The following is a 55,651-nucleotide window of genomic DNA, read 5'->3' on the forward strand; positions in this document are numbered from 1 at the left end:
GGCAAGTCGCTGGCGCTGGCGTCGTCTTGGCGAAACGCGTACAGCTTGAGCAAGGCTTCGACGCAGCGTTGTTCACGCTGGCGAATATCTTTGCGCAGGGCCTCGATGGCCGCCGCTTCGGTAGCCGGTTCGGCGACCACGCTGCGGCGGCAGGCGGCGCAATCGAGCAACAGTTCCGCGATCAGGCGCTTGCCGCTGAGCTGGCGGGCCAGGCGCTGGGCCTGCTGGTCATCGATCAGCCGTTGCAAGGCTGGGCGCGCGTTTTCCAGCATCAGCGCCAGGCTTTCATAGAGGCGGCGTTCGCCATCTTCCGGCGGAGCGACGCTGTCGAAGCGCACCAGAGCATGCAGGCCCAAACGGGCCAACGCTTCGCGCCAGTCCGGTTCGCGGTGGTCGCTGCTGGCGACAAAGTTGAGCACCGGCAGCAATGGCTTGCCACAGCTGGCCAGCACTTCCAGTTCATCGCGGTACTTGGCCAGCACCGGCTCACGGGCATCGATCACATACAGGCCGGCATCGCTGGCCAGCAATTGGCGCAGCACTTTGGCTTCCTGTTCGAAACGCTGGCGCGCTTCGCTGCCCTGAAGAAACCGCGCCAGCCGTGCCGGGCCGTCGAGACGTTCGCCCGGTCGCTCCAGGCGTTCGAGGTAGTCGAGCAGGGCGATGGCATCTTCCAGGCCGGGCGTGTCGTACAGCTCCAGCAGCGGTTCACCCTCGACCGACAGCCGTGCACCTTCAACATGGCGAGTGGTGCTGGGGCGGTGCGAGACTTCGCCAAAGCCGACGTCGCGGGTCAGGGTGCGCAGCAGCGAGGTCTTGCCGACATTGGTGTGGCCGACCACGGCCAGTTTCAACGGCTTAGTCATGGCCTTGCTCCAGCCAGTTCAGCGGGGCGCTGTCGGCATGCTCCAGGCCCAGTTGGTCGAGTGCCTGATGCCAGTCGCCGAGGCGCTCGGCATCCACGGCCTGGCCCGGTAGCGGCTGCAGCAACCAGATGCGCGTGGCACCGGCATTGCGCGCCAGTTCGGCGAGCAAGGCCAGGCTGCCGCGGTCTGGTGAGCGACGTGGGTCGCAGGCGATTGCCAGGCGTGCAGGCGGGAAGCGGCTGAGTTGTTCGAGCAACTTGTTGCGCGATTCGCGGCTGTCGAGCACTCCGGCGTTATTGACCGTAGCCGGCAGCGCAGGTGGCCAGGGGCGTTGATCGTCGAGTTCCAGGCCCACCAGCAACGCGCCGTTGCTGTGCGTCTCGCCGACACCGCGGACGATCTGCGGCAAAGCATCCGGCGCGGCATCGTTGACCCCCAGGCGTTCGCTGCTGGGCATCAACGCTTCACGCAGGTGGCTGTAGCCGGGGAGGTTGAGGTCCAGGCGCAGGCGCAGCCGGCCATGTCGCCAGCGCCACAGGCACAACGCCGCGAGCAGCAGGCGCGGGAGGATGCCGAACACCAGCAGCACACCCAGCAACCAGCTGGCCCAGGCCTGTCGGGCCAGTTCCAGCGCTGGCTGGCTGTCGCCGCTGGCGCGGATCATGTCGATGTCTGGCACGCCGAAGCCGAGCAAGGCCGGTAAGGCGCCAAGTGCCTGGGTCAGGCCTACGAAGGTGTCGGCGCTGAGAATAGTGGTTTCCCAGACAAACCCGTAACGGCGGGTGGCAAGCAACACCAGGAGCATCACCAGTGCGGTGCTCAGGGCCAGCAACCACAGGCAGTGAACCAGCAGGCCGATCAACCAGCGGTTGAGCTTGTGGCGTTGCAGCATCACCAGCAAGGCTGGAGCCAGGTGCACCGCCTGGGCATCGCGGGCAAATTTCTCGCTGAGCCACAGCCAGACCTTACCCAGGGTGGCGCCCTGTTCGCCGGCGAAGAAAAAGCCCAGCGCCCATCCCGCCAGCAATACAAGGTTCAAACCCAGCAGGCTGCCCAAGGCCCAGAACACATTCACCGGGCGCTGGCTGTCGCCTAAAGCGGCCAGCGCAAGCCCGGCACCACTGACGATCGCCAGTACCACAAGCAGTGCCAACGCCAGGCGCGCACCTTGCTTCCAGTGCTGCAGGGCGCTGCGCATGCCGTCGCGTTCGGCCAGCCACAAGGCGCGGTGCTCGATGCGCGTGGGCAGATCGCCGCCCAGTTGGCGGGCGCGGCGATTGGCTTCCTGGTCTTCCAGGGCGCCAGCGTGTTCCTCGCGCAGGCGTACCGCTTCAGTCAGCCAGTGTTTGTCCAGGTCAGTCAGTGCAGTCACGCGGTCTTCCATTGATCAGGTCAGCCCAAAGCATAACCCAGGCATCGAACAACGGGCTTTGCTATCCTCGCCGACATGAAAACATCACTTCCTCTGAGCCTGATCGCGGCCCTCGCCGAGAACCGCGTTATTGGCATCGACAACAGCATGCCCTGGCACCTGCCGGGGGATTTCAAGTACTTCAAGGCCACCACCCTGGGCAAGCCGATCATCATGGGGCGCAAAACCTGGGACTCGCTGGGGCGGCCGTTGCCTGGGCGTTTGAACCTGGTGGTCAGTCGTCAGCCAGGCCTGCAGCTCGAGGGTGCCGAGGTGTTTGCCTCGCTCGACGAGGCCATGCTGCGCGCTGAGCAGTGGGCGCTGGCGCAGGGCGTGGATGAGCTGATGCTGATCGGCGGCGCGCAACTGTATACCCAGGCGATTGAGCGGGGGCTGGCAGACCGACTGTACCTGACGCGGGTGGAACTGAACCCGCAAGGGGATGCCTGGTTTCCCGAATTTGATGCGGGGCAGTGGCGGTTGGCGTCGAGCCAGGAGAATCCGGCTGAAGGGGACAAGCCGGCGTTTCATTTTGAGGTGTGGGAGAAGGTTTGAAAGCATCGCGGGGCAAGCCCGCTCCTACCGTAGGAGCGGGCTTGCCCCGCGATTATTGCCTCAGGAATGCGACAGCTGCGCATGCTCCTGAGCATCAAGCAGCGACTTGTCGGTCTGCTTGAGCATTTGGCTGGTGATCGCCCCGGCGGTCATCGAGCCATTCACGTTCAACGCGGTACGGCCCATGTCGATCAGCGGCTCAACCGAGATTAACAACGCCACCAGTTCCACCGGCAAGCCCATGGCGGGCAGCACGATCAGCGCGGCAAAGGTTGCTCCGCCACCCACGCCAGCCACACCGGCCGAGCTCAGGGTGACGATTGCCACCAGCGTAGCGATCCACAGCGGGTCCAGCGGATCGATGCCAACGGCGGGCGCGACCATGACCGCGAGCATCGCCGGGTACAGGCCGGCACAGCCGTTCTGACCGATGGTTGCACCAAACGAGGCGGCAAAGCTGGCGATCGACTGCGGAATGCCCAGGCGAAGAGTCTGTGCCTCGATGCTCAACGGAATGCTGGCTGCGCTGGAGCGGCTGGTGAAGGCAAACGTCAGTACCGGCCAGACCTTGCGGAAGAAGCGCAGCGGGTTGACGCCGCTGATCGCCAGCAACACGCCATGCACCACGAACATCAGCCCCAGGCCGAGGTAAGACACCAGCACAAAGCTGCCGAGCTTGAGGATGTCGTCCAGGTTCGAGCTGGCTACCACCTTGGTCATCAGCGCCAGAACGCCATACGGGGTGAGCTTCATCACCAGGCGCACCAGGCGCATGACCCAGGCTTGCAGGGTGTCGATGGCGTTCAGTACGCGATTGCCTTTTTCGGCATCATCTTTGAGCAGTTGCAGCGCGGCCATGCCGAGGAACACGGCAAAGATCACCACACTGATGATCGAAGTCGGTTTGGCCCGTGCCAGGTCGCCCACAGGGTTGCTTGGAATGAACGACAGCAGCAGTTGCGGGATGTTCAGGTCGGCAACCTTGCCCACGTAATCGCTCTGGATCGCCTGCATCCGCGCGGTTTCGGCCGTTCCGGCGACCAGGCCTTCGGCGTTCAGGCCGAACAGGTTGGTCAGGACGATACCGATCAGCGCGGCGATGGCCGTGGTGAACAGCAGGGTGGCAATGGTCAGGAAGCTGATCTTGCCCAGCGACGAGGCGTTGTGCAGACGGGCGACCGCGCTGAGGATCGAGGCGAAGATCAGCGGCATGACGATCATTTGCAGCAACTGCACGTAACCGTTACCGACCAGGTCAAGCCAGCTGATGGTGGCCTTGAGGATCGGGTGACCGGCGCCATAAATGGCATGCAAGGCGGCCCCGAACAGCACACCGAGAATCAGACCGACCAAGACTTTCTTGGCCAGGCTCCAGTTGCCATGACGGGTTTGTGCCAGGCCTAGCAGCAATGCCAGGAACGCCAGCAGATTGAGTGACAGCGGCAGGTTCATTAAAGCTCCAGAGAAAAAGCGGGGGCATCGCCTCTGTGTGCGATTGCGAACGGAAATGCTAACAGCATGAAAACGAACGAATTTATATCAATCGGTTATTTACTTAGCTGTTTTTGGAATATATGACACCCCTGTAGGAGCGGGCTTGCCCCGCGATGCGATGTGACTGACGAATCGCAATCGCGGGGCAAGCCCGCTCCCACAGGTGGTGCAAGACAAGGGTCAGCGTTTGTTGAGGTTTTTCGCCAGGCGGTCGCCGCCCAGCTGGATCAGCGCAACCAGGGCCACCAGCATGACAATCACGGTCAACATGATCTGGCTGTCGAAGCGCTGATAACCATAGCGGTAGGCAATATCACCCAGGCCGCCAGCACCGATGGCGCCAGCCATGGCCGAGGAGTTGATCATGGTCACCAGGGTGATGGTGAAGCCGCCGACAATGCCCGGCAGCGCTTCGGGCAGCAGTACGTGCCAGACGATGTGCCAGCGTCGGCAACCCATCGCCTGGGCCGCTTCGATCAGACCATGATCAACCTCGCGCAGGCTGACTTCGGCAATTCGCGCAAAAAACGGTGTAGCCGCAATGGTCAACGGCACCACTGCCGCCCAGACCCCATAGGTGGTGCCGACGATCAGCCGGGTGAACGGGATCAGCGCGACCATCAGGATCAGAAACGGGATCGAGCGAAACAGGTTAACGAAAGCCCCGAGCACCCGGTTCAGGCTGGGTGCTTCGAAGATTCCACCTTTGCCGCTGGTGACCAGAATCACCGCCAGGGGGATTCCGGCGAGCAAGGCGATCAGCGATGACACACCAACCATCAACAAGGTATCGAGTACGCCCTGGAGCAAGCGATCAGTCCACATAACCCAGTACCTCTACCTGCGTGGCCCACTGCCGGGCGCGTTCGATGATCTGTTCATGGCGGTGCGGCGAGTGCGTGACGCTGATCAGCAGTTGCCCCAGCGGTCGCCCCTGGATCGGCTCGATGCCACCCTGCAACAGGCTGATGCGCCCACCGAGGCTGGCGAACAAGGTGGATAACTCGGGCGCTTGCTGGTCACTGCCGGTGACCTTCAGGTTCAGCACCAAGGCTGAGTCGACGCTGGCTGGCTGGCTTTGCAAGCGTGCCTGCAATGCCGTAGGCAGAGGCGCCTGCAAGGGCGCGAGCAGGGTTTTGCTGACGTCATGCTGTGGGTCACCGAACACCTTCCACACCGCACCTTGTTCAACGATTCGCCCACGTTCGAGCACCACCACCCGATGGCAGATATCGCGGATCACCGCCATCTCGTGGGTGATCAGCACGATGGTCAGGCCCAGGCGCTGATTGATGCTGCGCAGCAGCTCAAGGATCGACGCGGTGGTCTCCGGGTCGAGTGCAGACGTGGCTTCGTCGCAGAGCAGGATGTCCGGGTCATGCACCAGCGCCCGGGCGATGCCGACCCGCTGCTTTTGCCCACCGGACAATTGCGCAGGGTAAGCCTGATGCTTGTGTTCAAGCCCGACCAGCTCCAGCAGCTCGGCGACTTTGCGCTGGCGCTGGGCCTTGGGGACGCCCGCGACCTTCAGCGGCAACTCGACGTTCTGCCAAACGGTTTTTGCCGACATCAGGTTGAAGTGCTGGAAGATCATGCCGATGCGCCGACGCAGGGCGACCAGGCGGTCTTCATCGAAGCTGCCGATGTCCACCTGGTCGATCAGCACCCGCCCGCTACTGGGTTGTTCCAGGCGGTTGATGGTGCGGATCAGCGACGACTTGCCCGCGCCACTGCGGCCGATGATGCCGAAGATCTCCCCGCGCTGGATGTTCAGGTCAATGCCTTCAAGCGCCGCAGCGGATTGCCCCGGATAGGTTTTGCCCAGGCCGATAAAGCGCACATGGGCAGTGCTCAGCTCAGGGTGCAGGGCCTGGCGCGGCGCCTGTGGCAACGGCGCGCGGGTGTCGTGCTCTGGTTTCAGGCGGGCAGCGGCACTCATCTCAGCTCTCCCAGCCCGGTTGGTACAGTTTGCCGTGGGCCTTGTCGAGCGCCGCGCGGACTGCTGGCGAGTGCTGGTAGATGTCGATGAACTTGGCCAGGCGTGGGTCATCCTTGTTTTGCGGGCGAATGACGAACTGGATCACGTATTCCTTGTGATCGAGGCCATCGAACAGCAGCGCCGAGGTGGCATCGAAGGTGTTGGCCAGGCGGATGTAGGCCGGATAGCCCTGTACCAGATCGGCATCGTCATAGGCACGTACCAGCTGCACCGCTTCGACCTGAAGGATCTTGAGCTGCTTGGGGTTGCTGACGATGTCGTCTTCGCTGGCTTTGTAGCCGACGCCCGGCTTGAGGGTAATCAGGCCGGCCTTGGCCAGTAGCTGCAGGCCGCGTCCGCTGTTGATCGGGTCGTTGGCGATGGCCACGCTGGCGCCGTTGGGCAGCTCGTCGAAGCTTTTGTACTTTTTCGAGTACAGGCCAACGTTATTGATGATGCCCGGGGCGAGCGGTACCAGGTCAAAACCGGCGGCCGCCTTGGCGTTTTCCAGGAAGGGAATGTGCTGGAAGTAGTTCACGTCGATGTCACCGCTGGCGAGGCTGACATTCGGTGCGATCCAGTCGCTGAACTCGATCAGTTCAACCTCCAGTCCCTGTTTCTTCGCTTCGCTGACGGCCGCTTCCAGCGGGATGGCGAAGGCGGCGGTGGTGCCGACCTTCAAGGCATCAGCGGCCTGGGCCGCGCTCAGCAGACCAAGGCTCAAGGCCAGTGCCGCGACGGGGCGGGCAAGAAAAGTTTTAAGCATGCTGTGGCGCTCCAGTCGGGGTGGTGTGGCGGTAGCTGGCGCCGGGGTGATCGGCGGGCAGCAGAGGGTTGTCGGTGGCGAAGAGTTTTTCGCGCAGGCTGCCTGGTTCGTAGGCGGTTTTGTACGAACCACGGCGCTGCAGTTCGGGGATCACCAGGTCGATGAAATCGACATAGCTCTCCGGGGTTACCGTGCGGGTCAGGTTGAAGCCATCCAGGCCGGTTTCGGCAATCCAGCTTTCCAATTCGTCGGCCACCTGGGTCGGTGAGCCCACCAGGGTGATGTAGCGGCCGCCAAGGGCGTGCTGGTCAAGGAGCTTGCGCCGGGTCCAGTCGTTGTTCTGCAGGGCTTTGGTTGCCGACTGGATGGCGTTGCTTTTGACGTACTGGATCGGCTCGTCCAGTTCGTAGGCGGAAAAGTCGATGCCGGTCGAGCTGGAAAAATGCGCGACACCGGCCTCGGCGCTGGCGTAGCGCAGATATTCGGCGTGCTTGGCATGGGCTTGCTCTTCGCTGCGGGCGACGATCACGGTCAGGCCCATGAACACCTTGATGGCTTCAGGGTCACGGCCAGCGGCCACGGCAGCGGCACGCACCTTGTTGACCTGGGCGCGGGTGGCGGCTTTGCTCTGGCCACTGATGAACACGCACTCGGCGTGACTGCCGGCAAAGCCCAGGCCGCGCTCGGAGCTGCCGGCCTGGAACAGGACCGGGGTGCGCTGTGGCGAGGGCTCGCACAGGTGATAGCCCTCGACGCGGTAGAACTCACCCTGATGGTTGACCTTGTGCACCTTGTCCGGGCGGGCATAGACCCGTTGCTGGCGATCATTGACCACCGCGTCGTTGTCCCAGCTGCCTTCCAGCAGTTTGTACAGCACCTGCAGGTATTCGTCGGCCTGGTCGTAGCGGCGGTCGTGCTCTGCCTGTTGCTCAAGGCCCATGGCCCGGGCGGCGCTGTCGAGGTAGCCGGTGACAATGTTCCAGCCCACCCGGCCACGGCTCAGGTGATCGAGGGTCGAGAGCTTGCGGGCGAAGAGGTACGGCGCCTCGTAGGTCAGGTTGGCGGTCAGGCCGAAACCCAGGTGGCGAGTGACGGCGGCCATGGCCGAGACCAGCAGCAGCGGGTCGTTGACCGGCAGCTGGATCGACTCTTTGAGCGGCACCTCGACGCTGTTCTGGTAAACATCGTAAACGCCGACGATATCGGCGATGAACAGCCCGTCGAACAACCCGCGCTCGAGCAGTTGTGCCAGTTCGGTCCAGTACTCCAGCTGTTTGTACTGGCTGGAAGTGTCGCGCGGATGGGTCCACAGGCCGTGGTTGATGTGGCCAATGCAGTTCATGTTGAAGGCATTGAGGAGGATTTTTTTCTTCGCCATCAGATGGTCCCCCGCAGTGGTGGGTTCTCATCGTTGAGGTAGTAGTTGCCGATGGCGTGGTACTTCCAGCGCACCGGGTCGTGCAGGGTGTGCACGCGGGCGTTGCGCCAGTGGCGGTCAAGGCCATGTTCGGCCAGGGTGGCCTGGCTGCCGGCCAGTTCGAACAGGGTGGTGCCTGCGGCCAGGGAAATCTCGGTGCTGATTGCCCGCGCTTCGGCCACCGCGATAGAGGCGGCGGCCACGCTGCTGGCCGTGAGATCGGCCTGGGCGCGGTCCAGGTAGTGGCCTGCGCGTTCCAACAGGGCTTCGGCCGCGTGCAGGCGGATAGCCAGATGGCCGAACGACTTCAGGGTCAAGGGGTCGTCGCTGGCGTTGTCGCTGCCTGAGTCGATCCACGGGCGGCTGCGGGTGCGTACGAACTGCAAGGCATCTTCGTAGGCGGCGCGGGCAATCCCGGTGTCGATGGCGGCATGAAGAATCTGCGCCAGCGGGCCGACGCTGGTCGGACGCTCGAAGGCGCTCTGGAATGGCACCACATCGTCGGCAGCAACCGCGACATTGTCGAATACCACCGAGCCACTGCCGGTGGTGCGTTGGCCAAAGCCGCTCCAGTCGTCGATCACTTGCAGCCCGCTGCTGTCGGCTGGCACAAAAGCCAGGTGCTGCACGCCGTGCTCATCAACCACTGAGGTGGGAATACGCTGGGCATAAATAGCGCCGGTGGCGTAGAACTTGCGCCCGTTGATTCGGTAACCCTCACCGTCCCGGCTCAGGGCGGTGGTGCGGTCGTGTGCGGTTTTGGTGCCCAGTTCGGCGAGGGCATTGCCAAAGCGTTTACCGGCCAGCACTTCGGCGTACAGACGCTGTTGTTGCTGTGGGCTGCCATTTACCCGCAGCACTTCCAAGGCATAGAAATGGTTCTGTGGAATTTGTCCGAGCGAGGCGTCGGCCTGGGCGATACGGGCGATGACTTTGGCCAGGGTGACGTTTGACACGCCAGCGCCACCAAAGGCTTTCGGGACGCTGATGCCCCATAGCCCGGAACGGCTGAACAGGGCCAGCTCCGGGTGCGGCAGGCGGCGTTCGCGGTCGCGCAGCGCGCTGTCGCGGCGCAGCTCGCCTGCCAGTTCTTCGACAACCTGCAATGCCTGGGCGTCAGTGTGGATGACCGCGACGTTTTCGTGCGGTTGCGGCAGATGGCTCATAAATAGGCTCCAGTGGTCTGGTCAGATCCAGGAATGCCGGGCAGGCAAAGTACCGTTGAGGTGGTAGGCACCGACGGCGTGGTATTTCCAGCGCACCGGGTCGTGGAGGGTGTGGACGCGGGCATTGCGCCAATGCCGGTCGAGGTTGAACTCGGCCAGGGTGGCGCGGCTGCCGGCCAGCTCGAAGAGCTTCTCGCTGGCCAGCAGGGCGATCTCGGTGGTCAGCACCTTGGCTTCGGCCACGGCAATCGAGGCGCGGGCCGCCGACGCGGCGTCCACCGGTGCGGCATCGACCTCATCCAGAGTGCGCGCAGCCTTGCTCAGCAACGCCTGCGCAGCATGCAGCTCAAGTTGCAGGCGGCCGATATCGGCGATCACGTAGAGGTCATCGCTGGCACGTTCGACCTTGGCATCGATCCACGGCCGTGATTTTTCCCGCACAAAGCTGATGGCATCGGCCACCGCCGCTTCGGCAATGCCGGCATCGATGGCCGCCTGAATCAATTGCGAAACGGCGCCCTGGATGTTCGGCACCTCGTTCTGGCGCCAGTTGTCGATCACCAGCTCCGGTTCGACCTGAACCCGATCGAGCAATACGGTGCCAGAGGCGGTGGTGCGCTGGCCGAAGCCAGACCAGTCATCGACGATACGCAGCCCAGGGGTGCCACGGCGCACGAAGGCCATGACCTGACGACCGTCATCGTTCAACGCTTTGACTGCAACCCAGTGAGCGAACAGGGCGCCAGTGGAATAGAACTTCTGGCCGCTGAGCACATAGTGATCGCCCTCGCGGGTGATCCGCGCCTTGAGCTCCAGGGTGTTCTTGCTGCCGCGCTCAGGCCCGGCATTGCCGATTCGCCAGCCGTCGAGCACCGACTTGAACAGCAGTTCCTGCTGGCGCGGGCTGGCGCTGCCTTTGAGCAGTTGCAGAATGCCGAACTGGTTTTGCGGGATCTGCCCCAACGCCGGGTCGGCGGCGCTGATGATGCGAAACACGTCGGCAAGGGTGACAAACGAAACCTGCGCACCGCCGAAGGCACGGGAAATGGAAATACTGCCCAAGCCGCTGCGGGTGAACTGCTCGATTTCGGCCCAGGGCAACTTGCGTTGCTGGTCGCGTCGGGCGGCCTGGCTGCGGGCCGCTTCGGCCAGCTCATGGGCGGCCTGCAGCGCTTGCGCATCGTTGACCAGCACCTTGGCGGGCAACAGCAGCGGGGCGCTGTCCAGGTCACTGTGGACGTTGATATCTGCCAGACTGGACATCAGTACTGCTCCTTGGCTGTACTCAATGCCCTGGCGTTACGCACTGGGGTGATTGTGTTCCTGACCATACCTTACCTCACGTATTAGAAAGGTCGGCGCGCGCTGCGCCGACGGAAATGCGCTGGTCCGGTGGTCCGGTTCATATACCCTAATGCTGTATAAAAATTAAATAAACTAACCTTTTGGAATATACATAGAAGTACTCACGGATCGCCCGCTGAACACCCGGAGCGCTGTGCACGGCGCCCACTGCGAGCGATTGCCGACCCGGTCGAGGATGCAGTAGCTCAGTTCCAGGTGCGGGTCGGCACCGCACTCTTGAATCAGCGTTTGTGGGATTTTCGCCGCAACCGGATGGCCGATTTGCGCGCGTTTCAGCGGCGGCAGGTCGAGGCGCAGGTCACCCCAGCGCAGGGTGATCTGGTCGCCTTCGGCCATGTTGCCGTAAGGGGCCAGGCTACACGCCAGGTCGCCTGTCAGGGTTTCCAGGCACAGGCCTTCGCGACGTAACCGACGTGGCAGCTGCAGGGGTTGCAGGCGGTGTTCTGCGCCATTGCCGCCGGGGCAATCGAGTTTGACCAGCACCTGCCGCTCAGGGGATCTCAACGGGCGGTTGTTGGGCTTGAACAGGCGGTAATGCAGGCGCTGGATACCGTTGTGCAGCATGCCGCCGGGAATGCGCAACTCTACGTAGCCCGTTGCTTGCCCGGCTTGCAGGGTATGGGCGGTGACAAAACGCTGCCCCCAGAACAGCGCGATCAGATCGCCGGCTTCCATCGGCGGCTCAATCGGTATGCGCGCCCGCAGCCGGGCAGCGCTGTGCCGTCCGATTCCGGCGGCATTGATACCAGGCAGGGCAGGGAGGGGAAGTTGGATTGCTGGGCTGACAGACATGGCGCACATCCTTGGCTTGAGTCGCTGCGGGAATGGCGGTTATTGGCCAGCAGGCGCAGCGGATCAAGCCCGGTCACTGCCCTTTGCGCGGCAGCGACGAACTTCGGAACAGGCCTACGGCGCTATGGCAGGCAGCAGGCGTGCGCGGGGGACAGGGTCTGTTGGGGAACTCAGTACCCGGTGTTCTGGGTGCCGAGGAACTTGCCGAGGAACTGACGGGTGCGTTCTTCCCGGGGATGGGCAAACAACGCGCGGGCCTCGCCCTGTTCGACGATCACACCCTTGTCGAAAAAGATCACCCGGTTGGCAACATCCCGGGCAAAGCTCATTTCGTGGGTAACGATGATCATGGTGCGGCGTTCTTCGGCCAGGCCGCGAATGGTCGCCAGCACCTCGCCGACCAGTTCGGGGTCCAGGGCTGAGGTCGGTTCATCGAACAGAATCACCTCAGGCTCCATGGCCAGGGCGCGGGCTATCGCCACCCGCTGTTGCTGGCCTCCGGAGAGCTTGCGCGGGTACGAAGCTTCCTTGCCTGCCAGGCCAACCTTGGCCAGCAGCTTCATGCCCAGGGCCACGGCTTGTTCACGCGGGGTCTTCTTGACCACCAACGGGCCTTCGATGACGTTTTCCAGTGCCGTGCGATGCGGGAACAGGTTGAAGTTCTGAAACACAAAGCCGACCTGTTGGCGCAGTTTGCGGATCAGGCCTTGCTGCTGGTTGAGCGGGCGAGCGGCATCGATCTCCACGTCGCCGACCTGAATGCGGCCGCTGCTCGGGGTTTCCAGCAGGTTCAGGCAGCGCAGGAAGGTGGTTTTGCCCGAACCACTGGGGCCGATGATGGCGATGACTTCACCGGCCTCGACCTTCAGGCTGATGTCGTTCAGTACGGTCTGGCCATTGAACTGCTTGCTCAGTCGCTCTACCACGATCATGCCTCAGGACTCCTGGTCGTGCCGGTTGACCCGCGCTTCCAGGCGGTTCTGCAGGTGCGCAAGAACGCTGGCCAGCACCCAGTAGATCAGTGCGGCGGCAAGGTACATGGTGAAAATTTCGAAGGTCCGTGCGGTGATCAACTGCGCCTGGCGGAACAGTTCCGGTACCTGGATGGTGGCGGCCAGGGCCGTGTCCTTGACCAGCGAAATGAAGCTGTTGCCCAGCGGCGGAAGGGCGGTGCGCGCGGCTTGCGGCAGGATTGCCCGGCGCATCGCCTGGCCCCGGGTCATGCCGATACTGGCTGCCGCCTCCCATTGGCCGCGATCGATCGAGCCGATGGCGGCGCGCAGGATTTCACAGGCATAAGCGGCCATATTCAACGAGAAGCCGATCAGCGCCGCTGGCAATGGGTCCAGCTCGATGCCCAGTTGCGGCAGGCCGTAATAGATCATGAACAGCTGCACCAGCAGCGGCGTGCCGCGAAAGAACGACACGTATACCCGCGCTGTCCAGCTCAGCAGCTTGAGCGACGACAGGCGCATCAGCGCCAGGCCAAAACCCAGCAACAGGCCGAAGAACATTCCGCCGAGGCTGAGAATGACCGTGTAGTACGCGCCCTTGAGCAAAAAGGGCGCGCTGTCGAGCGCAAGCTGCAGACTTTCTTCGATCATTTAGTCACGTCGTCGCCAAAGTACTTCTCGGACAACTTGGCCAGGGTGCCGTCAGCGCGCAGTTTATCCAGGGCCTTGTTGAGGGCGTCGAGCAGTTCCGGTTCACCCTTGCGCAGGGCGATGCCGGCTTCCTGACGGGAGAAGGCTTCGCCGGTGACGCTGGTGTCCTTGGCTTTTTTCGCGTATTCCAGGGCGGCGAGGCGGTCGATCAGGGTGGCGTCGATGCGGCCTACGCGCAGGTCCTGGAACTTGCTGGGGTCGTCGTCGTAGGTTTTGATGACTGCCTGCGGGACGTTCTCTTTGAGCCACTGCTCGTAGTTGGTGCCCAGGCCCACACCGACCTTTTTGCCGGCCAGATCGGCGGCAGACTTGATGTTCAGCTCATCCTTTTTCTTGGTCAGCACCAGCGCCTGAATACCGGAGACGGTGTAGGGCTGGGAGAAGTCGTATTTCTTTTTGCGCTCTTCGGAAATGGTCACCTGGTTGATCACCACATCCAGGCGTTTGGACTCCAGCGCGGCAAGAATGCCATCCCATTTGGTCGGTTGCAGCTTGGCTTTGACCCCCAGCTCCTTGGCCAGCGCCTCGGACAGCTCCACCTCGAAACCGGCCAGCTTGCCGTCGGCATCGACGAAGCTGAACGGCGGGTAAGTACCTTCCAGGCCGACGCTGATCGTGCCCTTGTCCTTGATCGCCTGCAATTGCTCGCCGGCAATGGCCTGACCGAGCAAGCTGGCGCCGAGCAGCAGGACGACGCCTGCGTGGATAATCTGTTTAGCGATTACTGTCATGACCAAGCCCCAATGTTGTTGTGTCGTGGATGGCGACTATAGGGTGACGCTAATAGGCTTAAAAATAATATAAATTCATTTTCTTATGCCTTTAGTGCACAAGCAGTTCAACTATTCCAGACCTCAGGGTAGGCGAATAATGCCGGAGCCCCACCGGTATGCAGGAAAATCAGCGGACCCTCGTCGAATCGCTGCCGGGAAATGCCGTCGAGCAGGCCGGCCATGGCCTTGCCGGTGTATACCGGATCGAGTAACAAGCCTTCCTGACTCGCCAGCAGGCGAATCGCGGCAAGGGTGCCAGCGTTCGGCTCGCCATAGCGTGGGGCGAAATACTCGTCCCACAGTTCGACGTTGAACGCCTCTGGCAGGCGTACACCCAGAAGTTCTGCCGTACGCTCGGCCAGGCCTTGCACTTTCGGCCGTTGCGCTTCGTCGCTACGCGACACGGTGACGCCGATCACTGGCAATTGCGGCAAGGTTTGCGCCAGGGCCAGGGCCAGGCCGCTGTGGGTACCGGCGCTGCCGGAGGCGAGGACCACGCCAGCGAAACGTTGACCGCTTTCTTTGATCTGCTCGGCCAGCTCCAGCCCGGCGCGTACATAGCCCAGGGCGCCGAGCGCGTTGGAGCCGCCAATCGGCACGATGTAGGGTTTGCGGCCGCTGGCGTGCAGACGCACTGCCAGGGCTTGCAGCAGCTCATCAGCGTTGTCGAGGTTATCCACCCGCTCGACCTTGGCATCGAACAGCTCCAGCAGCAGACGGTTACCGTTGCCCTGGTAGTTGAGAGAGTCGGTGTTGATCGGGTTTTCCAGCAGTGCGACACAGTTGAGGCCCAACTGCGCGGCCAGCGCTGCGGTCTGGCGTACATGGTTGGACTGAATCGCGCCGGCAGTGACCAGGGTATCGGCGCCCTTGCTCAGGGCATCGGCGGCCAGGTATTCGAGTTTGCGCAGCTTGTTGCCACCCAGGGCGAGCGGTGTGCAGTCGTCGCGTTTTACATAGATATCTCGGCCGGTCCAGGCCGAGAGGCGCTGCAGCTTTTGCAGCGGGGTGGGGGCGCCAAGCAGGTCGAGACGATTGAAGCGTGAAAGCTGTCGGTCGATCATGGCGAATCATCTGTAGGGAAAATCCGACTATAGGCAGGCCCGGCCCGGTGAGCAAATTCTGCGCTTGTGCTCCTGTGTAGGAGCGGGCTTGCCCCGCGATTGCGGTTTGTCTGTTTCACCGCATCGCGGGGCAATCCCGCTCCCACCCATGAAAAAGCTGTTTTTTCCCTGACCGCCATTTGCCGTACAGTGGTTGTCTATCTGGCGGCTTTCTCATTCCATTACCGCCGCCGCGGCAGGAGACGTAACCGTGAGCGAAAACGCGCAAACAGGGCATTGGCAACTGCAAAGCATCGTAGCCGACTTGCGTAGCGCCCGAGATGTATGGCGCAGCAGCAATGGTCGCAGCAGTGGTGAACAGGGCGGGCGTGAGTTGCCTTCGCGTGAAGCCATGCGCCATATCCTTGAACAACTGTGCGGGGCATTGTTTCCCATGCGCCTGGGGCCGGTGGACCTGCGCGAGGAGAGCGAAGATTTCTACGTCGGGCATACCCTCGACTCGGCCCTGACCGCCTTGCTGGCGCAGGCGCGTCTGGAATTGCGCTACGTTGCCCGTCATGGCAAGTGCAACACCGCGGAAGTCGATGCCAAGGCACTGCGCTTGATCCAGGACTTCGCCGCGGCGCTGCCGGGCCTGCGCCGTTTGCTCGACACCGATGTGCTGGCAGCTTTCCACGGCGACCCGGCGGCGCGCAGCGTTGATGAAGTGCTGCTGTGCTATCCAGGCATTCTGGCGGTCATTCACCACCGCCTGGCCCATCACCTTTACCGTGCCGGCTTGCCGTTGCTGGCGCGGATCAGCTCGGAACTGGCGCATTCGGCGACCGGTATCGATATCCACCCGGGCGCGCAGATCGGCCCGAGTTTCTTTATCGACCATGGCACCGGTGTGGTCATCGGCGAAACCGCGATCATTGGCGAGCGGGTACGCATCTACCAGGCTGTGACCCTGGGGGCCAAGCGCTTCCCGGCAGACGAAGACGGGCAACTGCTCAAAGGCCAGCCGCGTCATCCGATCGTCGAGGACGACGTGGTGATTTATGCCGGTGCTACGATTCTTGGACGCATCACCATTGGTAAAGGCTCGACCATCGGCGGCAACGTCTGGTTGACCCGCAGCGTGGTACCGGGCAGCAACCTGACCCAGGCTAACCTGCAGCATGATGATGGTGCTCAGAAGTAAGGATTAGAGGGCTTTTCGCGGGGCAAGCCCGCTCCTACAACAGTCATCTGTGGGAGCGGGCTTGCCCCGCGATGGTCGCATTACGGACCCCATCCATGTTTAACTTGAACGCTTGTTCAAGTTAAAACGGTGGTCCGCTGCCGGCGTTCAACAGGAGGAAACCCTTTGCTGAACCCGTTCAATCCGAGCTTTTCCCCTCATTTCGAGGTGCACGTTTAATGGGTGCACCGAGTTCTTTATCCAGCGGCAAGATCCGCATGAATCCGCCCGTTTTCTATTTCTCGGCGGGCTTTATTCTTATTTTCGCGTTGGTGGTCATCAGCAATCCGCAAGCAGCGGGTGAATGGTTGCTGGCCGCACAAAACTGGGCAGCCAACACCGTCGGCTGGTACTACATGCTGGCGATGACCCTGTACCTGGTCTTCGTGGTGGTCACCGCCTTGTCTGGCTACGGCAAGATCAAACTCGGTGCCGACCACGACGAGCCCGAGTTCAGCTATTTGTCCTGGGCCGGCATGCTGTTCGCGGCGGGCATCAGCATCACCCTGTTCTTCTTTTGCGTCTCCGAACCACTGACCCACATGCTGCAGCCACCGCAAGGCGAGGCCGGTACCGTCGAGGCCGGGCGTCAGGCGATGGAGCTGCTGTTCCTGCATTGGGGCCTGCATGGTTGGGGCGTGTTTGCCTTCGTCGGTATGGCCTTGGCGTACTTTGCCTACCGTCACAACCTGCCACTGGCGTTGCGCTCGGCGCTCTATCCGCTGATCGGCAAGCGCATCAACGGGCCCATCGGTTACGCGGTGGACGGCTTCGGCATCATCGCCACGGTGTTCGGCCTCGGCGCTGACATGGGCTTTGGCGTATTGCACCTGAACTCCGGGCTCGATTACCTGTTCGGCATTGCCCACACCCAATGGGTGCAGGTGGTGCTGATCACCCTGATGATGGGCGCAGCGGTGGCTGTCGCTGTGGCCGGGGTCGAGAAGGGCGTGCGGGTGATGTCGGACATCAACATGGTCCTGGCCTGCGCGCTGCTGTTGTTCGTGCTGTTCGCCGGGCCTACCCAGCACCTGTTCAACACCTTGATCCAGAACCTTGGTGACTACCTCGGCGCGTTGCCGCGCAAGAGCTTCGATGTCTATGCCTATAACGAGGCCCAGGACTGGCTGGGTGGCTGGACCGTGTTCTATTGGGCCTGGTGGATTGCCTGGGCGCCCTTTGTCGGCCTGTTCATTGCGCGGATCTCCCGTGGCCGCACGATCCGTGAGTTTGTCTTCGGTGTGCTGCTGATTCCGTTGGGCTTCACCCTGGCGTGGATGTCGATCTTCGGCAACAGCGCTATTACCCAGGTGCTCGACAATGGCATGACCGCGCTCGGCCAGTCGGCCCTCGACAACCCGTCGATGACCCTTTACCTGCTGCTGGAAACCTACCCGTGGAGCAAGGCGGTCATTGCCGTCACGGTGTTTATCAGCTTTGTGTTCTTCGTCACCTCGGCCGACTCTGGCACCGTGGTGCTCTCGACCCTGTCGGCGCGTGGCGGCAACCCGGATGAAGACGGGCCGAACTGGTTGCGGGTGTTCTGGGGCGCGATGACCGCCCTGGTGACCATCGGCCTGTTGTTCGCCGGCAGCATCGACTCGTTGAAGTCGGCGGTAGTGCTGACCTCGTTGCCGTTCTCGGTGATTTTGCTGGCGATGATGTGGGGGCTGCACAAGGCGTTCTACCTGGAGTCGCAACGCCAGATCGCGCAGATGCATTCGTTGGCACCGTTCGCCAACTCGCGCCGTGGACGTGGTGGCTGGCGCCAGCGTTTGAGCCAGGCGGTGCATTTTCCGTCGCGCGATGAAGTCTACCGTTTCATGGATGACGTGGTGCGCCCGGCGATTGCCGAGGTCACTGAGGTGTTTGTCGAGAAGGGCTTGAACGTCATTACTCAGGAAGACCCGAGCCATGACAACGTCAGCCTGAAGATCGGCCATGGTGAGGAACAGCCGTTTATCTATCAGGTGCAGATGCGGGGTTACTTCACACCGTCATTCGCCCTGGCCGGGCTGGGTACCCAGGAGTTGAAGAACCGGCGCTACTACCGCGCCGAGGTGCACCTCAGTGAAGGCAGCCAGGACTATGACCTGGTCGGCTACAGCAAGGAGCAGATCATCAACGACATCCTCGATCAGTACGAGCGGCACCTGCAGTATCTGCATTTGGTGCGTTGATCGTGTCGCGGGGCAAGCCCGCTCCCACAGAGGGATGACAACCCAAACTGTGGGAGCGGGCTTGCCCCGCGATCTACCCTGTCAAAACGGCGCATCCCCGAGAATCGTCGCCCGATGCATCACCCGCCGCTGCGGCCGGTAATCATCCACGGCGTAATGCTGGGTGACGCGATTGTCCCAGAACGCCACGTCGTTTTCCTGCCAGCGCCAGCGAATGGTGAACTCCGGACGCGTGGCGTGGGCGAACAGCAGCTTGAGGATCGCCTCACTCTCCGCCTCGCTCAGCTCATTGATCCGCGTGGTGAAGCCTTCATTGACGAACAGCGACTTGCGCCCGCTGACCGGGTGAGTGCGAATCACCGGGTGTGACAACGGTGGATTGTTGCGCCGCGTTGCTTCCCAGCGCTGCAGATCTTCAGGGGTGGTGCCGAAGCGCTCCAGCGGAAATGACTTGGTGAAGTCATGGGTTGCGGTCAAGCCATCGAGCAACTGCTGCAGTGGCGCTGACAACGCCTCGAACGCAGCAATGCCGCTGGCCCACAAAGTGTCGCCACCATACGCCGGTAGCTGCTTGGCGCTGAGCACCGCGCCCAATGCCGGGGTGGGCAGGAAGGTGACGTCGGTGTGCCAGATGGCATTGTCGCGCACATCGGTAACGGCGGTGTCGAGCACCAGCACCTGCGGGGTTTCCGGCACATTGGGGTAGATCGGGTGAATGTGCAGGTCGCCAAAGCGTGCGGCGAACGCGGCCTGTTGTTGCGGACTGATCGGCTGGTCACGGAAAAACAGCACCTGATGCTTGAGCAGGGCGTGTTCGATCGCGTCACGCTGTTCGCTGTTGATCTCGCGGTTCAGGTCAATACCGCTGATCTGTGCGCCGAGTGCAGTGCTCAGCGGAGTAATGGTCAGGCTCATGGTTGTTCTCGACTTGTCTTCAATGACTCTGGCCGTGCCAGGGCACCAATTTGCGCTGCAGGGCGCGCAGGCTCATTTCCAGGGCGAAGGCGATCAACGCGATCACCAGGATGCCCAGTACCACCACATCCGTAACCAGGAACTGCGCCGCCGACTGCACCATAAAGCCCAGGCCGCTGGTGGCGGCGATCAGTTCGGCGGCTACCAGGGTTGACCAGCCGACACCGAGGCCGATGCGCACGCCGGTCAGAATGTCGGGCAGGGCGCTGGGCAGAATGACGTGGCGCACCAGCTGCGCACGGGTAGCCCCCAGCGATTGCGCCGCGCGCAGCTTGGCCGGGTCGACCGTGCGCACGCCGGTGGCAGTGGCAATGGCAATCGGGGCGAAGATCGCCAGGTAGATCAACAGCACCTTCGACAGCTCACCAATACCGCACCAGATCACAATCAGTGGCAGGTAGGCGAGGGGCGGAATCGGCCGGTAGAACTCGATCAGCGGATCGAGAATGCCGCGGGCGATACGGTTGTGACCAATCGCGATGCCAATCGGAATGGCGGTGACAATCGCCGCAGCCAGCGCCAGGCCGATGCGCCCCAGGCTTGCACCGAGGTGCTGCCACAGGGTCGATTCCATATAGCCTTGGGTCAGCAACAACCAGGCCTTGCTCAACACCGCCTCAGGAGACGGCAAAAACAATGGCTCGATCCACTCGGCGGCGGTCACCGCCCACCACAGCAGGAGCAGCGCGGCGAGGGTCAGGCCGCTGATCCAGCGGGTGCTCAGGGAGCGTGGGGTTACCGCAGCCGATGTTGAGGGGCTGCGCTGTTTGGCCGCCACCGGCAGGTCCAGGCTGCTCATGCGAACTCCTGCCGCGGTGCGGCGCTGCGTTGAGAAAACACCCGGCTCAGCACGTGCTCGCGGGTTTCGATAAAGCGCGGGTCAGACTTGATCGCCCGGGCCGACTCGCCTGCGGCATAGCGCTGGCCGAAGTCCAACTGCAGGCGTTCGACAATCTGCCCGGGGTTGGGCGCCAGCAGAATCAGGTCGGTGGCGAGGAACACCGCTTCTTCGATGTCGTGGGTAATCAGGAACACCGGTTTGGCGGTGCGCTGCCAAACCTGCAACAGCAGCTCCTGCATCTGTTCACGGGTAAAGGCATCGAGGGCGCCGAAAGGCTCGTCCATCAACAGCACCCGCGGATCGGCCGCCAATGCACGGGCCAGGCCCACGCGCTGCTTCTGGCCGCCAGACAACTGCCAGATGCGTCGCGCGCCGAAATCGGCCAGGTCGACCAGGGCGAGTATTTCCCGGGCTTTGCGCTCACGCTCGGGGCGTGGCACACCGGCCAGTTCAAGGCCGAAGGCGACGTTGCCGAGCACATCCTGCCAAGGCAACAAGGCATCGTCCTGGAACACCACGCCACGCTCGGCACTCGGCCCTTGCACCGGTACACCGTCGAGGGTGATACGCCCGCTGCTGGGGGTGACGAAACCGGCAATCAGGTTGAGCAGCGAGGTCTTGCCGCTGCCCGAAGGGCCGAGGGCCACCAACAACTGCTGTGGGCCCAGGCTCAGGTTGATATCGGCCAGCACCGCGTCGGCGGCGCCGGGGTACTGTGCGCTGATGCGCTCCAGCTCTAGCAATGCCATGACAAACTCCGATCAATTGGCTGCGGGATCGCGGGGCAAGCCCGCTCCTACAGTGGGCTTGCCCCGCGATACAGATCACTGCACGAAGCGCGCACTCACAAACGGTGCGTAATCCGGCAGCACGGCCTCGACCTTGCCCTGCTCCTTGAGGAAGGTTGCGGTGTTGGTAATCGCCTGAGTGGTCGGTGTACCAAGCGCTACGACCTGATCGGCAGCCAACGGGTAAACGTTGCCTTGCAGCAAGGCTGGAATGTCAGTGGCCTTGGCGCCGGAAAGCTTGACCAGCTTGTCGACGTTGCTCTGATTGGCCAGCCAGGCTTGTGGATCTTTGCGGTAGTCGGCGTAGGCATCGAGGGTGACTTTGGCGAAGGCTTTGACGATGTCCGGATGCTTGGCAGCGAAGTCCTTGCGCACAATCCAGGCGTCGAAGGTGGGTGCGCCTTTCTCGGCCAGCTCACCCGAGGTAATCAGCACCTTGCCATTCTCTTTGGCCACACCCAGGGCTGGGTCCCATACGTAAGTGGCATCAATGTCACCGCGCTTCCAGGCGGCGATGATCGCTGGTGGCGCCAGGTTGAGGATCTGCACCTTGGCCGGGTCGATGTTCCACTGCTTGAGTGCCGCCAGCAGGCTGTAGTGCCCGGTCGATACGAAAGGCACGGCGATCTTCTTGCCGATCAGGTCTTGCGGCGAGTTGATCCCTGCACCCTCACGGGCCACCAGCGCTTCGGCCGCGCCGATCTGGGTGGCGATCAGAAAGGTTTCCACCGGCAGCTTGCGGGTAGCCGCGGCCGCCAGTGGGCTGGAGCCGAGGTAGCCGATCTGCACGTCGCCCGAGGCCACGGCGGTGATCACATCGGCGCCGCTGTCGAATTTGCGCCAGTCGATGCTGGCCTTGCTGGCTTTTTCATAGTCGCCGTTCACCTGGGCGACTTTCGCCGGGTCAACGGTGGTTTGGTAGGCGACGGTCAGGTCGGCCGCCTGAGCGAACCAACTGGCGCCAGCCAGGGTCAGGGCGGCGAACAGGCGCAACGGAGCGTGCAGGGTCATGGTGAACTCCTTCTCAGGCGGGTCGGTGAGAGACGATGAGATGGAGACTAAATGATCTAAAAATCTAAAAATAAATAACTTTTTAGCATTAGCTTAGGAGCCAATCGCTTTAAGGCGACTGGCGTGGCGCCGAACAGGACTGCGAATGGTTTGATCTAACAGGGAGAGCGCTAATAGCCTTTAGGAATTAGCTTATGTGCCGATAACGACAGCGGAGAAAATATCGGTTCATATTCCGTAATAATCTGAAAATTTACGAAATAAGTCTTTTTGGATTTATAGGATTGTCATTATCCTTGACCGCAATGGCTGGCGCATTAGACCAAAGTAGTGAAATGAATAGTTACGATTGACTTGACGGTCACGCTTTGGTGCTAATCGCCAATCGACGTCGAGCGGGACGATAGATCCTGCCGTAAGCGACACACAAAAATTAGAAATCAGAGGAGCAAAACATGTACAAGTCGACCCTGGCATTCGCCGTGGCCGTAGGGGTGCTTGCCCAGCAAGCAAACGCTGCCGGTTTCGTTGAAGACAGCAAGCTGTCGCTCAGTTCGCGGACCATGTATTTCGATAACGACGACCGTGAAACCGGAGGCTCCAGCAGCCGTGAGTCTGGCCAAGGGTTCAAGCTGGATTACCTGTCCGGCTACACTCAAGGCACCGTAGGCTTCGGTGTTGACGTTCAGGCGCTGTGGGGTATTCATCTGGATGGTGGCAAAGGCCATCACCCGAACAGCAGTACTTTCTTCCCAAGCGATTCCGACGGCTCGGCTGTTGATCAGTGGGCACGTATCGGCGGTAACGCCAAAGCGCGTTTCTCCAAAACTGAAGCCCGCTTCGGCAGCGCCTTGGCACCTAACCTGCCAATCCTGGTTGCCAACGACGGTCGTCTGCTGCCACAAACCTTTGAAGGTGGCACCATTCAGTCGAAGGAAATCGACAACCTGACTCTGAACGCCGGTCAGCTGACCCACGCCATGGGTCGTGCGTCGAGCAACCGTACCGGTCTGGCCGTTGCCGGTGGTACTCAGGACAGCAACAAGTTCCAGTTCGCTGGTGGCGACTGGAAGGTCACCAAAGACCTGACCCTGCAGTACTACTACGCAAACCTGGAAGACTACTACAAGCAGCACTTCCTGGGCCTGACCCACGTTTTCCCGATTGCTGAAGACCAGTCCTTCAAAACCGACCTGCGCTACTTCGACAGCAGCAGCGACGGCGCGAACGGTGATGCCACTCACTTCTTCAACAACAACGGCGGTTATGCCAAGAACAAAGGCGAGGTCGACAACAAGACCTGGAGCGCCATGTTCACTTACACCCTGGGTGGTCACTCGTTCTTGCTCGGTCACCAGCAGGTCGGTGATGACGGTGGTTTCGTCTACCTGGGCCAAGGTGATGTCTTGCGAGATGGCACCAACCGCAACGAAGGCAACGGCGGTTCGAGCTTCTACCTGTTCACCGATAGCATGATCAACTCCTTCGTTCGTGCTGGCGAGAACACCACGTTCGGTCAGTATGCGTATGACTTCGCACGACTGGGCGTGCCGGGCCTGAAGGCTTCGGTCAACTACCTGCGTGGTGATGACGTTCGTTACAAGTCTGGCAACGGCACTTATGACGAGTGGGAGCGTGACGCTCGTGTCGACTACGTCATTCAGGAAGGCGCCCTTAAAGGTCTGGGCGCCAGCCTGCGTCACGGTGTTTACCGTGGCGAAGGCAGTGAGTCTGCTCGCGACCAGGACCAGACCCGCCTGATCTTCAACTACACTTACAGCTTCATGTAAGTCCGGTTGAAACGAGAAGCCTCGCCTAGTGCGAGGCTTTTTTTTACCTGCTCGCCAATAGCGTTAAAAGTTATAAATAAATCAATATTTATTCTTTTTGTTTTTATCACGGTGCAGGCACAGTAACCCCATCACGTACTCAGCCAAGGAGCCGCACCATGAGCCTCAGACTCGGCGATATCGCCCCCGACTTCGAACAGGAATCCAGCGCCGGCAAGATCCGTTTCCATGAATGGCTGGGTAACAGCTGGGGCGTGCTGTTCTCGCACCCGGCCGACTTCACCCCGGTGTGCACCACCGAGCTTGGCTTTACCGCCAAGCTCAAGGAGCAGTTCGCCGAGCGCGGGGTCAAAGCCATTGCCCTGTCGGTAGACCCGGTGGATTCGCACCACCGCTGGATCGAAGACATCAACGAAACCCAGAACACCATCGTCAACTTCCCGATCCTGGCCGATGCCGATCGCAAGGTGTCCGACCTGTACGACCTGATTCATCCCAATGCCAGCGACACCCTGACGGTGCGCTCGTTGTTCGTGATCGACCCGAACAAGAAGATCCGCCTGACCATCACTTACCCGGCCAGTACCGGGCGCAACTTCCACGAGATTCTGCGGGTGATCGACTCGCTGCAACTGACCGACAACCACAAGGTGGCCACGCCGGCCAACTGGCAGGACGGTGACGAGGTGGTGATCGTGCCGTCGCTCAAGGATGAAGACGAGATCAAACAACGCTTTCCAAAAGGCTACCGGGCGGTCAAACCGTACCTGCGTTTGACCCCACAGCCTAATCGTTGATGAGCTGATCGCGGGGCAAGCCCGCTCCCACAGAACCTGTAGGAGCGGGCTTGCCCCGCGATTTTTTCAATAGCTCGAAAACGAATAAACAAATGAAAAAATATGATTTATTGATATATGCGGCAGGCTGTTAAGGTCACTGCATTCCAGCGAGAACTCAACCTCGCGGCCTTTTAGAACACGATCAAGGATACGCGCCAATGTTGGTTGTTTCTGTCGGTGGTAGTCCCAGCCTGCGCTCACGCTCCGGTGTATTGCTTGAACGCAGTCGCCAGTGGCTGCAAGGTCAGGGCGTTGAAGTGGTGACGTTCCATGTGCGCGACTTCCCTGCCGAAGACCTGCTGCATGCGCGATTCGATAGCCCCAAGGTGCAGCATTTCCTGCAATTGGTAGAGCAGGCTGACGGCCTGATCGTCGCCACACCGGTGTACAAGGCATCGTTTGCCGGTGCGCTGAAAACCCTGCTCGACCTGCTGCCTGAGCGCGCCCTGAACCACAAGGTGGTATTGCCCATCGCTACCGGTGGCAGCATCGCCCATATGCTGGCGGTGGACTACGCCCTCAAACCGGTGCTGTCTGCGCTCAAGGCCCAGGAAACCCTGCAAGGGATCTTCGCCGACGACAGCCAGATCGCCTACGGCCAAGGCAGCGCTGCCGCGCAATTGGCACCGGTGCTGGAGCAACGCTTGCACGAATCGCTCGAACTGTTTCACAGCGCCCTGGCACGCCGACCGAAACCGGTCGCGCCCGGTGTACTGAACGAACGCCTGCTCAGTGCTCGCTGGAGCATCTGAGTTTCCTCAACCGTTTTACTGCAACTCCCACCTTACTCGCCCGCCAACGGGCAAGCAGGTGCAGCCTGAACCCAACCGCAAAAGGAGAGCGCTATGCGCACTGTCATTTTGCGTCGTGGTCTGGTCGCTCTGTTTGCTGCGGCTGTGTCCTTCGGCGCTATTACTCAAGCTCAGGCAGAAAGCCTGCGTATCGGTTATCAAAAGTACGGCACCCTGGTGCTGCTCAAGGCCAAAGGCTCGCTGGAGAAGCGCTTGGCCGCCCAAGGCATCCAGGTGCAATGGACGGAGTTTCCCGGCGGCCCGCAGCTGCTGGAAGGCTTGAACGTCGGCTCCATCGATTTTGGTGTCACCGGTGAAACCCCGCCCGTATTTGCCCAGGCCGCCGGTGCCGACCTGCTGTATGTCGCTTACGAGCCGCCCGCGCCACACAGTGAAGCGATCCTGGTGCCCAAGGGCTCGTCGATCCAGTCGGTGAAAGACCTCAAGGGCAAGAAAGTCGCGCTGAACAAAGGCTCCAACGTGCACTACCTGCTGGTCCGTGCGCTGGAAGATGCCGGCCTCAAATACTCCGACATCCAGCCGGTGTTCCTGCCGCCTGCCGATGCCCGCGCCGCTTTCGAGCGTGGCAGTGTCGATGCCTGGGTGATCTGGGACCCCTATCAGGCCGCTGCTGAACAGCAATTGCAGGCCCGTACCCTGCGTGACGGCAAGGGCATCGTCGACAACCACCAGTTCTACCTGGCAACCAAGCCTTACGCGCAAAAACACCCTGAGGTGATCAGCGTGCTGGTGGACGAAGTGCGTGCGGTCGGCGAATGGTCGAAGGCCAACCCGCAAGAGGTGACCGATCAGGTTGCGCCGCTGCTGGGCTTGCCAGCTGACATCACCCTGACTTCGGTGAAACGCCAGGGTTACGGCGCTCACTTCCTGACCCCGGATGTGGTCAGTGCCCAGCAGAAAATCGCCGACACCTTCCACACGCTCAAGCTGATTCCCAAGCCGTTGAGCATCAAGGATGTGATCTGGACTCCCCCGGCCAAGGTTGCCACCGCGCCTTGACGATTTGCCTGCGCCGGGCGCTGTGCCCGGCTTGCGTTCCCTTTAGGAGACAACTCCAATGAGCCTCAACGTTTTCTGGTTTCTTCCTACCCATGGCGACGGCCACTACCTGGGCACCGCTGAAGGTGCGCGTGCGGTCGATCACGGCTACCTGCAGCAAGTCGCCCAGGCGGCCGATCGCTTGGGTTTTGGCGGTGTGCTGATCCCGACCGGTCGTTCCTGCGAGGACTCCTGGCTGGTTGCCGCGTCGCTGATTCCGGTAACCCAGCGCCTGAAATTCCTGGTTGCCCTGCGCCCCGGCATCATCTCGCCGACCGTGGCGGCACGGCAGGCCGCCACCCTCGATCGGCTGTCTGGCGGCCGGGCGTTGTTCAACCTGGTCACCGGCGGTGATCCGGAAGAGCTGTCCGGCGACGGCTTGTTCCTCAGCCACGAAGAGCGTTATCAGGCCTCGGTGGAGTTCACCCGCATCTGGCGACGGGTGCTGGAAGGTGAAACCGTTGACTACGACGGCCAGCATATTCAGGTCAAAGGCGCGAAACTTCTGTATCCGCCGATCCAGCAGCCGCGTCCGCCACTGTATTTCGGCGGCTCTTCGGAAGCGGCACAAGACCTCGCCGCCGAGCAGGTCGAGCTGTACCTGACCTGGGGCGAGCCACCGGCGGCGGTGGCCGAGAAGATCGAGCAAGTACGCGCCAAGGCCGCCAAGCAAGGCCGCACGGTGCGCTTCGGTATTCGCTTGCATGTGATTGTGCGTGAGACCAACGCTGAAGCCTGGCAGGCTGCCGAGCGTCTGATCTCGCACCTGGACGACGACACCATTGCCCGCGCCCAAGCCTCGCTGGCGCGTTTTGATTCGGTGGGCCAGCAACGCATGGCCGCACTACACGGCGGCAACCGCGACAACCTGGAAGTCAGCCCCAACCTCTGGGCCGGAGTTGGCCTGGTGCGTGGTGGTGCCGGTACCGCGCTGGTGGGCGACGGGCCGACCGTGGCGGAGCGGGTCAAGGAGTATGCGGCACTGGGTATCGATACCTTCATTTTCTCGGGTTATCCACACCTGGAAGAATCTTACCGGGTCGCCGAGCTGCTGTTCCCACACTTGGATGTGCAGCGTCCTGAACTGCCGAAAAGTGCTGGCTACGTGAGCCCATTCGGGGAAATGGTCGCCAACGACATCCTGCCCAAATCCGCAGCGCAGCGCTGAGGGTACGGCCATGAGTCGAGCATCCACTCCCTGGCCGCAGCGCCTGGCACCTTGGGCGCTGCCGTTGCTGCTATTGGCGGTCTGGCAACTGGCAGTCAGCGCGGGCTGGCTGTCAACGCGCATCCTGCCGGCCCCCAGCGCAGTCTTCAGCGCAGGCGTCGAATTGGTACGCAGCGGTGAAATCTGGACCCACTTGGCGATCAGTGGCTGGCGCGCGGCGCTGGGCTTCGTGATCGGTGGTTCGATCGGCCTGGCGCTGGGCTTTATCACCGGCCTGTCGCGCTGGGGCGAACGCCTGCTCGACAGCTCGGTGCAGATGATCCGCAACGTGCCGCACCTGGCGCTGATTCCGCTGGTGATTCTGTGGTTCGGTATTGATGAGTCGGCGAAGATTTTCCTGGTGGCGCTGGGCACCCTGTTCCCGATTTACCTCAATACCTACCACGGTATCCGCAACGTCGATCCGGCGTTGGTGGAAATGGCGCGCAGCTATGGCTTGTCCGGCTTTGAGCTGTTTCGCCAGGTGATTCTGCCGGGGGCCTTGCCTTCGATTCTGGTCGGTGTGCGTTTTGCCCTGGGCTTTATGTGGCTGACCCTGATCGTTGCCGAAACCATTTCGGCCAACGCCGGCATCGGCTACCTGGCCATGAATGCCCGCGAGTTCCTGCAGACCGACGTCGTGGTCCTGGCGATTGTGCTGTACGCCGTGCTCGGCAAATTGGCTGATCTGGCGGCACGTGGGCTGGAGCGGGTCTGGCTGCGCTGGCACCCGGCGTATCAACCGACCCGGGGAGAAGGCGCATGACCCTCCTCAAAGAAGCACCTCAGCACTTGCTGCGCGGTATTCCGCTGGCGGCCAACAACCTGCAGAAAACCTTTGGCCAGCGCACCGTGCTGCGTGACATCGACCTGCATATTCCTGCCGGGCAATTCGTGGCCATTGTCGGCCGAAGCGGGTGCGGCAAAAGCACCCTGCTGCGCCTGCTTGCCGGGCTCGATCAACCAACGGGCGGTGAGCTGCTGGCAGGCTCGGCGCCGTTGAGCGAAGCGCGCGAAGACACTCGTCTGATGTTTCAGGAAGCGCGTTTGCTGCCGTGGAAAAAGGTTATCGACAACGTCGGCCTGGGGCTGTCAGGCAACTGGCGCCCGCAGGCCTTGCAAGCCCTGGAGGCAGTCGGCCTGGCCGAGCGCGCCAATGAGTGGCCGGCAGCCTTGTCTGGCGGCCAGAAGCAGCGTGTGGCGCTGGCCCGTGCGCTGATTCACCAGCCGCGCCTGTTGTTGCTCGACGAACCACTGGGCGCGCTCGACGCCCTGACGCGCATCGAGATGCAGCAACTGATCGAACGGCTGTGGCGTCAGCATGGCTTCACCGTATTGCTGGTTACCCATGATGTCAGCGAAGCGGTAGCGGTGGCTGACCGGGTGATTCTCATTGAAGACGGCGAGGTGGGGTTGGACCTGACCATCGACTTACCCCGCCCGCGTGTCCGCGGCTCCCATCGCCTGGCGGCGCTGGAAACCGAAGTTCTCAACCGCGTTCTCTCGGTTCCGGGCGCACCGCCCGAGCCGGAACCCGTAGCACCTTTGCCAACGCAACTGCGTTGGGCTCATTAATGTGAAGGAAGCAAAGCGATGACTATCAAAGCGATCAACGTACGTAACCAGTTCAAAGGCACCGTGAAGGAAATCCTCGAAGGGCCGGTGCTGTCGGAAATCGACGTGCAGACGGCCTCGGGTATCGTCACCTCGGTGATCACCACCCGCTCGGTGCGTGAATTGGAACTGACCATTGGCAGTGAAGTGATTGCCTTTGTGAAGTCCACCGAAGTGTCCATCGCCAAGCTGTAAATCTGGTAGGAGCGGGCTTGCCCCGCGATAGGGGTGTATCAGTTACATCACATCGCGGGGCAAGCCCGCTCCCACTTTGGCAGGAACGGCGGCAGGTACAACCCCAGGTAGGCATCGAACACCCGCATGCCTTCTTCAGCCATGCGCGGGGTAATCTGGCCGTGCAACTGCACCGAACGGGCATACACCCGGTCACCCAGTTCCATCGCCAGCGCGAATACATCCACATCATCCGGTAGCACCGGCAACTGGAAATGCTGGGCAAACAGCTTATGCATCAGCGCGCCCAGCTCAATGTCGTGCTGACGGTCAGCCTGGGTCACTTCGCTCAGACCATGCTGGGCCAGAATCAGCTGACGCGCAGCGGCATCTTCGTTGTAGATGCTCAGCATGCGCTGCTCAACCAGCCGCGACAGGTCGTGCCAGGTGTTGAGTGTCGAGGCTTCGATCGGCGCCGCCAGGCACGCCCGAAACGCGCCATGCACATCGGCCGTCAACGCTTCGAGCAACGCCGGCACACTGGCGAAAAAGTGATACACCGACGACGGTGGAATCTGCGCGCGCTCGGCAACGCTGTAGATCGACAGGCTGGCCACACCCTCACTGGCCAACAGGGTGCGGGCCGCCTCAAGGATCGAGTCGATCCGCGCCTGGCTGGCGGCGCGGGGTTTGCGTGGGGTGACAGTGCGGCTCATGTCAGTTGCTGATCGCCAGAATGCTCGCCTGGTAGGCGCTGACGAACAGGTCGAAATCAACCTTGTCCTCTTCGCGCTCAAGCGTGGCCTGGGCCTCCAGCGACTCACGGGCCGCTGCTTCAAAGCTCTGCTGCTCCTGCGCTGGCAGGGCCTGGGCGCGGAAGAATTCGGCATGCGCCTGGCTTTGGCGCAAGGCAAAGCGGCTGAAGCTTTCCTTGTGCTCTTTCATGCTCGCCAGTACCTGCGCCGATGGCGTCAGCGACGGATCGCTGACCTTGGCCTTCTGCAGTTCCAGCGCCTTGGCATGCTCGTCACCGGACTGGCTGCGGTCGAGCAGCTCGGCCAGGGGGGCAATGCGTTCAAGCAGTTCGTTCGCCCATTCCTTGAGCGCAACCGGCTTGCCGTGGCGTTGCAGCATCAGATCCGGACGACGGCCTTCCTTGACCACACTGAGGAAGTTGCCGGTGCAGTTGCCACACTCCAGGTAACCCAGCAGCGGGCTGTCTTCCAGGGCGCAGAACAACAGGAAAGCGTCGAGGAAGCGTGCTTCGTTGAGGTCGATGCCGGTGGGCAGGAACGGGTTGATGTCCAGGCAACGCACCTCGACGTACTGGATGCCACGCGCCATCAGCGCCTGGATCGGACGTTCGCCGCTGTAGGTCACGCGCTTTGGACGAATGTTGGAGTAGTACTCGTTTTCGATCTGCAGGATGTTGGTGTTCAGCTGAACCCACTCGCCATCCTTGTGCGTGCCGATCTCGACATAGGGCGCATACGGGGTGGCGACGGCCTTGCGCAGGCTGTCGGTGTAGCTGCTCAGATCGTTGTAGCACGGGGTCAGGCCTGCCTGGGCATTGCTCTGGTAACCCAGGTCGCTCATGCGCAGGCTGGTGGCGTACGGCAGGTACAGGGTGTCGGCGTCGAACTGTTCGAGCTGGTGTGGGCGACCACGCAGGAAACCGGCGTCGAGCGCTGGCGAGGCACCGAACAGGTACATCAGCAACCAGCTGTAACGGCGGAAGTTGCGGATCAGGGCGATGTAGGCCGCCGACTGATAGGCGCGATCGTCGAGGCTGCTGCCTTCAGCGGCACGCAGCAGCGGCCAGAGTTTTTCTGGCAGCGAGAAATTGTAGTGAATCCCGGCAATGCACTGCATGGTGCGGCCGTAACGCAGGGCCAGGCCCTTGCGATAAACGTACTTGAGCTGACCGATGTTGGAGCTGCCGTACCAGGCAATCGGAATGTCTTCCTCGGCCGGTAGCGGGCAGGGCATGGAAGGGCTCCACAGGTATTCGCTGCCCAGTTTGCTGTAGGCGAAGCGGTGGATGCTCTCCAGGCTTTCGAGGGTCTGCGCAGGGTCGGCCAGGGCTGGGGTAATGAACTCCAGCAGCGACTCCGAATAGTCCGTGGTGATCTGCTCATGGGTCAACGCCGCACCGAGCGCTTCGGGATGCGGGGTCTGTGCCAGGCGACCTTCCTCGGTCACACGCAAGCATTCGCGCTCGATGCCGTGCAGGCACTGCTTGAGCAGGGAGAGGTTGTCGCCTTCGCCGAGCAGGCTCAGGCGGCGGTTGAGAAGTTCGCTCAAGATGGATTCCTTCACGCGTCAGTCGCCCCAATATGGGGGTGGAATTGACGGTCTACAAGGGTGGACAGAGGAACTGGCGTTGTCGCCTGGTATTGGCCGGCTTTCGGCAGTGCCTGCGCTCTGCCGAAAATATCGCAATTTAGCTGCTGACGGCTAGAGGATGACGAAGGTTCCCTGGGCTTTTGCCACCAGCTTGTCGCCCTGAAGCACATCGGCGTCGACCACCAGCGTGCGCCGCCCGGCATGCAGCACGCGGGCGATGCACTGCACTTCGCCTTCGCTGACGGCGCGCAGGTAGTTGATCTTGCACTCCAGGGTCACGCTCTGCTGGTCGAAGCCATGGGCGCTGGAACAGGCCAGGCCCATGGCGGTATCGACCAGGCTGAAGATGGCCCCGCCGTGCAGCTTGCCGCCGCGGTTGCGCAAATGCGGTTCCAGGGCCATTGTCATTTCTGCAACGCCTGCTTCCAGGCGTTGCAGGCTGCAGCCAAGCAGGTGGCTGAAGGCGCTGAGCACGACGTCTTCTGGGGCCTCCATCACTTCTTCTTCAGCTGTTTGGCGTTGGCGAACAGCGCTGCCATGGCATTGTTGGTCGGTGCCGGGGTTTCCTTTGCACGCGGCGCGGCGCTTGGCTGACGTGGCGCTGAACCCGGGCGGCTGCCACGGGCGCCATCGATCTTCTCGCCCGGGGTGTCGCTCATGCGCATCGACAGGCCGACGCGTTTACGCGGGATGTCGACTTCCATGACCTTGACCTTGACCACGTCGCCAGCCTTGACCGCTTCGCGCGGATCTTTGATGAACTTCTCCGACAGCGCCGAGATGTGCACCAGGCCGTCCTGATGGACGCCGATGTCGACGAAGGCACCGAAGTTGGTCACGTTGGTGACTACGCCTTCGAGGATCATCCCCAGTTGCAGGTCTTTGAGGTCTTCGACGCCTTCCTGGAATTCAGCGGTCTTGAACTCGGGACGTGGGTCGCGGCCGGGTTTGTCCAGTTCCTGGAGGATGTCGGTGACGGTCGGCAAACCGAAGGTTTCGTCGGTGAACTTCTTCGGGTCAAGGCGCTTGAGGAAGCCGCTGTCGCCAATCAGCGAGCGGATATCGCGGTCGGTGTCGGCCGCAATACGCTGCACCAGCGGGTAGGCCTCAGGGTGCACCGCCGAGGCGTCCAGCGGGTTGTCGCCATTCATTACGCGTAGGAAGCCTGCCGCTTGCTCGAAGGTTTTTTCGCCGAGTCGGCTGACTTTCTTCAACGCAGCACGGGTTTTGAACGCGCCATTGGCGTCGCGGTGGCTGACGATGTTTTGTGCCAGGGTGCTGTTGAGGCCAGAGATGCGCGACAGCAGGGCGACCGAGGCGGTGTTGACGTCAACGCCGACGGCGTTCACGCAGTCTTCGACCACAGCGTCCAGGCCGCGGGCCAGCTTGAGTTGGGAAACGTCATGCTGGTACTGGCCGACTCCGATGGATTTCGGATCGATCTTCACCAGTTCCGCCAGCGGGTCCTGCAGGCGGCGGGCAATCGATACCGCGCCACGGATCGACACGTCCAGGTCCGGGAACTCACGGGCAGCCAGTTCCGACGCCGAGTACACCGAAGCACCGGCTTCGGAGACCATGATCTTGGTCATTTTCAGTGCTGGGTATTTTTTGATCAGCTCGGCGGCCAGCTTGTCGGTTTCGCGGCTGGCGGTGCCGTTGCCGATGGCGATCAGCTCGACCGAGTGCTTGGCGCACAGCGCGGCAAGTACGGCGATGGTCTGGTCCCACTGGTTTTTCGGGACGTGCGGGTAAACCGTGGCAGTGTCGAGCAACTTGCCGGTGGCATCGACCACCGCCACCTTGCAGCCGGTACGCAAGCCCGGGTCGAGGCCCAGGGTGGCGCGCGGGCCGGCCGGAGCGGCCAGCAGCAGGTCGTGCAGGTTGTGGGCGAAGACGTTGATGGCTTCGCTTTCGGCGTTGTCGCGCAGCTCACCGAACAGGTCGGTTTCCAGGTGGCTGTAGAGTTTGACCTTCCAGGTCCAGCGCACCACTTCAGCCAGCCACTTGTCAGCTGGGCGGTTGTGGTTCTGCAGGCCAAAGCGCTCGGCAATCATCAGTTCGCACGGGTGCAGGGTGCCTGGCAGCTCTTCGCCGACCTTCAGCGAAGCGGCGAGCACGCCCTCGTTTCGGCCACGGAAAATCGCCAGGGCACGGTGCGACGGAACGCTCTTGAGCAGTTCATCGTGTTCGAAGTAGTCGCGGAACTTGGCGCCTTCCTCTTCCTTGCCAGCCACCAGACGGGCGCTAAGCACGGCTTCCTGCTTGAGGAAGTTGCGCAGCTTGTCGAGCAGGCTGGCGTCTTCGGCAAAGCGCTCCATGAGGATGTACTTGGCGCCTTCGAGGGCAGCCTTGACGTCGGCCACGCCTTTTTCCGCATCAACAAAGCGCGCGGCTTCGGCTTCTGGGCTCAGTTGCGGGTCGTTGAGCAGACCGTCTGCGAGCTCGCCAAGGCCCGCTTCCAGGGCGATCTGGCCCTTGGTGCGACGCTTCTGTTTGTACGGCAGGTAAAGGTCTTCGAGGCGCGTCTTGGTGTCAGCCAGTTTGATCTCGCGGGCCAGTTCCGGGGTGAGCTTGCCTTGCTCTTCGATGCTGGCCAGGATGCTGGCGCGGCGGTCGTCCAGCTCACGCAGGTAGCGCAGGCGCTCTTCCAGATGACGCAGTTGGGTGTCATCCAGGCTGCCGGTCACTTCTTTACGGTACCGGGCGATAAAAGGCACCGTCGAGCCTTCATCAAGCAGGGCCACGGCCGCTTCGACCTGTTGCGGGCGGACGCCGAGTTCCTCGGCGATGCGGCTGTTGATGCTGTCCATAAAACCACCTGACAATGTGTGAATACAAAGGCCGCGGGCGGGCGCCATAGGGCGCTCGAAGCAATGCGGCGCTGGCTGAAAGGGGCGCATTATACCCAGCACGCCGGGCTTGCGGTGATAGCAGGGCGCCAGCTCCCCAGGCTGTGAAACTGGCGCAGCGGGAAAAATCTGCTAACAATGCACACGGCACGGCCAATGGCGGCTAAGCCATAATGCGTGCCGAGATTAGAGGAGTAATTCATGAGCAGCACTGCACAAACCGCTGAAGGCGAAAAAATTCTCATCGTCGATGACGACCCGGGCTTGAGCAGCCTGCTGGAACGTTTCTTCACCAGCAAGGGCTACCGCGCCCGTGCAGTCCCCAATACCGAGCAAATGGACCGCCTGCTGGCTCGCGAAGTATTCAACCTGGTGGTGCTCGACCTGATGCTGCCCGGCGAAGACGGCCTGACCGCCTGCCGCCGCCTGCGCGCCGCGAACAACCAGATCCCGATCATCATGCTTACCGCCAAGGGCGACGAGCTGAGCCGTATCAAGGGGCTGGAGCTGGGTGCAGACGATTACCTGGCCAAACCGTTCAACCCCGACGAGCTGATGGCCCGGGTCAAGGCCGTGCTGCGTCGCCAGGCCCCTGCCGTACCCGGCGCGCCAGGCAGCGAAGACGAAACCGTCACCTTCGGTGACTACGAGCTGTCGCTGGCAACCCGTGAACTGAAGCGTGGCGAAGAAGTGCACATGCTCACCACCGGTGAGTTCGCCGTACTCAAGGCGCTGGTCATGCACGCCCGTGAGCCGCTGACGCGTGACAAACTGATGAACCTGGCTCGCGGCCGTGAGTGGGATGCGCTGGAGCGTTCCATCGACGTGCAGATTTCCCGTCTGCGCCGGATGATCGAGCCTGATCCTTCGAAGCCACGTTATATCCAGACGGTCTGGGGTGTTGGCTACGTTTTTGTACCGGATGGCAACGCCGCTAAGTGATGTTTCGATTGTAGGAGCCAGTCACAGCCAGCAGGGCGATCCTTCGGGGTGCCCTGTTTTTGCCTGTGGTGGGTCCGCAAAGCCTGCGAGCCATGCTCGTGCCTGCAAAGTGTGTAGCCGTTGTCGATGAAAACGCCCTTGTGGTTCCCGCAAAGCTTCTTCGCCCGCACCCTCTGGTTGGTGCTGATCGTCGTGCTGTTTTCCAAGGCGTTGACCTTGGTTTACCTGCTGATGAACGAAGACGTGTTGGTCGATCGCCAGTACAGCCACGGGGTGGCCCTGACGTTGCGCGCCTATTGGGCGGCGGACGAATCCAACCGCGAGAAGATCGCCGAAGCGGCAGGGTTGATCCGGGTGGTTGGCTCCGGTGTGCCTGAAGGCGAACAGCATTGGCCCTACAGTGAAATCTATCAACGTCAGATGCAGGCCGAACTGGGTGCCGACACCGAAGTGCGCCTGCGCATCCATGCGCCACCGGCCCTTTGGGTGCGGGCACCGAGCCTGGGCGCTGGCTGGTTGAAGGTGCCGCTGTATCCGCACCCGTTGCGTGGTCAGAAAATCTGGAGCGTCCTCGGCTGGTTCCTGGCGATTGGCCTGTTGTCCACGGCCTCGGCGTGGATTTTTGTCCGTCAGCTCAACCAGCCCCTCAAACGCCTGGTATTTGCTGCCCGGCAACTGGGTCAGGGGCGTAGCGTCAGGTTGCCGGTCAGTGATACACCCAGCGAGATGACCGAGGTGTACCGCGCCTTCAACCAGATGGCCGAAGATGTCGAGCAGGCCGGGCGCGAGCGTGAGCTGATGCTGGCTGGCGTGTCCCACGACCTGCGAACCCCCTTGACCCGCTTGCGCCTGTCGCTGTCGTTGCTGGCCAACGAAAACGATCTGACCGACGACATGGTGCGTGACATCGAAGACATGGACGCCATTCTCGATCAGTTCCTCGCCTTCATTCGTGACGGGCGTGACGAGCCGGTGGAAGAGGTCGACCTGAGCGACCTGGTGCGCGAGGTGGTAGCCCCCTTCAATCAGCCAGAAGAGCGGGTACGCCTGTGTCTTGAGCCGATTCCGCCTTTCCCGCTGCGCCGGGTGTCGCTCAAGCGTTTGCTCAACAACCTGATCGGCAACGCCCTGTACCACGCCGGTAAAGGGGTTGAAGTGGCAGCCTATGTGTCTGGCGACAGCAGTGCGCCTTATGTGGTGCTGAGCGTGCTGGACCGCGGTGCAGGCATCGACCCGAACGAGCTGGAAGGGATCTTCAACCCGTTCATTCGCGGTGATCGCGCCCGCAGTGGCAAAGGTACCGGGCTGGGGCTGGCGATCGTCAAGCGTATCGCCGCCCAGCATGGCGGTAATGTCGAACTGCGCAACCGCTCTGGCGGTGGGCTTGAAGCCCGTGTGCGGCTGCCACTGGGCCTGCTGCTACCCCGCGATGCGGTGTAACTGACAAATCGCAATCGCGGGGCAAGCCCGCTCCTACTAGCCTTTGCCTTTGGTGCGGGTCAGGTTCGGCCCGCCGTTCTTCTCCAGGTGTTCGATGATCATCCCGGCAACGTCCTTGCCGGTGGTGACTTCGATGCCTTCCAGACCAGGTGACGAGTTCACCTCCATCACCAGTGGGCCATGGTTGGAGCGCAGGATATCCACACCCGCCACGCTCAAACCCATGACCTTGGCCGCGCGAATGGCGGTCATGCGTTCTTCGGGGGTGATTTTGATCAGGCTGGCGCTGCCACCGCGGTGCAGGTTGGAGCGGAACTCGCCGGGTTTGGCCTGGCGCTTCATCGAGGCAATCACCTTGTCACCGACCACGAAGCAGCGGATATCGGCACCACCGGCTTCCTTGATGTATTCCTGAACCATGATGTTCTGTTTCAGGCCCATGAACGCTTCGATCACCGACTCGGCCGCCTTGGTGGTTTCACACAAGACCACGCCAATGCCTTGGGTGCCTTCGAGCACTTTGATCACCAGTGGCGCACCGTTGACCATTTGGATCAGGTCGGGAATGTCGTCGGGTGAGTGCGCAAAGCCGGTAACCGGCAGGCCGATACCACGGCGCGACAGCAGTTGCAGCGAGCGCAGTTTGTCCCGCGAGCGGGCGATGGCCACCGATTCGTTCAGCGGGAACACCCCCATCATCTCGAACTGGCGCAGTACCGCGCAGCCATAGAAGGTCACCGAGGCGCCGATGCGCGGGATTACCGCATCGAAACCCTCAAGGGGTTTGCCGCGGTAGTGGATCTGCGGCTTGTGGCTGGCGATGTTCATGTAGGCGCGCAGGGTATCGATCACCACCATTTCATGGCCTCGTGCAGTACCGGCCTCAACCAGACGACGAGTGGAATACAGACGCGGGTTCCGCGACAGCACAGCGATCTTCATGCAACACCTGTGGAGGGAGAAATAGTGGCCGGGAATGCCGGTTTGTCTTGTACGTATTTAAGGCCCGGGTTGACCACCAACTGGCCATGGATCAGGGCTTTGGAGCCGAGCAGCAGGCGATAGCGCATGGCTTTTCGGCAGGCCAGGGTGAATTCCACTTCCCAGACCCGGTCTCCCAGGGCCAGTGGCGTGCGGATCACGTAGCGCACCTGCGCCTGGCCATTGGAGCTCTTGATGGTTTTCATGGTCACCAGCGGCGCTTCGCAGCGGCGGTGACGCAGTTGCACGACCGAGCCCAGGTGCGCGTTGAAGCGCACCCACGGCTGGCCATTGCGTTCGAAGGTCTCGACCTCGGTGGCATGCAGGCTGGAGGTGCTGGCGCCGGTGTCGATCTTGGCGCGCAGGCCCGCCACGCCAAGGTCGGGCAAGGCCACCCACTCGCGCAGGCCGATCACAGTCAAATGGTCAAATGTCTTCAAATTGCTCAACCAGCGTAAAAAGTCGCAAGGCCAGAAACGGCGTGCGCGACAGGTCGGTGAACTGTAAGCACGCCGCAGATTTTTTGCATCCGCCAGATACGGTAGTACAGTTCGGTGAACGAAAAAATGCGGGGAAATGTCATGGCACAAAAGCCGGAAGAGGACGACAAGGTTCGTCTGGACAAATGGCTGTGGGCAGCACGCTTCTACAAGACCCGGGCGCTGGCCAAGGCCGCCATTGAAAGTGGAAAGGTGCATTGCCGGGGCGAGCGTTGCAAGCCGGGCAAGGAGCCACGACTGGGCGACGAATTCGTCTTGCGCACCGGCTTTGATGAGCGCACGGTGGTGGTCAAGGCGCTTTCGGTGGTGCGCAAAGGTGCGCCCGAAGCCCAGACGCTGTACGAGGAAACCGCCGAAAGCATCGCCCGCCGAGAGCAGGCCGCCGCCATGCGCAAGGCCGGGGCGCTGGGCATCAGTACCGACGGTCGGCCAACCAAGAAACAGCGGCGTCAGCTCCACCAGCTTCATGACAGCGCCGGTTAACGGGCGCGGGGCGCACTGATAAACTAGGTGCCATTAACTCATTTATGTGAAAACCCGAACCCATGTCTGAATTGCCGGATACCGATTACACCCAACGCTTCCTCTTCGACGACCGCGATGTACGCGGTGAAATGGTCGTGCTGGAGCGTAGCTACGCCGAGGTGCTGGCCAAGCATCCTTACCCGCAACCCGTTGCGCAGCTGCTCGGTGAGCTGATGGCGGCCGCCGCGCTGCTGGTCGGCACGCTGAAATTCGATGGTCTGTTGATCCTTCAGGCGCAGTCGAGTGGCCCGGTGCCCCTGCTGGCCATCGAATGCACCAGCGAGCAGGAGATTCGCGGCCTGGCGCGCTATGAGGCCGAGCAGATCAAGGACGACGCCACCCTGGCCGACTTGATGCCTGGCGGACATCTGGTGCTGACCATCACTCCGGTCAACGGTCAGCGTTACCAGGGCACGGTGGAGCTGGACGGCAAGGACTTGTCGGAGTGCTTTACCAACTATTTCGTCATGTCCCAGCAGGTCAACACCTGTATTTCCCTCGCCGCCGATGGTCAGCGCGCCCGCGGCCTGCTGGTGCAACAGCTGCCTGCCGATCGCCAGAAAGACATCGAAGAGCGTGAAGAGAGCTGGAACCACGTCAAAGCCTTGGCCAACACGGTGAAAGCCGAAGAACTGCTGGGCCTGGACAACGAAACCATGCTGCATCGCCTGTATCACGAAGACGCCGTGCGTCTGTTCGATATCTTGCCGCTGCACTTCCGTTGCAGCTGCTCGCGCGAGCGCTCTGGCAATGCGTTGATCAGCCTCGGTGAACATGATGCGCTGGCGCTGGTCAATGAACATGGCGGCAAGATCGAGGTCGATTGCCAGTTCTGCAACCAAAGCTATCAGTTCGATGCCGCCGATATTGAGCAATTGTTCGCCGGTGGCGGTGTAGACGCGCCGTCAGATACTCGGCACTAAAACGTTTCATCACAGGTAAATCTCCTGTCTAACGCCGGAAAATCGCCGTTCTGACAGGAGGGCTCTACTTTTTTTGGGCGTTTCTGGCATAATCCGGCCACTTTTTTCGCTGTAGTAGTTTTCAAAGCTCTACTACAAAACGTTTGGAGCACTCGGCCTCAGGCCGGATGGGGAATCTCATGACGCAAGCCAACAACACCGTGTACACCGACCTGAGCGTCGATGAGCTGGTAAAAGAAGCGCTGAACCGCGGTGAAGGCGAGCTGGCCGATACTGGCGCACTGGTTGTGAAAACGGGTCATCGCACCGGTCGTTCGCCGGTTGACCGTTTCATCGTCGAAGAGCCGTCCACGCAGGACGCCATCGCCTGGGGCCCGATCAACCGCAAGTTCCCGGCCGACAAGTTCGATGCCTTGTGGGACCGCGTCGAAGCGTTCAACAACGCGCAAGAGCACTTCGTTTCCTACGTCCACGTAGGTGCAGCCGCCGAGCACTACCTGGCGGTGAAAATGACCACCCAGACTGCCTGGCAGAACCTGTTCGGCCGTTGCCTGTTCATCAACCCGGAGCAGGGCCAGTACAACCCGGCCGGTCGTGATGAGTGGCAGATCCTCAACGTTGCCAACTTCGAGTGCGTACCAGAGCGTGACGGCACCAACTCCGATGGCTGCGTGATCCTCAACTTCGCCCAGAAGAAAGTTCTGATCGCAGGAATGCGTTACGCCGGCGAAATGAAGAAGGCGATGTTCTCGGTGCAGAACTTCCTGCTGCCAGCTGCCGACGTGCTGCCAATGCACTGCGCCGCCAACATCGGCGAAGAAGGCGATGTCACCCTGTTCTTCGGTCTGTCCGGTACCGGCAAGACCACCCTGTCGGCTGACGAAAGCCGTTACCTGATCGGTGACGACGAGCACGGTTGGGGCGAAGGCGTTGTCTTCAACATGGAAGGCGGCTGCTACGCCAAGTGCATCGACCTGTCCGAGAAGAACGAGCCGGTCATCTGGAAAGCCATCAAGCATGGCGCTGTGCTGGAAAACGTCGTTATCGACGACGCCAAGCACGCCGACTACACCGATGTCAGCCTGACCCAGAACAGCCGCGCTGCCTACCCGCTGGAACACGTTGCCAAACGTGCTGAAGCGAACCTGGGCGGCGAGCCGAATGCAGTCATCTTCCTGACCTGCGACCTGACCGGCGTACTGCCGCCAGTGTCGATCCTGAACAACGAGCAGGCGGCCTACCACTTCCTGTCCGGCTACACCGCGCTGGTCGGTTCCACCGAAATGGGTTCGGGCGGCGGCATCAAGTCGACCTTCTCCACCTGCTTCGGCGCACCGTTCTTCCCGCGTCCGGCTGGCGAGTACGCTGAGCTGCTGATCAAGCGTATCAAGGGCTTCAACTCCAAGGTCTACCTGGTTAACACCGGTTGGACTGGCGGTGGCTACGGCGTTGGCAAGCGCTTCAACATTCCGACCACCCGTGCGGTGATCGCAGCCATCCAGAGCGGCGCGCTGATCGGTGCTGAAACCGAGCACCTGGACATCATCAACCTGGACGTGCCGAAGCAGGTTCCTGGCGTTGAAACTGTTCTGCTCAACCCACGCAACACCTGGGCTGACTCGGCGGCTTATGATGAAGCTGCCAAAGGCCTGGCCAACCTGTTCATCGAAAACTTCAAGAAGTTCGAAGTTTCCGACGCCATCAAGGCCGCTGGTCCACAGCTGTAAGCTGCAGACCGCGTGACGCAAAAAGCCGCCCTCATGGGCGGCTTTTTGTTTTTGCTGTGCCTTCTGGTGGAATCAGGCACTGTAGGCAACTGTCTTGCACCACCTGTGGGAGCGGGCTTGCCCCGCGATTGTAGCCCGACGTTGTATCGAATCGCGGGGCAAGCCCGCTCCCACAAAAGCCCGCTCCTACCCGGTGTAGAGGTCATCCATGTCCGAGACTCTTCAGCGTCACCAATTTCTTCATCATCAGCCGATCCTCACGCGCTGGCAGGACAGCGACCTCAACGGCCATATCGCTGGCGCTACGGTGTACAGCTACTTTGACACGACGATTCAGGCATTCCTGCAGCAACACGCGGGCCTGGACCCTCAGGACGGTGAAGTGATGGGGTTTGTGGTGAGTTCAGCTGCAGACTTTTTCGCCTTGCCGGCGTTTCCTGACACGCTGGAGGTCGGCTTGCGCGTTGCGCGCCTGGCCGGTAGTACGGTGGAGTATCAGTTAGGTCTGTTTCAGGCGGGAGAGCAGCAGCCTTGTGCCGCAGGTAAGGTGGTGCAGGTGTTTATCGAGCGGGCCTCGGGGCGGCCGGCGCAACTGCCAACAGCCCTGCAGACGGCATTGCTGCGCCTGCAGGGCTGAGTCCACCGCACTTAGCGGTGACGCCAGTGCTTCTTGTGCTTGCGATGGCCGTAGTGGTGACCACGGTCGTGGTAGTAGCGACGGTCGTCGTAGCCACGACGGTAGCGACGGGCATCGTCACGTTCGTCGTCGTCGGCCTTGTTGCCCAGGTAGTTACCCAAGGCACCACCAGCACCACCACCTGCGGCTGCACCGATGTAACTACCGGTAGTGCCGCCCACGCTGCGACCTACCACGTTACCGCCAGCAGCGCCCAGTGCACCGCCGATTGCCGCTTCGCCACGTTGGCGCTTGTCGGCACCCAGGGCACCACCGGCTGCACCACCCAGGCCAGCGCCGATTGCACCGCCAGTGCTACCGCCGACCGATTGGCCGACCACTGAGCCCAGTACCCCACCCAACGCGCCGCCAATACCGGCTTCGGTATTGCCGCCGGCTGAGGCAACGCCACTGAGCAGGCCAAGAGACAACAACAGAATCGAGGAGTACTTCATCAAGAGAGCCTCATAGGGATGACGAGGCGATCCTGAGGCTGGCGAGGGGCGCTGGCAACGCAAATCCGACGAGTAACACGACTTGTACACAATTCGCTAAGTTACTGTTTTAGCTGTGAAACTTTCTTGATTTTGCGCTGTCTGAGCTTACTTGAGACAAGGCCCCGGCATCGCTGCCAGGGCCTTTTTTATTGGGTGTCGAACCGCAGATTCTGTCAGAGGATGCGCGCGTTGTCGCTGGCGGCTTCCAGTTTGATCGCGACAAACTTCGATGTCGGGGTGTGGCTGCCATCACCGACGCTTTCCAGCGGCACCAGCGGATTCACCTCCGGATAATACGCCGCCGCCTGACCGGCCGGAATATCGAATGCCAGCAGGGTGAAGCCCTTGACCCGACGTTCGCGGCCATCGCTCCACAACGAGACGATATCGGCCTTCTGCCCCGGATGGAAGCCCAGGCGGATGATGTCGGCTTCATTGGCAAACAACACATTGCGCTGGCCTTTGACGCCACGGTAACGGTCATCGAGCCCGTAGATGGTGGTGTTGTACTGATCATGGGAGCGCATGGACTGCATGATCAGGTCAGGCGCCTGGCCGGTGGCGCGTACGCGCTCGTGCAGCAGGTCGTCAGGCAAGCCGTTGGCTTTGAAGTTGGCGCGGCCGCTGGCGGTCTTCCATTGGCGTTTGCCGGCGCTGTTACCCAGATAGAAGCCACCAGGATGCGCCAGGCGCTGATTGAAGTTGTCGAAGCCGGGGATGGTGTCGCTGATCAGGTCACGGATGCGCCCGTAGTCAGCCACCAGCCAGTTCCAGTCCACAGGTTTTGCACCCAGCGTGGCGGCGGCGATCCCGGCGATCACCGCAGGCTCTGAGCGCATTTGCCGCGACAATGGCTGCAGTTGGCCGTTGGAGGCATGCACCATGCTGAACGAGTCTTCCACGGTAACGGCCTGTGGGCCATCGCTTTGCAGGTCGATGTCGGTGCGGCCCAGGCAAGGCAGGATCAGCGCCTGCTTGCCGTGGATCAAGTGGCTGCGGTTGAGTTTGGTGCTGATCTGTACGGTCAGTTCACAGCTGCGCAGGGCCTGGGCAGTGCGTTCGGTGTCGGGGGTTGCCTGGGCGAAGTTGCCGCCCAGGCCGATGAACACCTTGGCTTGGCCGGCGAGCATGGCGCCAATCGCTTCGACGGTGTTGTGGCCATTGTGACGTGGTACCTGGAAGCCGAAGCGGCGCTCCAGCGCGTCGAGTAGGGCAACTGGCGGGCGTTCGTTGATGCCCATGGTGCGGTCGCCCTGAACGTTGCTGTGGCCGCGTACCGGGCACAATCCGGCGCCTGGCACGCCGAGGTTGCCGCGCAACAGCATGAGGTTGGCGATTTCCTGAATGGTCGCCACCGAATGGCGGTGCTGGGTAATTCCCATGGCCCAGCACATGATGACTTTCCTGGCTTTGCAGTACATCCGCGCGGCGTGCTCGATCTGTTCGAGGTCGAGGCCGGACTGCGATTCGATCTGCTGCCATGAGGTGCTGTCGACGGCGGCCAGGTAATCCAGCACACCGTCAGTGTGCTGATTGAGAAACTCATGGTCGAAAATGGCCGGGGCATTGCTGGCCTGGGCCTCGCGTTCCCATTGCAGGAGGAACTTGGCCATGCCGCGCAGCACGGCCATGTCGCCACCCAGTGCCGGGCGGAAATACGCGGTGTTGGTCGGGCGGTCGCCGTTGGTCAGCATCTCCAGCGGATGCTGCGGGTGCTGGAAACGCTCCAGGCCCCGTTCTTTGAGAGGGTTGATGCACACCACCTGCGCGCCACGTTTGACGGCTTCACGCAGCGGTTCGAGCATGCGCGGGTGGTTGGTGCCAGGGTTCTGACCCCAGACGAAAATCGCGTCGGCGTGCTCGAAGTCGTCAAAGGTCACCGTGCCTTTACCCACCCCGACACTTTGGCCCAGGGCCACGCCACTGGCTTCGTGGCACATGTTGGAGCAGTCCGGGAAGTTGTTGGTGCCATAGGCGCGGACGAACAGCTGGTACAGGTAGGCCGCTTCGTTGCTGGCCCGGCCCGAGGTGTAGAACTCGGCCTGGTCGGGGCTTTCAAGACGCTGCAGATGGCTGGCGATCAGGGCAAAGGCGGCGTTCCAGTCAATGGGTCGGTAACGGTCGGTGCTGGGCTCGTAGACCATCGGCTCGGTAAGACGGCCCTGATATTCAAGCCAGTAGTCACTCTGGCTGAGCAGCGAGGTGACGCTGTGGCGGGCAAAAAACGCCGCATCGACTCGGCGCTTGGTGGCTTCCCAGTTCACCGCCTTGGCGCCGTTTTCGCAGAACTTGACCATGCCGCTTTCCGGCGAATCACCCCAGGCGCAGCCCGGGCAGTCGAAACCACCGTTCTGGTTGGTCTTGAGCAGGGCGCGGATATTCTTCAGTGCGTTGTCACTGCCGATCCAGGCCTGCGCCACGCTGCGCAGTGCACCCCAGCCGCCCGCGGCACCGTGGTAGGGCTTGTAACGCGGAACGGGTTTTTGGTCGGCTTGATGATGCAGGCTCACGGGCGATTCTCCAGCACGGGGCTGAACACCCGTGGCGCACTGTGTTTAGGCAGATGGATCAGGTTGAGGTTGTGTTGGCGTGCCCACTGCAGCGCCAGGCCGGTCGGTGCCGACAGGCTGACCAGGGTCTGGATGCCGGCACGCAGGACTTTCTGGATCAATTCCAGGCTGCAGCGGCTGGTGACAACCGCCAGGCCGCCTTCGAGGCTGATGTGTTGGCGCAGCAGGGCGCCGATCAGTTTGTCCAGCGCGTTGTGGCGGCCGATGTCTTCGCGGCCCAGCAGCAGTTCGCCCTGGTTGTTCATGAACAACGCCGCATGCACCGCGCCGCAGTGCTGGCCCAAAGGCTGGAAGGCATCGATGCGTTGGCGCAGGCCGTCGAGCCAGTGTGCCGGCGGCAGCGGGGCACCCGGTAGCACCTTGAGTGCTGGCAGGGCTTGCTCCAACGCCTCGACCCCACACAGGCCGCAACCACTGGTGCCGGCCAGTTGCCGACGCTGGTTTTTCAGATTCCAGAAGGCGCGGCTGGCGATTTCCACTTCAGCGTTGATCGCTGATCCGCAGCCGCTGAGCTTGAGGTCGTAGATTTCGTCTGGCGAGCTGATGATGCCGCTGCCTAGGCTGAAGCCAACGATAAAGTCTTCAAGGTCGGTGGGGCTGACCAGCATGACCGCCTGGTTGATGCCGTTGTAGGCAATGCCCAGGGCAACTTCTTCGGCCAACGGTGTGCTGGCCGGGCTGTTGTCGGTCAGGTGGCTGTAGTCATAGGTATTGCTGGCCGCGGGCGCAGTCAGGGGAGCGGACGCCGCGCAGGCCGGAGGTGTTGTGCTCATCAGAGATACCGGCGGCTGGTCTGGTTTAAGCCTAGGCTTGCGCTCGGGTATCGTCTAATCGCTAATGCTGATGCCGTGATAGAGCCCGTCGATCAGGCACGGCTTTGCATGGCCTGAAACTCGGCCAGACAGGCTTCGGCCAGCGCCGAGCGTGGCGCGGTACGCCGCATGATCAGGCCCAGCGGTGCGAGGGTGCTGGCCTGTTCGATCGGTTGCAGGCGCAGCCGCTCGGTGAGGACTTCAAGGCCCGCCGCCAGCGGCATGATCGCGCAACACAACCCGCCACCGACGGCCTGCACCAACTGATGGACGGCATCGGTCTGCAGCAGCAATCGGGGCGCCAGCCCACGGCTGTGGAAGTTGTGGTCAATCGACTGGCGAAAGTGCATGCCTGCGGTCAGCAGACCCAACGGCAGTTCAGCCAGTGCCTGCCAGCTTAAGGGCTGTGGCGCGAAGGCAAAATGATCTGGGTCATACAACAGCCCCATGCGGGTTTCACCCAAGGGCAAGGACAAAAAGCGTTCGTGGTCCAGGCGATCCAGGTAAGAAACGCCCAGGTCCAGGCGGTTGCTGGTCAGTTGCTCGAGGATTTGCTCGGAGCTTAATGCGCTGAGTTCGAAATTCAGGTCCGGGTGCTGCTGGTGCAGGCGTTGCAACAGCGGCAGCGGGTCGAAGCTCGACAGCGGCACCACCCCCAGGCGCAGGTTGCCGACCAGATGCCCGCGACAGGCGGCGGCTTCGGCGTGCAGGCCATCGTAAGCGGCAATTACCGTGCGAGCCCAGGCCAGTACCCGCTCACCCTGGGCGGTGAAGCCTTCGAAACGCTGACCACGGTTGACCAGGGCCAGGTCCAGCTCCTGCTCCAGGTTGCGCAGGCGCATCGACAGAGTGGGTTGGGTCACGTGACAGCGGGCCGCCGCCTGGCCGAAATGACGGGTTTCATCCAGTGCGATGAGGAATTTCAGTTGTTTGATGTCCATCGTCGCTCCTTGGCGTAAAGCAGGCGAAGCATTCTAACCTGTCCTAGACTGCTTGCTCCGGGATTCATCACCAAGGAGAGCGGTATGAGCATTTTGAGCTTCATCAAAGAGGCCGGTGAGAAAATCATCGACCTGCTGACCCCTGGGAACGCCAATGCCAGTGAGCAATTGCAAAAGCACGTCGAAGCAGTTGGCCTCGGTAATCCGAACATCAAGGCGACGGTCGATGGCGACAAGGTAGTCGTCACCGGTGAAGTGGCCAGTCAGGAAGAGAAGGAGAAGATTCTCCTGGCGTTGGGCAACATTGCTGGTGTTGCGTCAGTCGATGACCAGATCACTGTTACCGGGCCGGCCGTGGCTGCTGCCCGCTTCGTTGTGGTGCAAAAGGGCGACACTCTTAGCGCTATTTCGCTGACGGTGTATGGCAATGCCAATCTGTACAACAAGATCTTCGAGGCCAACAAACCGATGCTCAAGCATCCCGACAAGATCTACCCTGGGCAGACTCTGCGCATTCCAGAGTAACCGTCCGTCTATCACATCGCTTCGCGGGACAAGCCCGCTCCCACAGATCCAGCGCGGTAGGAGCGGGCTTGACCCGCGATAGCGGTTCGTCTGTCACATCGCTTCGCGGGGCAAGCCCGCTCCCACAGATCCAGCGCGGTAGGAGCGGGCTTGACCCGCGATGGCGGTTTGTCTGTCACATCGCTTCGCGGGGCAAGCTCGCTCCCACAGATCCAGCGCGGTAGGAGCGGGCTTGACCCGCGATAGCGGTTTGTCTGTTACATCGCTTCGCGGGGCAAGCCCGCTCCTACAGGCCTTCGAGGAGGGTTCGGTAGTCTTCTACGGCGGCGAATTCTTCGGTATCACGCGGCCCTTTGCGGCTGTCCGGCTGGCGCACCGCAAGCAGGTGTGCCACGCCGAAGCGGCCGGCGCTGCGCAAAATCGACAAGGTGTCATCAATAAACAGGCTGCGCGCTGGCGTAAAGCCGATATCGGCCTGCAACGCTTCCCAGAACTGCGGGTTTTCCTTGGGATAACCGTAGTCATGAGAGCTGATCAGGCGCTCGAAGTAGGGGGCAAGCTCGACCTTTTCCAGCTTGAGCGACAACGAGTCACGGTGGGCGTTGGTGATCAGGATTACCCGCTTGCCGGCCTGTTTGATCGCCTGCAGAAAGGTGTCGGCGTCCGGACGCAAGGCAATCAGGTGTGCAATTTCCAGTTTCAGCTCACGCACTGGAAGGTTCAGCTCACGGCTCCAGAAATCCAGGCAGTACCAGTTCAGCGAGCCGGCGTGGCGTTCGAACAACGGCTCCATTTCCAGCTGGGCCATCGCCAGGCTGATGCCGTGCAGGTCGGCATAGCGCTGCGGCAGGTGTTCGAGCCAGAAGTGATTGTCGAAGTGCAGGTCCAGCAAGGTGCCGTCCATATCCAGCAGTACGGTGTCGATGGTGGACCAGGCTAAAACAGGCATATGAAATTCTCGGACAGTCAGGGCAGCAGTGGCCGGGCAAGCCACGGTATAGTAACCCGTTCACGCCCAGGAGCCTCCCCATGCGCCAGAAACCTACCGTCCTCTCCCGCGAGATTGTCGCCAGCAGCCGTTTGTTTCGGGTCGAAGCTGTGCAATTGCGCTTTGCCAATGGCAACGAGCGTACCTACGAGCGCTTGGTGGGACGCGGCAACGGCTATGGTGCGGTGATGGTGGTGGCCATGCTCGATGCCGAGCATGCAGTGCTGGTGGAAGAGTACTGTGGCGGTACCGACGAGTACGAGTTGTCGTTGCCCAAGGGCTTGATCGAGCCGGGTGAAGACGTGCTGGCAGCGGCAGACCGCGAGCTCAAGGAAGAGGCCGGCTTTGGTGCCCGCCAGCTTGAGCATCTGACCGAGCTGTCGCTGTCGCCTGGCTACATGAGCCAGAAGATTCAGGTAGTGCTGGCCACCGACTTGTACGAAGAGCGCCTTGAAGGCGATGAGCCGGAGCCGATGCGCGTCGACAAGATCAACCTGCGTGAATTGTCGGCATTGGCGCAGCACCCGCAGTTTTCCGAAGGCCGCGCGCTGGCAGCACTGTACCTGGTGCGTGACCTGCTGACGCAACGCGGGGCGTTCAGCGCATGAATGATCTGCAACTGATGCAGCAGGTGGTCGAGCTGGCACGTCAGGCGGGCAACGCCATTCTGCCGTTCTGGCGCGCTGATGTCGCAGTGACGACCAAAGCCGATGAGTCGCCGGTGACCGCTGCCGACCTGGCTGCCCATGCGGTGATTGCCAAAGGCTTGCAAGCCCTGGCACCAGAGATCCCGGTACTGTCGGAAGAAGACTGCAATATTGCCTTGAGTGAACGTCAGCAGTGGCAGCGCTGGTGGCTGGTTGACCCGCTCGACGGCACCAAGGAGTTCATTGCCGGGACTGAAGAGTTCACCGTCAATATTGCCCTGATCGAGCGTGGCCGGGTGGTGTTTGGCGTGGTGGCGATTCCCACCAATGGTCGCTGCTATTACGGCGGTCAGGGGCTGGGTGCCTGGTGCGCCGAGACCAACGCTGCGCCGCACGCCATTAACGTGCGCCAAGCGCCAGCGCCGGGGGAGGCGTTCACTGTGGTCGCCAGCCGCCGTCATTCAAGCCCGCAACAGGACGCCCTGCTGGCCGGCTTGAGCAGCGCGGTAGGTGAGCTGAAACTGGCCAATATCGGCAGTTCGTTGAAGTTTTGCTTGTTGGCCGAAGGGGCGGCCGATTGCTATCCGCGCCTGGCGCCGACCTCGCAGTGGGATACCGCAGCGGCCCAGGGCGTGCTGGAAGGCGCGGGGGGCGAAGTGCTCGGCCTCGACGGCCAGGCTTTTACTTACCCACCACGCGAGTCGTTGCTCAACCCTTACTTCCTGGCCATCCCGGCCGCCGCCGCGTGGCGCGAGCGGTTGCTGCAACTGGCTTCAACGATGTAGCACGTACTGGCCGCTGAATTGCACTGCGGCCTCGTCACTGCCGGCATTGCACACACGGGTGTTCAGGGTCAGGCGTGCGCGGCCGCGGCGCTGGTAGGTGGCAATGAAGCGTTCCCAGACTTTCGCTTCCGGCGCTTCGCACACGGCGATGGCGGCGCCGGTGACCGGCAACGGGTAGCTGATCTGGCCTTCCTGAATGACGATATGGCCATCGTCGATCCCCGCTTCGCGCAGGCGCAAGTGCAGCCAGCCCCAGCCCACCAGCACGCTGGCACAGTACAGACTGCCGCCGAACATGGTGCTCTTGTGATTGACGTTGGGCGCCAGCGGCAATTGCAGGCGCAGTTGCTGGTTGTGCCAGTCGAGCACTTCCATGCCCATCTCGCGGGTCAGCGGAATGTCGCTGTGCAGCACTGATTGCAGGTAGTGGCTGTCCGTGGTCATGGGCGGTTGTCCTCTGTTTCGTCAGGGCTGGCGTTGCTGTCGGCGAAGCTCAAGCCATGTTTGCGCAGTTTGTCGTGCAGGGTCTTGCGCGGAATGCCCAGCGCTTCGGCCAGGCTGCGCATGGAGCTGTGCGGTTGGCTCAGTTCGGCGGCAATCAGCGAGCGCTCGAACTGCTCGACCTGATCACTGAGGTTGCCGCCCGTAGCCAACGCCGGTTGCTCGTGGGGTTGCTCCGGGGCCTGGCCATCAAGAGCCAGTTCCAGCCCCAGGGCGAAGCGTTCGGCGGCATTTTGCAGCTCACGCACATTGCCGGGCCAATTGTGGCGCAGTAGCAGCCCACGCTGGGTTGGCTGCAAGGTATGAGCAGGCAGACCGTGGCGCTGGCTCGCGGCATCGGCGAAGTGCTGGAACAACACCAGGATGTCATCACCGCGTTCGCGCAGCGGTGGGATACGCAGCGGCGCAACGTTCAGGCGATAGTACAAGTCGGCGCGAAAGCGCCCCTGGTCAGCGGATTGGCGCAGGTCTTCTTTAGTGGCAGCGATGATGCGGATATCCAGCGGGATCTGCTGGTTGCCGCCCAGGCGCTCAACCACTCGCTCTTGCAGCAAGCGCAACAGCTTGACCTGAACATCCAGGCTCATGCTTTCGATTTCGTCGAGAAACAGGGTGCCGCCGTTGGCGAACTCGAATTTGCCGATCCGGCGCTTTTGCGCCCCGGTGAAGGCGCCGGGCTCGTGGCCGAACAGCTCGCTTTCGACCACCGACTCGGCCAGGGCGCCAGCGTTGATGGCGACAAAAGGCCCATCGCGGCGGCTGGACAAGTCATGCAGGGCGCGGGCCACCACTTCCTTGCCGGCGCCGGTCTCACCGAGGATCAGCACATCGGCGCGGGTCGCCGCCAGGGCACCGATTTGCTCGCGCAGCCGCGTCATCGAAGGCGACTGGCCGACCAGGCGGGTGCTGAGTTGCTGGCGATCGCTCAGGGCCAGGCGCAGGCTGCGGTTTTCCAGGACCAGACGGCGCAGGGCCAGCGCGCGGCGCACGCTGTCGAGCAGGGCATCGCTGGCAAACGGCTTTTCGAGAAAGTCGTAGGCACCGGCGCGCATGGCTTGTACCGCCAGCGGTACATCCCCGTGGCCGGTAATCAGCAGCACTGGCAAATCAGGGTCTTGGGCATGCACCTGTTGCAGCAGTTCCATGCCGTCGATGCCGGGCATGCGGATATCGCTGACCAGCACACCCGGCCAGTCAGCTTCGATACGCGAGGCCAGATGCTGCGCATCGCTCAACGACAGGACTTTAAGGCCGGCAAGGTCGAGGGTCTGACTCAAGGCCTGGCGCAGGTGCGGATCGTCGTCGACCAGGATCACCTGAATGCGGCTGTCGATGGGCGGCTCGGTGGTCATGCCGATGGGTCCTCTGAGGTTTGCAGGTTGGCGCCAGGGGTGGCCACGCGCAGTTGCAGGGTGAGCAGGGCGCCACCTTCAGGGTGATTGCCAAGCAGCAACTCGCCGCCCAGCGCGCGCATCAAGGTATCGCAGATCGCCAGGCCCAGGCCAAGACCCTGGGTACGCGTCTTGGTGGTGAAAAACGGTTCGCGTGCCCGGGCCAGTGCTTCGCTGGTAAAGCCCGGGCCGTTGTCGCGAATGTACAGGTAGACGTTGCCATCACGCTGTTCGGCACTGAGCATGAGCCTGCGCGGGTTGGCTTTTTCGGTCAGGGCATCGAGGGCGTTGGCCAGCAGGTTGCCCAGCACCTGACGCAGGCGGGTTTCACCGGCCTGTACCCACAGTGTGGCGTCGGGCAGGTCACGTACCAGCTCCACCGCCATCGCCCGTCGGCGCTTGGCCAGCAGGGCCAGGGCGTCATCCAGTGCGGGCTGGAGTGCCACGCTTTCCGGGGCATGCCGGTCGCGGCGGGCAAAGGCGCGCAGGTGGGCAATGATCGAGGCCATGCGCCCGGTCAACTCGCTGATCAGCTTGAGGTTGCTGCGGGCGTCATCGGTGCGTTGATGGTCGAGGAGGATTTCGGCGTTTTCGGCATAGCTGCGGATCGCCGCCAGGGGCTGGTTGAGCTCATGGCTGATGCTCGCCGACATGGTGCCCAGCACCGACAGTTTGCCAGCCTGGACCAGCTCGTCCTGGGCGCGCACCAGCTCTTGCTGGGCCTGCTCACGCTCCAGCACTTCAGTTTTCAGTCGGGTATTGAGGCCTTCGAGGTCGGCGGTGCGCTCGATTACGCGCTTTTCCAGCTCGTGACGGGCGTGGGCCTCGAAATCAATGCGGTCCATGTAATGACGGCGCCGCTGCATCATCAGGCCGAGCAACAGCATGAGCACCAACAGGGTGGCGCCGCCGATGGCGACAACGGTGTTCACCGAGCGGTCGATCAGGGTGCGCGGCGCAAGGATGCTGACTTGCCAGCCGGTTTCTTCAATGGCCTGGGTCTGGATCAACCAGGCGTCCTGGTTCAGGTTCAGGGGCTGCGGGGTTTGCGTTGGGTAAGGCTGAATGGCGGCGATGGCTTCACGCTCGGTGTCGGTCAGCGGCCGGGTCGCCCGGAAGCGCCAGTCGGGGCGTGAGGTGAGAATCACCACGCCGTTATGGTCGGTGAGCAGCAGTTGCTCAGGTGTTTTGCCCCACAAGGTTTCGGTGTGATCGAGATCGACCTTGACCACCAGTACACCAATGATCTGCTCGCGGTCGCGCACGGCGGCAGCGAAAAAATAGCCACGTTTGGCGGATGTGGTGCCTTGGCCGAAAAAGCGTCCCAGGCGCCCTTGCACGGCATCGGTGTAGTAGGGCCGGAAAGTGAAGTTACGGCCAACGAAACTGTCTTGTTTGTCCCAGTTGGAGGCCGCCAGGGTGTTGCCCTTGACGTCCATCAGGTACATGACTTCGGCGCCGGTCTGGGTGGCGATGTCTTTGAGCAGGCGGTTGGCGTTGGTCAGGGTTTCCAGGCGCAGCGGGTCAGCCAGCACCGCCCGCAATGCCGGCAGGTCGCCGAGGATCTGCGGCAGGGTTTCATAGCGGTGCAGGGTGCCGAGCAGGTTGGCCACGTAGAGGTCGAGGGTCTGGCGGTTTTGCCCAGCCAGCTCGTCCTGGTAGTAGTGTTTGGCCAGGTGCTGCAACGGCCAGAGCAACGGCGCCAGACACACGGCCAGCAAGGCCAGGCTGCGCCATCGCGGGCGACGGGGAAGTGGTGGAATCTTGATCATCGTAAATGCGCCAGAATCGTCTGGCGCATTATGCGCTACTTCAGGCAGTCGATCAGCGCCTGCTGCCAGTGCGGTTGGCTGACCTGCCATTCGCGTTGCAGGCGACTGCAGTCCAGGCGCGAGTTCAACGGGCGGCGGGCCGGGGTCGGATAGTCACTGGAAGGAATAGGCAGCAACTGAGCGCAGGGCAGGCCCTGGGCCTTGAGCTGCTCGGCGATGGCCTGGGCGAAACCGAACCAGGAGGTTTCACCTTGCGCGGTCAAGTGGTAGATACCCCAGGCACCGGCCTGGCCGGCCTGCCAGCGTTCGATCAGGGCGCGGGTGCTGAGGGCGATGGTGCCTGCCCAGGTGGGCGCGCCGATCTGGTCGGCAACGATGCGCAGTTCCGGCTTTTCCTGCAGCAAGCGCTGCATGGTGAGCAGGAAGTTACGCCCGTGTCGCGAGTACACCCAGCTGGTGCGCAGGATCAGGTGCTGGCCACCGACAGCGCTGATGGCCTGTTCGCCTGCCAATTTGCTTTGACCGTAGACACCCAGCGGATTGGGCGGGTCATCTTCGTTGTAGGCGCCGTCTTTGCTGCCGTCGAAGACATAGTCGGTGGAGTAGTGAATCAGCGGGATGCCGAGCTTCTTCGCTTCTTCTGCGAAAATGCCCGGTGCCTGGGCATTGATCGCAAAGGCCAGCTCCGCTTCGCTTTCAGCTTGATCCACCGCAGTGTGGGCAGCGGCGTTGATGATCAGGTCTGGCTTGAGCGCTTGGACCTGTTGGCGGATAGCCTCCGGCTGGGCCAGATCGAGCTGTTCGCGGCCCAGCACATGCAGCTGGCCGAGGTCACCCAGGCGCTGTTGCAGCTCCCGGGAAACCTGACCGTGCTGGCCGCTGATCAGGATGCTCAGGTGGCGTGCCGTCATGGGAACACGTCCAGCTCTTTGAGCAATTTGCCGGCCTGGTCTTTTTCAGACAGGCGCGGCGCTTCGCTCAATTGCCAGTCGATGGCCAGGTCCGGGTCATCCCAGCGAATGCAGCGTTCGGCTGCCGGGTTGTAGTAGTCGGTGGTTTTGTAGACAAACTCGGCGCTGTCGCTGAGCACCACGAAGCCGTGAGCGAAACCTTCCGGCACCCACATCTGGCGACGGTTGTCGGCCGACAGCCGCGCAGCGACCCACTTGCCGAAGTGTGGCGAGCTGCGGCGAACATCGACGGCCACATCCAGCACTTCACCGTGAATCACACGCACCAGCTTGCCCTGGGTATTTTCCAGTTGGTAGTGCAAGCCACGCAGCACGCCTTTCTCGGACTTGGAATGGTTGTCCTGAACAAAGGTGGTGATGATGCCGGTCTGTTCTCTGAAGACTTTCTCGTTAAAGCTTTCGAAGAAAAAACCGCGGCTGTCACCGAACACTTTCGGCTCGATGATCAGCACGTCGGGTAGATCTGTTTTTATAACGTTCATTAATGTTCTTCAGCCAAGCCGTAGAGGTATTGTCCGTAGCCGGTCTTGCCAAATG

The 55,651-nt window shown here is 61.9% G+C and carries 55 protein-coding genes (2 of these 55 cut by a window edge); 20 read left to right on the forward strand and 35 right to left on the reverse strand.

From position 1 onward, the window contains the following. Both ACP6KB_RS01035 and ACP6KB_RS01040 read right to left on the reverse strand, forming a co-directional pair. On the reverse strand, nt 1–866 hold the 5' portion of the coding sequence (locus ACP6KB_RS01035) for a GTPase/DUF3482 domain-containing protein (RefSeq protein ID WP_442111424.1). It extends 499 nt beyond the left edge of the window; only the first 866 of its 1,365 coding nucleotides appear in the window; the start codon lies at nt 864–866; its stop codon lies off the left edge, out of view. Continuing rightward, complete coding sequence (locus ACP6KB_RS01040; protein ID WP_442111425.1) at nt 859–2,250, reverse strand: DUF2868 domain-containing protein; 1,392 nt, start codon at nt 2,248–2,250, stop codon at nt 859–861. The genes ACP6KB_RS01035 and ACP6KB_RS01040 overlap by 8 nt, the downstream gene beginning before the upstream one ends. 63 nt (nt 2,251–2,313) lie before the next feature. On the opposite strand from ACP6KB_RS01040, the gene ACP6KB_RS01045 reads away from it, so the two are divergent. Next, nucleotides 2,314–2,832: a dihydrofolate reductase gene (locus ACP6KB_RS01045; RefSeq protein ID WP_442111427.1), complete on the forward strand. Its 519-nt coding sequence runs from the start codon at nt 2,314–2,316 to the stop codon at nt 2,830–2,832. Between the two features lie 60 nt (nt 2,833–2,892). Here ACP6KB_RS01045 and ACP6KB_RS01050 read toward each other — a convergent pair whose 3' ends face one another. The 12 genes from ACP6KB_RS01050 to ACP6KB_RS01105 all read right to left on the reverse strand — a co-directional run bounded on the left by ACP6KB_RS01050 (nt 2,893) and on the right by ACP6KB_RS01105 (nt 15,311). After that, nucleotides 2,893–4,284 carry an L-cystine transporter gene (locus tag ACP6KB_RS01050; RefSeq protein ID WP_442111429.1) on the reverse strand — a complete coding sequence of 464 codons (1,392 nt, stop codon included), beginning with the start codon at nt 4,282–4,284 and terminating at the stop codon, nt 2,893–2,895. Between the two features lie 222 nt (nt 4,285–4,506). Beyond that, nucleotides 4,507–5,151 carry a methionine ABC transporter permease gene (locus tag ACP6KB_RS01055; RefSeq protein ID WP_442111431.1) on the reverse strand — a complete coding sequence of 215 codons (645 nt, stop codon included), beginning with the start codon at nt 5,149–5,151 and terminating at the stop codon, nt 4,507–4,509. Continuing rightward, nucleotides 5,141–6,265: a methionine ABC transporter ATP-binding protein gene (locus ACP6KB_RS01060; protein ID WP_442111433.1), complete on the reverse strand. Its 1,125-nt coding sequence runs from the start codon at nt 6,263–6,265 to the stop codon at nt 5,141–5,143. The genes ACP6KB_RS01055 and ACP6KB_RS01060 overlap by 11 nt, the downstream gene beginning before the upstream one ends. Before the next feature lies 1 nt (nt 6,266). Beyond that, a complete protein-coding gene (locus tag ACP6KB_RS01065) occupies nt 6,267–7,070 on the reverse strand; it encodes a MetQ/NlpA family ABC transporter substrate-binding protein (protein WP_442111435.1) in 804 nt (267 codons plus the stop codon). After that, a complete protein-coding gene (locus ACP6KB_RS01070; RefSeq protein ID WP_442111437.1) occupies nt 7,063–8,448 on the reverse strand; it encodes an LLM class flavin-dependent oxidoreductase in 1,386 nt (461 codons plus the stop codon). The genes ACP6KB_RS01065 and ACP6KB_RS01070 overlap by 8 nt, the downstream gene beginning before the upstream one ends. Next, entirely contained in the window at nt 8,448–9,653 is a 1,206-nt protein-coding gene (locus ACP6KB_RS01075; protein WP_442111439.1) for an SfnB family sulfur acquisition oxidoreductase, read from the reverse strand. The genes ACP6KB_RS01070 and ACP6KB_RS01075 overlap by 1 nt, the downstream gene beginning before the upstream one ends. A gap of 21 nt (nt 9,654–9,674) precedes the next feature. After that, nucleotides 9,675–10,916, reverse strand: a complete 1,242-nt coding sequence (locus ACP6KB_RS01080; protein WP_442111441.1) for an SfnB family sulfur acquisition oxidoreductase — start codon at nt 10,914–10,916, stop codon at nt 9,675–9,677. Nucleotides 10,917–11,090: 174 nt separating this feature from the next. Then, nucleotides 11,091–11,810 carry a hypothetical protein gene (locus ACP6KB_RS01085; protein ID WP_442111442.1) on the reverse strand — a complete coding sequence of 240 codons (720 nt, stop codon included), beginning with the start codon at nt 11,808–11,810 and terminating at the stop codon, nt 11,091–11,093. 170 nt (nt 11,811–11,980) lie between these two features. Beyond that, on the reverse strand, nt 11,981–12,742 hold the full coding sequence (tcyN, locus tag ACP6KB_RS01090) for an L-cystine ABC transporter ATP-binding protein TcyN (RefSeq protein WP_442111444.1): 762 nt from the start codon (nt 12,740–12,742) through the stop codon (nt 11,981–11,983). A gap of 3 nt (nt 12,743–12,745) precedes the next feature. After that, a complete protein-coding gene (gene tcyL / locus ACP6KB_RS01095) occupies nt 12,746–13,414 on the reverse strand; it encodes a cystine ABC transporter permease (RefSeq protein ID WP_442111446.1) in 669 nt (222 codons plus the stop codon). Then, nucleotides 13,411–14,205 (reverse strand): cystine ABC transporter substrate-binding protein, encoded by a 795-nt coding sequence (tcyJ, locus tag ACP6KB_RS01100; RefSeq protein ID WP_442111448.1) that lies wholly within the window; start codon nt 14,203–14,205, stop codon nt 13,411–13,413. Before tcyJ ends, tcyL begins: the two co-directional genes overlap by 4 nt. A 107-nt stretch (nt 14,206–14,312) precedes the next feature. Then, entirely contained in the window at nt 14,313–15,311 is a 999-nt protein-coding gene (locus ACP6KB_RS01105; protein WP_442111450.1) for a D-cysteine desulfhydrase, read from the reverse strand. Between the two features lie 250 nt (nt 15,312–15,561). Between ACP6KB_RS01105 and epsC the strand changes: the two genes are divergently transcribed. Beyond that, on the forward strand, nt 15,562–16,494 hold the full coding sequence (epsC, locus tag ACP6KB_RS01110) for a serine O-acetyltransferase EpsC (RefSeq protein ID WP_442111452.1): 933 nt from the start codon (nt 15,562–15,564) through the stop codon (nt 16,492–16,494). A gap of 257 nt (nt 16,495–16,751) precedes the next feature. Next, nucleotides 16,752–18,713, forward strand: a complete 1,962-nt coding sequence (gene betT, locus ACP6KB_RS01115) for a choline transporter BetT (protein WP_442111454.1) — start codon at nt 16,752–16,754, stop codon at nt 18,711–18,713. Nucleotides 18,714–18,794: 81 nt separating this feature from the next. Here betT and tauD read toward each other — a convergent pair whose 3' ends face one another. The 4 genes from tauD to tauA form a co-directional block, all read right to left on the reverse strand. Next, on the reverse strand, nt 18,795–19,628 hold the full coding sequence (tauD, locus tag ACP6KB_RS01120; protein WP_442111456.1) for a taurine dioxygenase: 834 nt from the start codon (nt 19,626–19,628) through the stop codon (nt 18,795–18,797). A gap of 19 nt (nt 19,629–19,647) precedes the next feature. After that, nucleotides 19,648–20,487, reverse strand: a complete 840-nt coding sequence (gene tauC / locus ACP6KB_RS01125) for a taurine ABC transporter permease TauC (protein ID WP_442111458.1) — start codon at nt 20,485–20,487, stop codon at nt 19,648–19,650. Continuing rightward, the gene (tauB, locus tag ACP6KB_RS01130; protein WP_442111460.1) at nt 20,484–21,278 is read right to left on the reverse strand and encodes a taurine ABC transporter ATP-binding subunit; all 795 of its coding nucleotides are present in this window, start codon (nt 21,276–21,278) and stop codon (nt 20,484–20,486) included. Before tauB ends, tauC begins: the two co-directional genes overlap by 4 nt. A 75-nt stretch (nt 21,279–21,353) precedes the next feature. Next, on the reverse strand, nt 21,354–22,328 hold the full coding sequence (gene tauA / locus ACP6KB_RS01135) for a taurine ABC transporter substrate-binding protein (protein ID WP_442111462.1): 975 nt from the start codon (nt 22,326–22,328) through the stop codon (nt 21,354–21,356). 455 nt (nt 22,329–22,783) lie between these two features. Here tauA and ACP6KB_RS01140 point away from each other — a divergent pair, with 455 nt between their 5' ends. The 8 genes from ACP6KB_RS01140 (at nt 22,784) to ACP6KB_RS01175 (ending at nt 29,823) form a co-directional block, all read left to right on the forward strand. After that, nucleotides 22,784–24,118, forward strand: coding sequence for an OprD family porin (locus tag ACP6KB_RS01140; protein WP_442111464.1), 1,335 nt, complete (start codon nt 22,784–22,786; stop codon nt 24,116–24,118). Nucleotides 24,119–24,276: 158 nt separating this feature from the next. Further along, nucleotides 24,277–24,915, forward strand: a complete 639-nt coding sequence (locus ACP6KB_RS01145; RefSeq protein ID WP_442111466.1) for a peroxiredoxin — start codon at nt 24,277–24,279, stop codon at nt 24,913–24,915. 200 nt (nt 24,916–25,115) lie between these two features. Continuing rightward, on the forward strand, nt 25,116–25,709 hold the full coding sequence (ssuE, locus tag ACP6KB_RS01150; protein WP_442111468.1) for an NADPH-dependent FMN reductase: 594 nt from the start codon (nt 25,116–25,118) through the stop codon (nt 25,707–25,709). Between the two features lie 93 nt (nt 25,710–25,802). Continuing rightward, a complete protein-coding gene (locus ACP6KB_RS01155) occupies nt 25,803–26,768 on the forward strand; it encodes a sulfonate ABC transporter substrate-binding protein (RefSeq protein WP_442111470.1) in 966 nt (321 codons plus the stop codon). Nucleotides 26,769–26,826: 58 nt separating this feature from the next. Next, a complete protein-coding gene (gene ssuD / locus ACP6KB_RS01160; protein WP_442111472.1) occupies nt 26,827–27,975 on the forward strand; it encodes an FMNH2-dependent alkanesulfonate monooxygenase in 1,149 nt (382 codons plus the stop codon). A 10-nt stretch (nt 27,976–27,985) separates the two neighbouring features. After that, on the forward strand, nt 27,986–28,780 hold the full coding sequence (gene ssuC, locus ACP6KB_RS01165) for an aliphatic sulfonate ABC transporter permease SsuC (protein ID WP_133216432.1): 795 nt from the start codon (nt 27,986–27,988) through the stop codon (nt 28,778–28,780). After that, complete coding sequence (ssuB, locus tag ACP6KB_RS01170; RefSeq protein WP_442111474.1) at nt 28,777–29,589, forward strand: aliphatic sulfonates ABC transporter ATP-binding protein; 813 nt, start codon at nt 28,777–28,779, stop codon at nt 29,587–29,589. The genes ssuC and ssuB overlap by 4 nt, the downstream gene beginning before the upstream one ends. Before the next feature lie 18 nt (nt 29,590–29,607). After that, nucleotides 29,608–29,823 carry a TOBE domain-containing protein gene (locus ACP6KB_RS01175; RefSeq protein WP_010221227.1) on the forward strand — a complete coding sequence of 72 codons (216 nt, stop codon included), beginning with the start codon at nt 29,608–29,610 and terminating at the stop codon, nt 29,821–29,823. A 47-nt stretch (nt 29,824–29,870) separates the two neighbouring features. Here the strand turns inward: ACP6KB_RS01175 and ACP6KB_RS01180 are convergent, their stop codons facing one another. The 4 genes from ACP6KB_RS01180 to ACP6KB_RS01195 form a co-directional block, all read right to left on the reverse strand. Beyond that, nucleotides 29,871–30,518, reverse strand: coding sequence for a TetR/AcrR family transcriptional regulator (locus ACP6KB_RS01180; protein WP_442111477.1), 648 nt, complete (start codon nt 30,516–30,518; stop codon nt 29,871–29,873). 1 nt (nt 30,519) lies between these two features. Continuing rightward, a complete protein-coding gene (gene gshA, locus ACP6KB_RS01185) occupies nt 30,520–32,106 on the reverse strand; it encodes a glutamate--cysteine ligase (RefSeq protein ID WP_442111479.1) in 1,587 nt (528 codons plus the stop codon). A gap of 153 nt (nt 32,107–32,259) precedes the next feature. After that, complete coding sequence (locus tag ACP6KB_RS01190; RefSeq protein WP_442111481.1) at nt 32,260–32,643, reverse strand: PaaI family thioesterase; 384 nt, start codon at nt 32,641–32,643, stop codon at nt 32,260–32,262. Continuing rightward, a complete protein-coding gene (locus ACP6KB_RS01195) occupies nt 32,643–34,961 on the reverse strand; it encodes a Tex family protein (RefSeq protein ID WP_442111483.1) in 2,319 nt (772 codons plus the stop codon). Before ACP6KB_RS01195 ends, ACP6KB_RS01190 begins: the two co-directional genes overlap by 1 nt. A 240-nt stretch (nt 34,962–35,201) precedes the next feature. On the opposite strand from ACP6KB_RS01195, the gene ompR reads away from it, so the two are divergent. Together ompR and ACP6KB_RS01205 are read left to right on the forward strand one after the other, a co-directional pair. After that, on the forward strand, nt 35,202–35,942 hold the full coding sequence (ompR, locus tag ACP6KB_RS01200; RefSeq protein WP_442111485.1) for an osmolarity response regulator transcription factor OmpR: 741 nt from the start codon (nt 35,202–35,204) through the stop codon (nt 35,940–35,942). 126 nt (nt 35,943–36,068) lie between these two features. Further along, nucleotides 36,069–37,382 (forward strand): ATP-binding protein, encoded by a 1,314-nt coding sequence (locus tag ACP6KB_RS01205; RefSeq protein ID WP_442111487.1) that lies wholly within the window; start codon nt 36,069–36,071, stop codon nt 37,380–37,382. 36 nt (nt 37,383–37,418) lie between these two features. Here ACP6KB_RS01205 and rimK read toward each other — a convergent pair whose 3' ends face one another. Both rimK and rimB read right to left on the reverse strand, forming a co-directional pair. Further along, complete coding sequence (gene rimK / locus ACP6KB_RS01210) at nt 37,419–38,324, reverse strand: 30S ribosomal protein S6--L-glutamate ligase (protein ID WP_442111489.1); 906 nt, start codon at nt 38,322–38,324, stop codon at nt 37,419–37,421. Next, nucleotides 38,321–38,803 (reverse strand): retropepsin-like aspartic endopeptidase RimB, encoded by a 483-nt coding sequence (rimB, locus tag ACP6KB_RS01215; RefSeq protein WP_133216441.1) that lies wholly within the window; start codon nt 38,801–38,803, stop codon nt 38,321–38,323. The genes rimK and rimB overlap by 4 nt, the downstream gene beginning before the upstream one ends. Before the next feature lie 141 nt (nt 38,804–38,944). Between rimB and ACP6KB_RS01220 the strand changes: the two genes are divergently transcribed. The 4 genes from ACP6KB_RS01220 to ACP6KB_RS01235 all read left to right on the forward strand — a co-directional run bounded on the left by ACP6KB_RS01220 (nt 38,945) and on the right by ACP6KB_RS01235 (nt 42,675). Beyond that, a complete protein-coding gene (locus ACP6KB_RS01220) occupies nt 38,945–39,346 on the forward strand; it encodes an RNA-binding S4 domain-containing protein (RefSeq protein ID WP_442111492.1) in 402 nt (133 codons plus the stop codon). A 62-nt stretch (nt 39,347–39,408) separates the two neighbouring features. Further along, the gene (gene hslO, locus ACP6KB_RS01225) at nt 39,409–40,311 is read left to right on the forward strand and encodes an Hsp33 family molecular chaperone HslO (RefSeq protein WP_442111494.1); all 903 of its coding nucleotides are present in this window, start codon (nt 39,409–39,411) and stop codon (nt 40,309–40,311) included. A gap of 179 nt (nt 40,312–40,490) precedes the next feature. Continuing rightward, a complete protein-coding gene (locus ACP6KB_RS01230; RefSeq protein ID WP_442111496.1) occupies nt 40,491–42,038 on the forward strand; it encodes a phosphoenolpyruvate carboxykinase in 1,548 nt (515 codons plus the stop codon). 208 nt (nt 42,039–42,246) lie between these two features. Continuing rightward, nucleotides 42,247–42,675 (forward strand): acyl-CoA thioesterase, encoded by a 429-nt coding sequence (locus tag ACP6KB_RS01235; protein ID WP_442111498.1) that lies wholly within the window; start codon nt 42,247–42,249, stop codon nt 42,673–42,675. An 11-nt stretch (nt 42,676–42,686) separates the two neighbouring features. Here the strand turns inward: ACP6KB_RS01235 and ACP6KB_RS01240 are convergent, their stop codons facing one another. From ACP6KB_RS01240 to ACP6KB_RS01255, 4 genes are all read right to left on the reverse strand, one after another. Further along, complete coding sequence (locus ACP6KB_RS01240; RefSeq protein ID WP_442111500.1) at nt 42,687–43,172, reverse strand: glycine zipper domain-containing protein; 486 nt, start codon at nt 43,170–43,172, stop codon at nt 42,687–42,689. Between the two features lie 212 nt (nt 43,173–43,384). After that, entirely contained in the window at nt 43,385–45,721 is a 2,337-nt protein-coding gene (locus tag ACP6KB_RS01245) for an FdhF/YdeP family oxidoreductase (RefSeq protein ID WP_442111502.1), read from the reverse strand. Then, nucleotides 45,718–46,554, reverse strand: a complete 837-nt coding sequence (gene fdhD / locus ACP6KB_RS01250) for a formate dehydrogenase accessory sulfurtransferase FdhD (RefSeq protein WP_442111504.1) — start codon at nt 46,552–46,554, stop codon at nt 45,718–45,720. Before fdhD ends, ACP6KB_RS01245 begins: the two co-directional genes overlap by 4 nt. Nucleotides 46,555–46,646: 92 nt before the next feature. Continuing rightward, complete coding sequence (locus tag ACP6KB_RS01255) at nt 46,647–47,534, reverse strand: LysR family transcriptional regulator (protein ID WP_442111506.1); 888 nt, start codon at nt 47,532–47,534, stop codon at nt 46,647–46,649. 84 nt (nt 47,535–47,618) lie between these two features. On the opposite strand from ACP6KB_RS01255, the gene lysM reads away from it, so the two are divergent. Then, a complete protein-coding gene (gene lysM, locus ACP6KB_RS01260) occupies nt 47,619–48,059 on the forward strand; it encodes a peptidoglycan-binding protein LysM (protein WP_442111508.1) in 441 nt (146 codons plus the stop codon). Between the two features lie 286 nt (nt 48,060–48,345). Here lysM and yrfG read toward each other — a convergent pair whose 3' ends face one another. Beyond that, on the reverse strand, nt 48,346–49,008 hold the full coding sequence (gene yrfG / locus ACP6KB_RS01265) for a GMP/IMP nucleotidase (RefSeq protein WP_442111510.1): 663 nt from the start codon (nt 49,006–49,008) through the stop codon (nt 48,346–48,348). Nucleotides 49,009–49,088: 80 nt separating this feature from the next. Here yrfG and nudE point away from each other — a divergent pair, with 80 nt between their 5' ends. Next, nucleotides 49,089–49,655 (forward strand): ADP compounds hydrolase NudE, encoded by a 567-nt coding sequence (nudE, locus tag ACP6KB_RS01270; RefSeq protein ID WP_133216452.1) that lies wholly within the window; start codon nt 49,089–49,091, stop codon nt 49,653–49,655. Further along, complete coding sequence (cysQ, locus tag ACP6KB_RS01275; RefSeq protein ID WP_442111512.1) at nt 49,652–50,479, forward strand: 3'(2'),5'-bisphosphate nucleotidase CysQ; 828 nt, start codon at nt 49,652–49,654, stop codon at nt 50,477–50,479. The genes nudE and cysQ overlap by 4 nt, the downstream gene beginning before the upstream one ends. Here cysQ and ACP6KB_RS01280 read toward each other — a convergent pair. The 6 genes in view from ACP6KB_RS01280 to rfbA are tightly spaced (at most 35 nt apart) and all read right to left on the reverse strand, a layout consistent with a single transcriptional unit that may run on beyond the window. Beyond that, entirely contained in the window at nt 50,468–50,923 is a 456-nt protein-coding gene (locus tag ACP6KB_RS01280; RefSeq protein WP_442111513.1) for a YiiD C-terminal domain-containing protein, read from the reverse strand. The two genes, cysQ and ACP6KB_RS01280, sit on opposite strands and share 12 nt — an antisense overlap. Continuing rightward, nucleotides 50,920–52,332, reverse strand: a complete 1,413-nt coding sequence (locus ACP6KB_RS01285) for a sigma-54-dependent transcriptional regulator (RefSeq protein ID WP_442111515.1) — start codon at nt 52,330–52,332, stop codon at nt 50,920–50,922. The genes ACP6KB_RS01280 and ACP6KB_RS01285 overlap by 4 nt, the downstream gene beginning before the upstream one ends. Next, complete coding sequence (locus tag ACP6KB_RS01290; RefSeq protein ID WP_442111517.1) at nt 52,329–54,143, reverse strand: sensor histidine kinase; 1,815 nt, start codon at nt 54,141–54,143, stop codon at nt 52,329–52,331. Before ACP6KB_RS01290 ends, ACP6KB_RS01285 begins: the two co-directional genes overlap by 4 nt. Nucleotides 54,144–54,178: 35 nt before the next feature. Further along, entirely contained in the window at nt 54,179–55,054 is an 876-nt protein-coding gene (rfbD, locus tag ACP6KB_RS01295) for a dTDP-4-dehydrorhamnose reductase (protein ID WP_442111519.1), read from the reverse strand. After that, on the reverse strand, nt 55,051–55,596 hold the full coding sequence (rfbC, locus tag ACP6KB_RS01300; protein WP_442111521.1) for a dTDP-4-dehydrorhamnose 3,5-epimerase: 546 nt from the start codon (nt 55,594–55,596) through the stop codon (nt 55,051–55,053). The genes rfbD and rfbC overlap by 4 nt, the downstream gene beginning before the upstream one ends. After that, nucleotides 55,596–55,651 carry the 3' portion of a glucose-1-phosphate thymidylyltransferase RfbA gene (rfbA, locus tag ACP6KB_RS01305; RefSeq protein WP_442111523.1) on the reverse strand. 817 nt of this gene lie beyond the right edge of the window, so only the last 56 of its 873 coding nucleotides appear in the window; its start codon lies off the right edge, out of view — the gene reads right to left on this strand; it ends in the stop codon at nt 55,596–55,598. The genes rfbC and rfbA overlap by 1 nt, the downstream gene beginning before the upstream one ends.

It is taken from the genome of Pseudomonas sp. NUPR-001 (assembly GCF_052147955.1).
Classification (GTDB): domain Bacteria; phylum Pseudomonadota; class Gammaproteobacteria; order Pseudomonadales; family Pseudomonadaceae; genus Aquipseudomonas.

Bases quoted from the DNA above. Each gene is read 5' to 3' on its own strand.
- ACP6KB_RS01075 (WP_442111439.1), bottom strand. From the start codon at position 9,653: ATGAGCCATCTGCCGCAACCGCACGAAAACGTCGCGGTCATCCACACT.
- nudE (WP_133216452.1), top strand. From the start codon at position 49,089: ATGCGCCAGAAACCTACCGTCCTCTCCCGCGAGATTGTCGCCAGCAGC.
- ACP6KB_RS01145 (WP_442111466.1), top strand. From the start codon at position 24,277: ATGAGCCTCAGACTCGGCGATATCGCCCCCGACTTCGAACAGGAATCC.
- ACP6KB_RS01195 (WP_442111483.1), bottom strand. From the start codon at position 34,961: ATGGACAGCATCAACAGCCGCATCGCCGAGGAACTCGGCGTCCGCCCG.
- ACP6KB_RS01040 (WP_442111425.1), bottom strand. From the start codon at position 2,250: ATGGAAGACCGCGTGACTGCACTGACTGACCTGGACAAACACTGGCTG.
- fdhD (WP_442111504.1), bottom strand. From the start codon at position 46,554: ATGAGCACAACACCTCCGGCCTGCGCGGCGTCCGCTCCCCTGACTGCG.
- hslO (WP_442111494.1), top strand. From the start codon at position 39,409: ATGTCTGAATTGCCGGATACCGATTACACCCAACGCTTCCTCTTCGAC.
- tcyL (WP_442111446.1), bottom strand. From the start codon at position 13,414: ATGATCGAAGAAAGTCTGCAGCTTGCGCTCGACAGCGCGCCCTTTTTG.
- ACP6KB_RS01155 (WP_442111470.1), top strand. From the start codon at position 25,803: ATGCGCACTGTCATTTTGCGTCGTGGTCTGGTCGCTCTGTTTGCTGCG.
- tauB (WP_442111460.1), bottom strand. From the start codon at position 21,278: ATGGCATTGCTAGAGCTGGAGCGCATCAGCGCACAGTACCCCGGCGCC.
- lysM (WP_442111508.1), top strand. From the start codon at position 47,619: ATGAGCATTTTGAGCTTCATCAAAGAGGCCGGTGAGAAAATCATCGAC.
- ssuB (WP_442111474.1), top strand. From the start codon at position 28,777: ATGACCCTCCTCAAAGAAGCACCTCAGCACTTGCTGCGCGGTATTCCG.
- ACP6KB_RS01280 (WP_442111513.1), bottom strand. From the start codon at position 50,923: ATGACCACGGACAGCCACTACCTGCAATCAGTGCTGCACAGCGACATT.
- rimK (WP_442111489.1), bottom strand. From the start codon at position 38,324: ATGAAGATCGCTGTGCTGTCGCGGAACCCGCGTCTGTATTCCACTCGT.
- tcyJ (WP_442111448.1), bottom strand. From the start codon at position 14,205: ATGACAGTAATCGCTAAACAGATTATCCACGCAGGCGTCGTCCTGCTG.
- ACP6KB_RS01255 (WP_442111506.1), bottom strand. From the start codon at position 47,534: ATGGACATCAAACAACTGAAATTCCTCATCGCACTGGATGAAACCCGT.
- rfbC (WP_442111521.1), bottom strand. From the start codon at position 55,596: ATGAACGTTATAAAAACAGATCTACCCGACGTGCTGATCATCGAGCCG.
- ACP6KB_RS01285 (WP_442111515.1), bottom strand. From the start codon at position 52,332: ATGACCACCGAGCCGCCCATCGACAGCCGCATTCAGGTGATCCTGGTC.
- ompR (WP_442111485.1), top strand. From the start codon at position 35,202: ATGAGCAGCACTGCACAAACCGCTGAAGGCGAAAAAATTCTCATCGTC.
- ACP6KB_RS01205 (WP_442111487.1), top strand. From the start codon at position 36,069: ATGAAAACGCCCTTGTGGTTCCCGCAAAGCTTCTTCGCCCGCACCCTC.
- ACP6KB_RS01180 (WP_442111477.1), bottom strand. From the start codon at position 30,518: ATGAGCCGCACTGTCACCCCACGCAAACCCCGCGCCGCCAGCCAGGCG.
- ACP6KB_RS01065 (WP_442111435.1), bottom strand. From the start codon at position 7,070: ATGCTTAAAACTTTTCTTGCCCGCCCCGTCGCGGCACTGGCCTTGAGC.
- ACP6KB_RS01290 (WP_442111517.1), bottom strand. From the start codon at position 54,143: ATGATCAAGATTCCACCACTTCCCCGTCGCCCGCGATGGCGCAGCCTG.
- ACP6KB_RS01055 (WP_442111431.1), bottom strand. From the start codon at position 5,151: ATGTGGACTGATCGCTTGCTCCAGGGCGTACTCGATACCTTGTTGATG.
- ACP6KB_RS01235 (WP_442111498.1), top strand. From the start codon at position 42,247: ATGTCCGAGACTCTTCAGCGTCACCAATTTCTTCATCATCAGCCGATC.
- yrfG (WP_442111510.1), bottom strand. From the start codon at position 49,008: ATGCCTGTTTTAGCCTGGTCCACCATCGACACCGTACTGCTGGATATG.
- ACP6KB_RS01175 (WP_010221227.1), top strand. From the start codon at position 29,608: ATGACTATCAAAGCGATCAACGTACGTAACCAGTTCAAAGGCACCGTG.
- ssuD (WP_442111472.1), top strand. From the start codon at position 26,827: ATGAGCCTCAACGTTTTCTGGTTTCTTCCTACCCATGGCGACGGCCAC.
- tauD (WP_442111456.1), bottom strand. From the start codon at position 19,628: ATGAGCCTGACCATTACTCCGCTGAGCACTGCACTCGGCGCACAGATC.
- ACP6KB_RS01045 (WP_442111427.1), top strand. From the start codon at position 2,314: ATGAAAACATCACTTCCTCTGAGCCTGATCGCGGCCCTCGCCGAGAAC.
- ACP6KB_RS01105 (WP_442111450.1), bottom strand. From the start codon at position 15,311: ATGATCGACCGACAGCTTTCACGCTTCAATCGTCTCGACCTGCTTGGC.
- tauA (WP_442111462.1), bottom strand. From the start codon at position 22,328: ATGACCCTGCACGCTCCGTTGCGCCTGTTCGCCGCCCTGACCCTGGCT.
- tcyN (WP_442111444.1), bottom strand. From the start codon at position 12,742: ATGATCGTGGTAGAGCGACTGAGCAAGCAGTTCAATGGCCAGACCGTA.
- rfbD (WP_442111519.1), bottom strand. From the start codon at position 55,054: ATGACGGCACGCCACCTGAGCATCCTGATCAGCGGCCAGCACGGTCAG.
- ssuE (WP_442111468.1), top strand. From the start codon at position 25,116: ATGTTGGTTGTTTCTGTCGGTGGTAGTCCCAGCCTGCGCTCACGCTCC.
- ACP6KB_RS01190 (WP_442111481.1), bottom strand. From the start codon at position 32,643: ATGGAGGCCCCAGAAGACGTCGTGCTCAGCGCCTTCAGCCACCTGCTT.
- ACP6KB_RS01140 (WP_442111464.1), top strand. From the start codon at position 22,784: ATGTACAAGTCGACCCTGGCATTCGCCGTGGCCGTAGGGGTGCTTGCC.
- tauC (WP_442111458.1), bottom strand. From the start codon at position 20,487: ATGAGCAGCCTGGACCTGCCGGTGGCGGCCAAACAGCGCAGCCCCTCA.
- ACP6KB_RS01050 (WP_442111429.1), bottom strand. From the start codon at position 4,284: ATGAACCTGCCGCTGTCACTCAATCTGCTGGCGTTCCTGGCATTGCTG.
- ACP6KB_RS01070 (WP_442111437.1), bottom strand. From the start codon at position 8,448: ATGGCGAAGAAAAAAATCCTCCTCAATGCCTTCAACATGAACTGCATT.
- ACP6KB_RS01230 (WP_442111496.1), top strand. From the start codon at position 40,491: ATGACGCAAGCCAACAACACCGTGTACACCGACCTGAGCGTCGATGAG.
- ssuC (WP_133216432.1), top strand. From the start codon at position 27,986: ATGAGTCGAGCATCCACTCCCTGGCCGCAGCGCCTGGCACCTTGGGCG.
- ACP6KB_RS01060 (WP_442111433.1), bottom strand. From the start codon at position 6,265: ATGAGTGCCGCTGCCCGCCTGAAACCAGAGCACGACACCCGCGCGCCG.
- cysQ (WP_442111512.1), top strand. From the start codon at position 49,652: ATGAATGATCTGCAACTGATGCAGCAGGTGGTCGAGCTGGCACGTCAG.
- ACP6KB_RS01220 (WP_442111492.1), top strand. From the start codon at position 38,945: ATGGCACAAAAGCCGGAAGAGGACGACAAGGTTCGTCTGGACAAATGG.
- ACP6KB_RS01080 (WP_442111441.1), bottom strand. From the start codon at position 10,916: ATGTCCAGTCTGGCAGATATCAACGTCCACAGTGACCTGGACAGCGCC.
- ACP6KB_RS01085 (WP_442111442.1), bottom strand. From the start codon at position 11,810: ATGTCTGTCAGCCCAGCAATCCAACTTCCCCTCCCTGCCCTGCCTGGT.
- betT (WP_442111454.1), top strand. From the start codon at position 16,752: ATGAATCCGCCCGTTTTCTATTTCTCGGCGGGCTTTATTCTTATTTTC.